Origin of the sequence: Kitasatospora sp. NPDC056731, assembly GCF_040687675.1 — a bacterium.
GTDB lineage: Bacteria > Actinomycetota > Actinomycetes > Streptomycetales > Streptomycetaceae > Kitasatospora.
Window position 1 is genome coordinate 112,262 of record NZ_JBFBNR010000006.1, and the last position, 56,229, is coordinate 168,490.

The following is a 56,229-nucleotide window of genomic DNA, read 5'->3' on the forward strand; positions in this document are numbered from 1 at the left end:
CGAGCGGACCGGGCCGGCCGGGAGCTTCGAGGACTTGTACGAGCAGGCGCACACCCGGCTGGTGCAGCAGGTCTTCCTGCTGACCGCCTGCCGGCACCGGGCGGCGCACTGCGTCCGGCTGGCGTTCGGGGCCGCGCGCCGGGGCTGGGCGGAGGTGGCCGCGACGGGGGATCCGGAAGGGTGGGTGCGGGTACGGGCGTGCGAGCTGGCGCTGTCCCCGTGGCATCGGGGCGGGCCCCGGCGGATGCACGCCTGGAAGCTGCCGCACCGGCGGATCCGGGTGCGGCCGGCGGACGAGTCGCAGGCGGTGCTGCCCGATCACGACCGGCTGACCGACCGGGACCGGGCGCTGCTGAAGGCGCTGCGGCGGCTGTCCCGGCCGCAGCGCCGGGCGCTGGTGCTGCACGACGGGCTGGGCCTGCCGGCGGCGGCGGTCGCGGTGGAGGTGGAGTCGACGCTGGCGGCGGCCGAGGGGCGGGTGTGGGCGGCCCGGGTGGCGCTGGCCCGGTGGGTGCCGGAGCTGCTGGGGCCGGATCCGGCGGCACCGGGGTTCGCGGACGGCCTGAGCGGGCTGCTGCACCGGGCGGCGGTCCGGGGCTGCCCGGAGCCGCACCGGCCGCCGGTGCCGGTGCTGCTGGCCCGGCACCGGCTGTGGACGGCGAGCCGGACGGGGGCGGCGGCGCTGCTGACGGCGGCGGTGGGCGGGGCGGCGCTGGCGACGCTGGTGGGGATCCGACCGGTGACGCTGTTCCGCTCCCCGGAGCCGCCGGAGCCGTCGATGTGCCTGTCGACGGCGAACGCGGGCGTGCCGGGCGCGCCTGTTGTGCCGGGTGTGCCGGCGCTGCCGGGCGGGCCGCCGAACGTCGTCCGCAGCCTGTGGTGCAGCCCGACGCCGGGGGTGGAGGCGGTCGTGGTGGAGTCGGCGCCGCAGGCCGCCGCGCGGTGGGAGCTGCCGGCAGTGGCCCGGGGGGCGGGCGCCCCGCCGCCGCCACAGGGCCCGGAGGTCTGCCCGCTGTGGTCACCACTGCCGTGCACGACCGGGTCGACACCGCACTGACGGCGTCCGCGAACGCGCGAGCGCCCCTGCCCTTCACGGGCAGGGGCGCTCGCTGCGCAGTCGACCGACGTCAGCCGGCGATGATCTCGCGCGCCAGGCGGGCGGTCTCGGACGGCGTCTTGCCGACCTTGACACCGGCGGCCTCAAGGGCCTCCTTCTTCGCCTGGGCGGTGCCCGAGGAGCCGGAGACGATGGCGCCGGCGTGGCCCATGGTCTTGCCCTCGGGGGCGGTGAAGCCCGCGACGTAGCCGACGACCGGCTTGGTGACGTGCTCGGCGATGTAGGCCGCGGCACGCTCCTCGGCGTCGCCGCCGATCTCACCGATCATGACGATGAGCTCGGTCTCCGGGTCCTCCTGGAACGCCTTGAGGGCGTCGATGTGGGTGGTGCCGATGACCGGGTCACCACCGATGCCCACGGCCGAGGAGAAGCCGATGTCCCGCAGCTCGTACATGAGCTGGTAGGTCAGGGTGCCCGACTTCGAGACCAGGCCGATCTTGCCGGAGGTGGTGATGTCGGCCGGGATGATGCCGGCGTTCGACTGTCCGGGGCTGATCAGGCCGGGGCAGTTCGGGCCGATGATCCGGGTCTTGTTGCCCTTCGAACCGGCGTACGCCCAGAAGGCGGCGGTGTCGTGCACCGGAACGCCCTCGGTGATGACGACGGCCAGGCCGATCTCGGCGTCGATGGCCTCGACGACGGCGTCCTTGGTGAACTTCGGCGGCACGAAGATGACGGTGACATCGGCACCGGTCTTCTCCATGGCCTCGGCGACGCCGCCGAAGACGGGCACCTCGGTGCCGTCGACGTCGACCGTGGTGCCGGCCTTGCGCGGGTTGACACCGCCGACGATCTGGGTGCCGGAGGCGAGCATGCGGCGGGTGTGCTTCATGCCCTCGGAGCCGGTCATGCCCTGGACGATGACCTTGCTGTCCTTGGTAAGGAAGATAGCCATGGTGTGAAAGTCCCCTTCCTTACTTGTTGGCCAGCTCGGCGGCGCGGTCAGCGGCGCCGTCCATGGTGTCCACGCGCTGGACCAGCGGGTGGTTGGCGTCGTCGAGGATCTTGCGACCCAGCTCCGCGTTGTTGCCGTCCAGACGGACGACCAGCGGCTTGGTGACGTTCTCGCCCTTGCTCTCCAGGAGCGCGAGGGCCTGCACGATGCCGTTGGCGACCGCGTCACAGGCGGTGATGCCGCCGAAGACGTTGACGAACACCGACTTGACGTCGGGGTCGCCCAGGATGATCTCCAGGCCGTTCGCCATGACCTCGGCGGAGGCGCCGCCGCCGATGTCGAGGAAGTTGGCGGGCTTGACGCCGCCGTGGTTCTCACCGGCGTAGGCGACCACGTCGAGGGTGCTCATCACGAGGCCCGCGCCGTTGCCGATGATGCCGACCTGGCCGTCGAGCTTGACGTAGTTCAGGCCCTTGGCCTTGGCGGCGGCCTCCAGCGGGTTGGCCGCGGCCTTGTCCTCCAGGGCCTCGTGCTCGGGCTGGCGGAACTCGGCGTTCTCGTCCAGCGAGACCTTGCCGTCAAGCGCGATGATCTTGCCCTCGCCGGACTTGATCAGCGGGTTGACCTCGACGAGGAGCGCGTCCTCGGCGATGAAGACCTTCCACAGCTTCTGCAGGACGTCGGCAACCTGGTCGGCGATCTCGGCCGGGAACTTCGCCGCGGCGACGATCTCGGCGGCCTTCTCCGGGGTGCAGCCCTCGTTGGCGTCGACCGGGATCTTGGCGAGCGCGTCGGGGTTCTCCTCGGCGACGACCTCGATCTCCACGCCGCCCTCGACGCTGGCCATCGCCAGGAAGGTGCGGTTGGTGCGGTCCAGCAGGAACGAGACGTAGTACTCGTCCTTGATGTCCGCGGTCTGGGCCAGCATCACCTTGTGGACGGTGTGGCCCTTGATGTCCATGCCGAGGATCGCCTCGGCCTTGGCGACGGCGTCAGCCGGGTCGGAGGCGAGCTTCACGCCACCGGCCTTGCCTCGGCCACCCACCTTCACCTGAGCCTTGACGACGGCGCGGCCGCCGAAGCGCTCCGCGATGGCGGCAGCGTCTGCGGCGGTCTCGATCACATCACCGTCAAGCACGGGCACACCGTGCTTGGCGAAGAGGTCCCTCGCCTGGTACTCGAACAGGTCCACGTGTTTGTCCTTGTTCGTGGTCGCGGATTGTGTCTCTACGAGCGTGCCACGGCAGGATCTTCGCTGCGGGTCGTCGGGGCGGTGCGGGTACGCAGAGGTACGGCCTTGCGGCCCACACAGCCACGGGCGCACACGTCAATCAACACGCGCGTCACGTCCGTCTGGCAGGTTATCCCCGTACGACGGGACTGTTTCGCCCGGGGCCTGCCCGTCCGTGGTGAGAACCGTCACAGACAGCCTACGGGGGCGGTCGGCGCACCCCCCGTCCGCCGGTCGTCCGGTTCGCACGTCCGGGTGAATCCTCACACTCCCTGGTCAGGCACCGGCAGCGGGCGCTTCTCGATCGCCGCGGCCATGATCTCCGGAAAGGCGTCCGGGGTGCAGGCGAAGGCCGGGGCCCCCAGGGCGGCCAGGGCGGCGGCGTGGGCGTGGTCGTAGGCGGGCGCACCTTCGTCGGAGAGCGCCAGCAGGGCGATGAACTGGACGCCGGCCGCCTTCATCGCGGCGACGCGCTTGAGCATGCCGTCCCGGATGCCGCCCTCGTAGAGGTCGCTGATCAGCACCACCACGGTCTCGGACGGCCGGGTGATCCTCGACTGGCAGTAGGCGAGCGCGCGGTTGATGTCGGTGCCGCCGCCGAGCTGGGTGGCGAACAGGACGTCGACCGGGTCGGTGAGCTGCTCGGTGAGGTCGACCACCGAGGTGTCGAAGACGACCAGCCGGGTGTCCAGCGTGCGCATCGAGGCGAGCACCGCGCCGAACACCGCCGAGTGCACCACCGACGGGGCCATCGAGCCGGACTGGTCGATGCAGAGGATGACGTCCTTCTTCACCGCGCGCTGGGCGCGGGCGTAGCCGACCAGCCGCTCGGGCACGACGGTGCCGTGCTCGGGCAGGTAGTTCTTCAGGTTGGCCCGGATGGTGCGGTCCCAGTCGATGTCGCGGTGGCGGGGCCGGTTGACCTTGGCGCTGCGGTCGAGGGCGCCGCCCAGGGTGGCCCTGGTGCGGTCGGCGAGCCGGCGCTCCAGATCGGCGACCACCTTGCCGACCACGGCCCGGGCGGTCTCCCGGGTGGTCTCGGGCAGCGCGTGCTTGAGCGACAGCAGGGTGCCGACCAGGTGCACGTCCGGTTCGACGGCCTCCAGCATCTCGGGTTCCAGCAGCAGCCGCTCCAGGCCGAGCCGGGCGATCGCGTCCTGCTGCATCAGCTGGACGACGGTGGACGGGAAGTACTCGCGGATGTCGCCCAGCCAGCGCGCCACCTGCGGGGCCGAGCCGCCCAGCCCGGCGCTGCGCCGGCCGCCGCGGGCCCCCCGGCCGCCCTCCTCGGGCGCGCCGCGGTAGAGCGCGGCCAGCGCGCCGTCCATCGCGGTGTCCCGGCCGCGCAGGGCGCAGCCGGTGCCGTCGGCCTCGCCGCCGAGCACCAGCCGCCAGCGGCGCAGCCGTTCGTCGGTCGTGGTCGCCATCAGGTCCTCCTTCACGGGTGTCAGGTGTTGCGGCCGGCGGCCTGCCGGGGGATCCGGGGGCGGGCGCCGAGCAGCAGGGCCACCACCGGGACGGCGGCGTCGGCCCGGGCCGGGTCGAGGGTGCCGCCCGGGGTCGGGGCCGCCGGGGCCTCGCCGAGCGGGCCGGCCGCGACCCGTCCGCCGATGGTGCTGCGGACGCCCGCCTCCAGCCCGGCGAAGGTGCGGCGCAGCAGCGGCAGGACGTCGGTGAAGACCTCGCCGGGCACGCCGGTCAGCCACTCGTCGAGCAGGGCGAGCAGGCGCGGGTCGTGCAGCAGCAGGGCGCCGCCGCCGGTGAGGAAGCCCTCGATCCAGCCGGCCGCGTCCGCCGGGGCGTTGGCGGTGGACAGGACCAGCCGCAGCCGGCCGGCGGCCTCCTCGGAGTCGAGCCGGCCGTCGTCCAGCAGCAGCCGGACGGCGCGCCCGCGCAGCAGGCCGGGGGCGCCGGTGGCCGGGCCGCCGGCCGGCTCGCGGCGGGCCAGCGAGCGCAGGGCGGCGGCCCAGCGGTCGGCCAGGGCCTCGGAACCGTCCGGGCCCCGGGAGGCTGCCGAGGTGCCCGGGCCCGCTGATTCGTCCAGGGCATCCGGGCCTTCCGGGGCGTCCGGCTCCGGACGGGCGGCCGGGCCGAGCAGGCCGATCGCGCCGTGCACCTCGTCGAGCCGGCCGCGCATCGCCGCCGCCCCCTCGGCGTCCAACCCGACGCAGGCGGGCGGCAGCCCGACGCAGATCCGGTCGGCCAGGCCGGTGGCGACCTCGCCGAGCGCGCCGTGGTCGGTGCCGCGCACGTCGCCGTAGCGCAGCGCCCGGACCAGCGCGGGCAGCGCCCCGGCCAGGTGCGCGACGTCGGTGTCCAGCGCGGCGCAGTCGGCGAGCACCCGCATCACGGCGGGCAGCGCGCCGGCCAGCCCGGCCAGCAGGCAGGTCTCCACCAGGCCGGTCAGCTCGGCGAGTTCGGCGGCGGCGCGGGCGGTGCCGACCGCCTTGCCGGTCGCCGCCTCCTCCACCGTGGTGCCCCACTGGGCGGCCTCGGCGATCCGGACCGCGAACTCGGGCTGCCAGCACAGCCGCCAGCTCTCCCGGAACGTCCCGGTCGAGTTGACCGCCGAGCGGGCCGGCACGCCCCAGTCGACACCCAGCAGCCGCAGCCTGTGCAGCAGCCGCGAGCGGGCCGCGTCGGTGTCCTTGCGCAGGTCGAGGTCGAGGTCCTTCGGCGCGGCCTCGGGCTTGAGCCGCAGCGTGCGCTGCCAGCGGGTGAGGTCCCGCTGGAGCGGCACCGCCGGTGCCGCGTCCGGGACTTCGCCGAGCGCGTCGCCGACCACCAGGCGGTCCCGGACGAGCTCCAGGGCGACGTCCGAACCCTCGCAGAGCACCGCCCGGACGGCGTCCAGGGTCTCGGTCAGGCCGGCCAGCGGGCGGCCGCGCAGCACCGCCAGCGTGCGGGCGAGCCGGACCGCCTCGATGACGTGGGCGGAGGAGACCGGGTGGTCCTCGGCGCGCAGCAGTTCGGCGGCCCGGGCGAGCCAGCGCGGCACCGGATCGCCCTCGGTGCCGAACAGATGGTGGTACCAGCCCGGTGACTGCACGCCCGCGCCGTAGCCGGTGGCCTGGGAGAGCCGGCGGTGCGTCCACGGCACCCAGGTGATGTCCGTCCGCACCTTCCGCGGCAGTGCGGCGAGCAGCGCCCGGTCGTGCGCGACCGTCGGCAGCACCGCCAGCGCGGGCACGTGGAAGGCCCCGCACACCACGGCGATCCGGCGGTGCCCGGCGCGGCGGGCGGCCCGGATCTGCTGGCGCATGTACGCCTCGCGCAGGTCGTCCCGCCGGGACTCGCCGAGGCCCTCCGCGCGCAGCGCCGCCATCGCCTCCGCGACGGCGGCGAACGGCGCCAGTCCGTCCGGGTCGTCCGCGCCGCCCGCACCGGGCGCGCGGTGCTCGACCACGTCCTCCCACCAGCGCTCCGGGTCGTCGTACCCGGCCGCCTCGGCGAGCAGCGCCAGCGGGTCGGCGACCGGCCCGGCGGGCTCCCCCGGCTCCCCGGCCTCCCCCGCCTCGGCGGCCTCGGCGGCGGGGCCGAGGCCGTACCCGGCGGGCAGGTCGATGAAGCGGACCGGCAGCTCCCGCTCGACGCCGTAGCGGATCGCCACCCACTCCGGGGAGAACTCGGCGTACGGCCAGAACGCGGCCCTCGCCGGGTCGTCCACCGCGTGGGCCAGCAGCGCGACCGGCGGCACCAGGCCGTTCCCGGCCGCGAGGTGGACGATGCCGTCGGCCTCCGGCGGGCCCTCGATCAGCACCGCGTCCGGCCGCCACCGCTCCAGCGCGGCGGCCACCGCCCGGGCCGAGCCCGGGCCGTGGTGCCGGATGCCGAGCAGCGCGACGTCCGCGGTCATCGCACCTCCTCGCGGGCGGCCCGGTAGAAGTCCTTCCAACCGTCGCGCTCGCGCACCACCCCTTCGACGTACTCGCGCCACACCGCGTGGTCCGCCACCGGGTCCCGGACGACGGCGCCGAGGATGCCGGCCGTCACGTCCCCGGCGCGCAGCACGCCGTCCCCGAAGTGGGTCGCCAGGGCGAGGCCGTTGGCCACCACCGAGATCGCCTCCGCCGTGGAGAGGGTGCCGCTCGGGCTCTTGACCTTCGTCCGCCCGTCCGTCGTGATCCCGGCCCGCAGCTCGCGGAACACGGTGACCACCCGCCTGATCTCCTCGGCGCCGCCGGGCAGTTCGGGCAGTTCCAGGGAGCGGCCGAGCTGGTTCACCCGGCGGGTGACGATGTCGACCTCCTCCTCCAGCGAGCCCGGCAGCGGCAGCACGACGGTGTTGAACCGCCGGCGCAGCGCGCTGGACAGCTCGTTGACGCCGCGGTCGCGGTCGTTCGCGGTGGCGATCACGTTGAAACCACGCACCGCCTGCGTCTCGCCGCCCAACTCCGGCACCGGCAGCGTCTTCTCGGACAGGATGGTGATCAGGCTGTCCTGCACGTCCGCCGGGATCCGGGTCAGCTCCTCGATCCGGGCGAGCTTGCCGTCCGCCATCGCCCGCATCAGCGGCGAGGGCACCAGGGCGTCCCGACTCGGGCCGTCGGTGAGCAGCCGGGCGTAGTTCCAGCCGTACCGGACGGCCTCCTCCGGGGTGCCGGCGGTGCCCTGCACCAGCAGGGTGGAGTCGCCGCTGACCGCCGCGGCCAGGTGCTCGGACACCCAGGTCTTCGCGGTGCCGGGCACGCCGAGCAGCAGCAGCGCGCGGTCCGTCGCCAGGGTCGTGACGGCGACCTCCACCACCCGGCGCGGGCCGATGTACTTGGGGGTGATCGGGGTGCCGTCGGGCAGTTCGCCGCCGAGCAGGTACGTCGCCACGGCCCACGGCGAGAGCTTCCAGCGCTCCGGGCGCGGACGGTCGTCCTGCGCGGCCAGCGCGGCCAGTTCACCGGCGAAGGCGTCCTCGGCATGCTGCCGCAGAACGTCGGTCACGGGGGCTCCTTCGGGTCGGCCGCCGGGCACACGGGTGCCCTCGGCGGCAGGGTGATCGGGGGGAGCTGGGGCCGGCGTCCCGGCCTGTGGGAACCACCCTGCACCCCGGCACTGACAAACCCCGGGGCGCTCCCGACGGGCGGTCAGCCGATGTCAGTGCCGCCGCCTACCGTCGGTCGCATGGAGGAACGCTGGAGCACCGAACACGTCCTGTCCCTGGCACCTGACGCCGCGTCGCAGAAGGCGGCCGGCAAGCTCTCCTCGCCCGCGCCCTGGTCCGGGGCGGGCACCGACGGCACCGCGCTCTGGGGCGAGTGCAAGGGCAGCGGCAGCACGCCGTACCGCACCGTGATCGAACTCGCCACGCCCGCCTACCAGTGCAGCTGCCCCAGCCGGAAGTTCCCGTGCAAGCACGCGCTCGGGCTCCTCCTGCTGTGGAGCGGCGCCCCGGAGGCCGTCCCGGCCGCCGAACCCGCCGCATGGGCGGCCGACTGGCTCACCTCCCGCGAGGAGCGCGCCGAGAAGCGCGCCGCGCCCCCCGCCGACCCGGCCGCCGCCCGCCGCCGGGCCGAGCGGCGCGGTGCCCGGGTGGCGGCCGGCGCGGCCGAGCTGCGGCTTCGCCTGGCCGACCGGATCCGGCACGGCCTGGCCGACCAGTCCACCGCCGGCCCCTGGGAGGAGGTCGCCGCCCGAATGGTCGACGCCCAGGCCCCCGGCCTGGCCACCCGGGTCCGCGAACTCGACGCCGCCCCGCAGGACCGGCTCCTGGAGGAGTACGCGATGCTGCACCTGCTCGCCACCGCCGCCACCCGCGTCGACGAGCTGCCGGCCGAACTGGCCGCCACCGTCCGCACCCGGGTCGGCTACCCCACCGACACCGCCGAGATCCTGGCCGGCCCCACCGTGCGCGACCGCTGGCAGGTGCTCGGCAGCCGCGACTCCGCCGACGAACGGCTCACCACCCGCCGGGTCTGGCTGCGCGGCGCCAAGACCGGCCGCCCCGCCCTGCTGCTCGCCTTCGGCCGCCCCGGCCAGGCCCCCGACCTCGCCCTGCCCACCGGCCACCTGCTGGAGGCCGACCTCGCCTTCCACCCCGGCGCCCGCCCGCTGCGCGCCGCCCTCGGCACCCGCTACGGCGCCCCCGAGCCCGGCCCGGCCGGCCCACCCGACGGCCTCACCGTCGCCGAGGCGGTCGCTGGCTACGGCACCGCCGTCGCCGACGACCCATGGCTGGACAGCTGGCCGACCGTCCTCACCGGCGCCGTGCCCGTCCGCACCCCGGACGGCTGGCACCTGACGGACGGCCACCACACCCTGCCCGTCCGCACCTCGGCCCTCCCGGAGGCGGCCCTGTGGCGGCTGGCCGCGGTCTCCACCGGCCGCCCGCTGACGGTCTTCGGCGAGTACGGCCACCAGGGCTTCGCCCCGGTCACGGCCTGGGCCGGCCACGACCGCCCGATCGGCCTCACCACCGTCTAGCGTCCAGAACACATCAGGAGCATCGAAGATGACGATCACCCAGGACCCGTGGGAGAGCCTGCACACCACCGCCCTGCTCGGCACCGACCGCCGCCCGCTCCCGGCCACCACCCTGCCGCTCGCCGACACCGTCGACCAGGCCGACCCGGCCACCGCGCTGCTGGAGCTGGCCGCCCTCGCCACCGTCCGCCGCCGGGCCGGCGCCCTGCCCGTCCCCGCCGCCGGACCACCCGGCCCGCCCGCGCCCGAGGACCGGCGCCCCGAGCTGCCCGCGGCGGCCGCCCGCCGGCTCGCCGTCCTGCTGGCCGGCCGGTCCGGCGGCAGCGGCGGCGCCACCCTGGCCAACCTCGCCGAACTGCTCCCGCAGTGGCTCGCCACCGCCCGCGCCCGGGGTCTGCGCCCGCCCGGCGCACTGATACCCGGCCTGCTCGACGCCGCCCGCGCCCGCAGCGAACTGCGCTCCGACGCCGTCGCGCTGGCCGGACCGCTGGGCCGCTGGCTGGCCGAGCAGAACCCCGACTGGCGCTTCGTGCTGCGCACCGCCACCCCCGACCCGGCCGAGCAGCCCGGCGGGCCCGTCGACCACCAGCTGTGGCACGAGGGCCTGTTCGCCGAGCGGGTCACCCACCTCACCCTGCTGCGCCGCCGCGATCCGGCCGCCGGCCTGGAGCTGCTGAGCGGCACCTGGTCCACCGAGCGCGCCGAGGACCGCCTGCTCTTCCTGGACGCCCTCCAGGACGGCCTCTCCGCCGCCGACGAACCCTTCCTGGAGGCCGCCCTCGGCGACCGCAGCAAGAACGTCCGCGCCACCGCCGCCGAACTGCTCTCCACCCTGCCCGGCTCGGCCCTCGCCCGGCGGATGGCCGAGCGGGCGAGGGTCGCCGTCCGCCTCGCCGCGGCCGGGACGCACCTGCTGGTCACCCCGCCCGCCGAGTGCGACGCGGCCATGCAACGCGACGGCATACCGCCCAAGTCCCCCACCGGACGCGGCGAACGGGCCTGGTGGTTCGGCGAGGTGATCGCCGCCGCACCGCTGCGGCTCTGGCCCGAGAGCACCGGCCTGGCACCGGAGCAGCTGCTCGCCCTGCGGGTCGGCGACAGCATCGACGAGACCAGCAGCAGCTGGGCCGACGACCTGCGCGAAGCCTGGGCGCGCGCCGCCGTCCGCCAGCACGACGCCGACTGGGCCCGGGCGCTGCTCGGCCCGGCGCCCGCACCGCCCGCCCGCGGCGCCGGACGGGCCCGCGCCCCCCGCGTCACCGGCGCCCCCGCCAAGCTGCTCGCCGTCCTCCCACCCGAGGAGCGGGCCGCCTGGACGGCCGCGTTCATCGAGGTGCACGGCCTGGGCGAGGCCTTCCAACTGCTCGGCGCCTGCGGCACGCCGTGGACGCCGCCGCTGTCCACCGCCGTGGTGACGGCCCTGGCCCGCGCCGCCGGCTCCGGCGCGTACCCGTGGAGCCACAGCGGGGTGCTCGGGATGACGGAACGCGCGCTCGCCCCGGAGACGGCGGCCGCCGTGGAGGAGCTGGCCGCCGGGGCCGCGCCCGACTCCGCCTGGTCGGAGACCTTCGCCCGGCTGGCCGGAACGCTGCGCTTCCGGGCCGCGATGCTCGCCGAACTCGACGCCTGACGCCTGGCACCTGAGACCCGGGCACCTGCCGCCCGCTCCCGAAGCGGCAGAACGACAGAACGACAGGACGGGCCGGCCCCGCCGAAGCCTGGGGCCGGCCCGTCCCGCACCGTCAACCTCAGCCGGCCGCCCGCAGGTTGGCCGCGACCCAGGCCACGACGTCCCGGGTGGACGTGCCCGGGGTGAAGATGTCCGCGACGCCCATCGCCTTGAGCTCGGCGATGTCGTCGTCCGGGATGATCCCGCCGCAGAAGACCTTGATGTCCGCCGCGTCGCGCTCCTTCAACAGCTCCAACACCCGTGCGCACAGCGTCATGTGGGCACCGGAGAGGATCGACAGCCCGATGCCGTCCGCGTCCTCCTGGATCGCGGTGTCGACGACCTGCTCGGGCGTCTGGTGCAGCCCGGTGTAGATGACCTCCATACCGGCGTCGCGCAGGGCGCGCGCAATGACCTTGGCGCCACGGTCGTGACCGTCGAGCCCCGGCTTGGCGACCACCACACGGATCGGCCCCGACACACTCATGACTGCCTCCTGGACCTCGTCGTCCACCATCCGACCGGACCTCGCGGGCCACGGGTGCGGTTAACGGCCAATAACCAACCTGAGGGGAGGTTAGCGCCACCCGGCCCGGTTGGCCGCGCCACCTCCCAAGAGGAGGGCAAAGTCACAGCCCCCGGCCTTGCTACCAGTGGGTATGCCCGTCCACCCGGCCACCGCACAGACCCCCGGCCGACCTCTTGACAACCGGAGGTTTTTCCGGGGCGTCGGCCTTGCGGCTACAGTCTCGGCTGATTTCTCCCCGCTTCCCCCGTACCGCTTTTCCCTGCCGCTTTCCCCGCCGCTCCCCCTGCCCGACGACGCGCCCCAGGCCCACCGAGGAGGCAGCCCCCGATGGCTCCCGACGCAGCCGCCCGCCCGACCCGTGCGGAGCTGCGCCTCGCCGCCCGCGAGGAGTCCCGCACCCAGCGCCGCGGCGCCGCCAAGGCCGCCACCAGAACCGCACTGCTGCGGGTCGCGCTGCCGTCGGTGGCCGCGCTCGGGGTCGCCGCCGCGGCGGCCGTCACCGTGCGGGGCGAGGCCGATCAGCACGCCCAGGCGGCCGGCCGGACGGCACGGACGGCGGTCGACGCCCCGGACGCCCAGGGCAACCCGAACAGCCCGGACAACCCGGCCGACGGCGGCGCCGAGGCCGCCAAGACGGCCGCCCGGCAGGCGGTCGCGGCCGGCGACCCGGCCCAGGCCTCCCGCGGTGACGCCCGCCAGCCGCTGGCCGGCGCCCAGCCCGCCGACACCCAGGGCACCCCGGGCGCGCAGGGCACCCCGGGCGCGCAGCCGAGCGCCGAGCCCGTCAAGCCCAAGGTGGTCATGCCGGTCGCCCGGCACGGCCTCGGTGAGCTGTTCGGCGAGGCCGGCACCCACTGGGCCAACCGCCACACCGGCATCGACTTCCCGGTGGACGGCGGTTCCGAGGTGATGGCCGTCACCGACGGCACGATCCGCACCCAGTGGAACCCGTCGTACGGCTACATGACGGTACTGAAGATGCCCGACGGCACCGAGGCCTGGTACTGCCACCTGCGGGCGTACAAGGTCCGCAAGGGGCCGGTGAAGCAGGGCGACGTCATCGCCTTCGTCGGCAGCAGCGGCAACAGCACCGGGCCGCACCTGCACTTCGAGATCCGCCCGGCCGGCAGCGGGCCGGTCGACCCGCTGCCGTGGTTCCTCTCGAACGGGCTCGACCCCCGCTGAGGCCCTGTCCGGCCGGGGAAACGCTCTAGAGCTTCTCCACCGGCGCGTAGCGCAGCAGCAGTTGCTTGCGGCCCTCCGAGCCGAAGTCGACCGTGGCCTGCGCCCGGTCGCCGACGCCGGTGACGCCCACCACCGTGCCCAGCCCGAAGGTGTCGTGGGTGACCCGGTCCCCGACCGCGAGCGAGACGGCGTCCCGTTCGACGGCCTGGCCGCCGCGTCGCGCCGACTGCCCCCAGCCCGCCTTCGGCTTCGACGAGGCCGACGAGCCCGAAGAACCCGACGAGGAGCGCGAACCACCGCCCCCCGACGAGGACTTGCCCCAGGACGACCCCGAGGAGAAGCCGCGCGCGGCCGGCGCCTGCGCCGCCCCCCTCCGCTTCCACTCCACCAGGTCCTCCGGGATCTCCTCCAGGAACCGCGAGGCCGGGTTGTACGCGGGCTGCCCCCAGGCGCTGCGCAGCACCGAGCGGGTCAGGTAGAGCCGCTGCCGCGCCCGGGTGAGCCCCACGTAGGCGAGCCGCCGCTCCTCCTCCAGCTCCTTGACCTGGTTGAGCGCCCGCATGTGCGGGAAGATCCCGTCCTCCATGCCGGTCAGGAAGACCACCGGGAACTCCAGGCCCTTGGCGGTGTGCAGGGTCATCATCGTGATGACGCCCCGGCCCTCCTCGTCGTCCGGGATCTGGTCGGAGTCGGCGACGAGCGCGACCCGCTCCAGGAAGTCGGGCAGCGAGCCGACCGGCGGGGTGCCCTCCTCGTCGGCGTCGGGCCGCTCGCCCGGGTCCTGCTCGTACTCCAGGGCGACGGAGGCGAGTTCCTGGAGGTTCTCCACCCGGGTCTCGTCCTGCGGGTCGGTGGAGGCCTGGAGTTCGGCCAGGTAGCCGGTCTCCTCCAGGACGGCCTCCAGCACCGCGGCCGGGCCCGCGCCCGACTCGACGACCTGCCGCAGCCCGGCCATCAGGACGTTGAACTTCTTCACCGCGTTGGCCGAGCGCGCGGCCATCCCGTACGCCTCGTCGACCCGCAGCAGCGCCTGGGCGAAGGAGATCCGCTCCCGTGCGGCCAGCGCGTCGACCATCGCCTCGGCCCGTTCGCCGATGCCGCGCTTGGGCACGTTGAGGATCCGGCGCAGCGGCACGGTGTCCTCCGGGTTGGAGAGCACCCGCAGGTACGCCAGGACGTCCCGGACCTCCTTGCGCTCGTAGAAGCGCACCCCGCCGACCACCTTGTACGGCAGGCCGACCCGGATGAACACCTCCTCGAACACGCGGGACTGGGCGTTCGTCCGGTAGAAGATCGCGACGTCGCCGGGCTTGGCGTCGCCCGCGTCGGTGAGCCGGTCGATCTCGTCGGCGATGAACTGGGCCTCGCCGTGCTCGTCGTCCGCGACGTAGCCGACGACCTTCTCGCCGTGCTCGCCGGCCGTCCAGAGCTTCTTCTCGCGCCGGTTGGCGTTGCGCTCGATGACGGCGTTGGCGGCGCTCAGGATGGTCTGCGTGGAGCGGTAGTTCTGCTCCAGCAGGATCGTGGTCGCGTTCGGGTAGTCCTCCTCGAACTGGAGGATGTTGCGGATCGTCGCGCCGCGGAAGGCGTAGATCGACTGGTCCGCGTCACCGACGACGCACAGCTCGGCCGGCGGCACCTCGGACAGGCGCCCGGCGGCCGGGTTCACGAACTCCCCGTCCACGGTGCGCTTCGGCGCGGCCGCGACGGATCCGCCGCTCAGCTCGCGGACGAGCATGTACTGGGCGTGGTTGGTGTCCTGGTACTCGTCGACCAGGATGTGCCGGAACCGGCGCCGGTAGTGCTCCGCGACGTCGGGGAAGGCCTGGAGCAGGTTCACCGTCGTCATGATGATGTCGTCGAAGTCCAGCGCGTTGGCCTCGCGCAGGCGCCGCTGGTAGAGCGTGTACGCCTCGGAGAGCTTCTTCTCCATCGGGTTGGCGGCCTGGTCGGCGAAGGTCTCCTCGTCGATCAGCTCGTTCTTCAGGTTGCTGATCTTCGCGGTGAAGGACTTCGGCGGGAACTGCTTCGGGTCCAGGTCGAGGTCGCGGCAGACCAGCGACATCAGCCGCTGCGAGTCGGCCGAGTCGTAGATCGAGAAGCTGGAGGTGAAGCCCAGCACCTTGGACTCGCGGCGCAGGATCCGCACGCACGCGCTGTGGAAGGTCGACACCCACATCGCCCGGGCCCGCGGGCCGACCAGCGCCTCGACGCGCTCGCGCATCTCGCCGGCGGCCTTGTTGGTGAAGGTGATCGCCAGGATCTCGCCCGGCTGCACGCCGCGGGCGCCCAGCAGGTGGGCGATCCGGTGGGTCAGCACCCGGGTCTTGCCGGAGCCGGCGCCGGCCACGATGAGCAGCGGCGAGCCCGCGTGCAGCACCGCCTCGCGCTGCGGGTCGTTCATGCCCTCCAGCAGCTGTGCCGGATCCACCACCGTGCGGGCGGCGCCGTTGCGGTACCAGGCGTCCCGCGAGGTCTCGGCGGCGTGGTCGGTCTGGAACAGCCCCTCCGGGATGGCCTCCTCGTAGGCCTCGTACGGGGCGTCGTCCTCGTACGGCGGGGGCTCCTCGTCGAGGGGCACGGCGGGCTGCTTCGACCCGGCGGCGGGTGCCTCGAAACCGGGGAGCGGGAGGTCGTCAAAGAGGCTACTCATGGCACTCCGAGTCTATGGCCACCCACCGACAAGCCCGCCCGGCCCGGAGAAAACCGGACCGGACGGGCTCGCGACCGGAGCTCAGCAGCACATGGGCTCGGCCGCCCGGGCCGGGGCTCAGACCAGCCGGCGGGCGGTGGCCCAGCGGGTCAGTTCGTGCCGGTTGCTCAGCTGGAGCTTGCGCAGGACGGCGGAGACGTGGCTCTCGACCGTCTTCACCGAGATGAAGAGCTGCTTGGCGATCTCCTTGTACGCGTAGCCGCGCGCGATCAGGCGGAGCACCTCGCGCTCGCGCTGGGTGAGGCGGTCCAGGTCCTCGTCGACCGGCGGGGTGTCGGTGGCGGCGAAGGCGTCCAGGACGAAGCCGGCCAGCCGGGGCGAGAACACCGCGTCGCCGTCGGCGATCCGAAAGATCGCGTTGACCAGGTCGGTGCCGGTGATGGTCTTGGTCACGTAGCCGCGCGCGCCGCCGCGGATGACGCCGATCACGTCGTCGGCGGCGTCCGACACCGACAGGGCGAGGAACTTGACCCCGCCCTGCTCGCCCATCAGCCCGGCCGAGCGGCGCAGCACCTCGACACCGCCGCCGCCGGGCAGGTGGACGTCGAGCAGCACCACGTCCGGCCGGGTCTCGGCGACGACCCGCACCGCCGACTCGACGTCGTCGGCCTCGCCGACCACGTCGATGCCGGTCGCCTCGGTGCGGCCGATCTCGGCCCGGACCCCGGTGCGGAACATCCGGTGGTCGTCCACCAGGACGACTCTCGCGGTGCGCTCCGGCGCTGCCTCAGTCATTCGTTCTCTCCATCTCCAGCTCGACCTCGGTCCCGCCGTCCGGCGCGGGCCGCACCCGTGCGGTGCCGCCGTTGCGCTTCATGCGGCCGATGATCGACTCCCGTACGCCCATCCGGTCCTCGGGCACCGTGTCGGGGTCGAAGCCGGGACCGTGGTCGCGGACGAACACCGACACCGTCTTCCCCTCCACCTCGGCGTAGACCTGGACCGGTCCCCCGCCACCGTACTTGGCCGCGTTGACGGTCGCCTCCCTCGCGGCCTGCATCTGGGCCGCGATCCGCTCGTCCATCGGGCAGTCGCCGACGATCACGACCTCGACCGGGACGCCGTGCCGGTCCTCGACCTCGGCGACGACGGCGCGCAGGCTCTCCGCCATGGTGTCGGGAGCGGCCTCGGCGGCGGCCTCCGGGCGGTACAGCCACAGCCGCAGCTCGCGCTCCTGGGCACGGGCCAGCCGCAGCACCTCCTTGGGGTCCTCGGCCCGGCGCTGGATCAGGGTCAGGGTGTGCAGCACCGAGTCGTGGACGTGCGCGGCGATCTCGGCCCGCTCCTGGGCGCGGATGCGGGCGGTGCGCTCGGCACCGAGGTCCTGCCACAGGCGCAGCCCGTACGGGCCGAGCAGCACCAGCACCCCGGCGAGCACCGCGAGCGAGGCCTCGACCACCGAGCCGAGCGTCGAGCCGCTGCCCTGCATGGCGAGGAAGGCGATGGTGCCGGCCACCACGAGCAGCACGCCGGTGCCGACCCGGGTGTAGGCGCCGCGCCGCTTGTCGCCCTCCTCCAGGCCGAACCAGCGCTGCCAGCGCGAGTCGTCGGCCTGCCGCCAGACCAGCGCGACGCCGACGCCGATCGCCAGCAGCGGCCAGGTGTACGGCTTGGCGGTCTGCAGGCCGAGCGCGTTGAGCAGGGCGGTGATGCCGATCACCATCATCACCAGGGCGGCGAGCTGGCCGAGGCCGCCCTGCCCGGTCTTTCCGGCCGCGCTGTCCTCCCCCTCCGCGGGGGCCGCGGCCGGCTCGCCCTGGAGGGCGTGCTGGAGCAGTTCGCGCAGCCGGCCGAGCCAGCCGCCGCGGCCCTTGCTCAGCGCGCCGCCCGGCTGCTGCCCCGACCCGGTCGGGACGAAGGCGCCGTTGACGTACACCCAGTGGGCGGCGCCGCGCTGCGCGGGCTCGCCGATGCCGATCGGCACCACGAACCAGAACGCCGCGTACAGCAGGGTGCCGATCCCCTGCGCGAAGAACAGCAGCACGAACGCGAGCCGCACCCACCGCACCGGGAGCCCGAGGTGCACCGCGAGCCCCTGCGCGACGCCGCCGAGCATCCGCCCCTGCGGGCTGCGGTAGAGCCGGCGGTACGGCGGCCGTCCGCCGTCGGGCGCGGTCGGGTCGGTGCCGCCCGACGGCACGGCGTCGGGGGCGAGGGATCGGGGGTCGGAACCGGGTGCTGCCACGCCACCGATGGTTCCACGCCCGCGCACGCGGACGCATCAGGGTGTGTCCCTGACCCCTTCTCAGGGACAAGTCAGGGTCCGGACAGGGCTCGCACCGGTTGGGCCGGGCCGGGGCAGCCGGGAGGATGGTGCCCATGACCGACGACCACCGCATCCAGGAGACCGGGCCCGCCGCCCCGCCGGAACCGGACCGCCCCCCGCTGACCAGGACCGAGCACCACCGCGTGGTGGCCGGCGTCTGCGGCGGCCTCGGGCGGCACCTGGACATCGACCCGGTGGTCTTCCGGGTGGTCACCGTGGTGCTCTGCCTCTCCGGCGGCCTCGGGCTGTTCCTGTACGGCCTGGCCTGGCTGATCGTCCCCACCGAGCCGGTGCCGGACGGCCGGGGCGGCACCCGGCACGGGCGCACCGAACTCCAGCGGGTGCTCACCGGCCGGGTGGACGGCCAGTCGGTCGGCGCGGTGCTGCTGGCCGTGATCGGTACCGGGGTGTTCTTCTCCTCGATGGGCCAGGACGACCAGCTGTTCCCGCTGCTGCTGCTCGCCGGCCTGGTCTTCCTGGCGGTGCGCTACGACCCGGACCGCCGCCGCGGCCGGCTGCGCCGACGCCGCCCCGGCGGCCCGTACGACCGCCACTACCCCGACGGGGACCAGTCCGGCCCGTACCCGTGGTCCGGGTCGGAGGACGACGAGGCCGCCCGTGCCCGGCACGCGGCCGAACGCGCCGCCGGAACGGTGCCCGCCGACTCCCCGGCCCCCGGCCCGACCGGCTACCTGTGGGACCCGCGCCACCCCGAGCGCAACCCGTACGGCGCCGGCCCCACCCCGCCCTTCGGCACCCCGGTGCCGCCGGCGGGCGGCCCGGCCCAGCCCTGGTGGCAGCGCGTCGACCTGCCCGCGGGCGACCCGCTGCGCAAGGACGGCCCGGCCTGCCGGCCCCGGCCCGCCGCCGCCCGGCACCCCCGGGAGCGGTCCGCGCTCGGCTTCTTCGGCCTGCTGCTGGCGATCGGCGCGGGTGCCGCAGTCTGGTCCGTCTCGGCCGGCCACACCAGCGTCACCGTGCTGAGTGCGACCGTGCTGGCCACCGCGCTGCTGGTGATCGGCCTGACGCTGCTGATCGGCTCGAAGTTCGGCCGGGCCCGCAAGCTCGCGGTGACGGGCCTGATGCTCACCCTGGCGCTGGTCTTCGTCGGACACTCCCCGGACTCCATGCGCAACGCCGTCGGCCAACGCGACTTCACCGTCATCGCCTCGGCCGACCTCCAGCCCCGGTACTCCCTGGGGGCCGGCCAGCTCCGGCTGGACCTGAGCGGGCTCGACCCGGCCGGGACCACCCTCACCAGCAAGGTCGAACTCGGCGCCGGCGAGCTGACCGTCATCCTGCCGCCGGACGTGACGGTGAACCTGGTGGCCCGGGTGGGCCTCGGCGACGTCTCCGCCCCCGGTGACCGCAACGACGGCACCGGCCGCCACACCTACCTGCTGCCACCCGGCAGCGGCCATCCGTCCAAGGGCACATTCGATCTCGAACTCGCGGTCGGGATCGGCAACATCAAGGTGGTCCAGCAGTGAGGAAGCACCGGCTCGACCTGTTCTCGCTGATCGCGGGGGCGCTGTTCAGCACGATCGCGGTGGTCTACCTGGTCGCGGCGCTCAACGACCAGGCGGTGAACGGCCGGATCGTCATCCCGGTCACCTTCATCGTGCTCGGCCTCGGCGGCCTGGCCGGTGCGGTCGCGGCGGTCACCCGGCGCGGCCGCACCGACCGCCGGGACTGAACCCGCCCGATCAGGCTCAGCTCTGCAGCGGCCCGAGGTTCAGCTTGTCGCCGGCCTGGGTGACGGTGTACTTCGGCAGCGGCTTGACCGCCGGCCCGTTGACCACCGCGCCGGTGGCGGCGTCGAACCGGGAGCCGTGGCAGGGGCAGTACAGCTGGCCGTTCTTCGGGGCGTCGACCGCGCAGCCGGAGTGGGTGCACACCGCGGACAGGCCGCAGTACTGGCCCGCCTTGGGCTGCACGATGTAGACGGCGTCCCCGGTGGCCGGGTCCTTGACCTGGGCCGAGCCGCCGACCGGCACGCTCGCGGCGGCCACCGAGGGGGCCGGTCCGGACGGCGCCGGGGTGGTGGCCGGGGCCGCGGACTGCTTGGGCGCGGAGTGCTTGGCCCGGCCGAAGGTCCGGGTGAGCGAGCCGGTGAGCAGCCCGGCGCCGCCGATCGCGACGGCGGCGATCCCGCCGTCCACCAGCGCCCGGCGCCTGACGCGGTCCTCGCCCAGCCCGCGCCCCCGGTCCCGGCCGGCCCGCCGGGCGAGGTAGCCGTCCACCGACAGGTCCGGGGTGCCGGCCAGCAGCAGCGGTGTCCAGGCCATCAGGTAGCCGAGGTCGTTGCCCAGGTAGTACGGCGAGACGCTCCAGCTGATGGACAGCCAGAGGCTGAGGTTGATCATCGCGCCGCCGAGCGCCGCGACCCGGCCCCAGAGGCCGAGCAGGGTGCCGAGGCCGACCGCCAGCTCGCCGAAGGCGACGGCGAGCGCGAACAGGGTGGGCGCGTCCAGGGCGGCGCCGAGCAGGAAGGAGATCGGGCTGCCGCCCTTGGCCGCCTGGGTCTGCGAGACGAACGACGCCGGGTCGGCCGCCCCGGCCAGGTAGTGCGCGTCGGACAGTTTGTCGAGGGCGGCGTACACGAAGGTGACGCCGAGGAAGAGCCGCAGCGGCAGCAGCGCGTACCGGGACGCGGACGCCCGCCACTGCGCCGCCCGGTCGGCCAGACCGGCCGCTCCCCCGACACCCGCTCCCCCGACGCCCGCTTCCCCGTCACCCGCCACGGAGTTGCCAGCCTCCGACATCGCTCACACCTTCCCTCGCGGCCCGCCACTCCCTGACAGGTCCGGTCCGCATTCTGCCCGCTCCCGATCGCTTTCGGTGGGAGGTCCCCACCCGGGCGGCCGCCCCACCGCGAACGGCCGTGCCGCCGCTCCCTGGTACGGGAACGACGGCACGGCCGTTCAGCAGCGGCTCAGCGGCCGGCGGGAGTGCTCACTCCCACTCGATGGTGCCCGGCGGCTTGCTGGTGACGTCGACGACGACGCGGTTCACGTCGCGGACCTCGTTGGTGATCCGGGTGGAGATCTTGGCCAGCACGTCGTACGGCAGGCGCGACCAGTCGGCGGTCATGGCGTCCTCGGACGAGACCGGGCGCAGCACGATCGGGTGACCGTAGGTGCGGCCGTCGCCCTGCACGCCCACGCTGCGCACGTCGGCGAGCAGCACGACCGGGCACTGCCAGATCTCGCGGTCCAGGCCGGCCGCGGTCAGCTCCTCGCGGGCGATCGCGTCGGCGTCGCGGAGCAGGTCCAGCCGCTCCTGGGTGACCTCGCCGACGATCCGGATGCCCAGGCCCGGGCCCGGGAACGGCTGGCGCTGGACGATCTCCTCCGGCAGGCCCAGCTCCTGGCCGACCATCCGGACCTCGTCCTTGAACAGCTTGCGCAGCGGCTCGACCAGCTGGAACTGGAGGTCCTCGGGCAGGCCGCCGACGTTGTGGTGGGACTTGATGTTGGCGGTGCCGGTGCCGCCGCCGGACTCCACCACGTCCGGGTACAGGGTGCCCTGGACCAGGAAGTCGACCGACTCGCCGTGCTCGCCGGCCTCGGCGACGATCTCGGCCTGCGCCTGCTCGAAGACCCGGATGAACTCCCGGCCGATGATCTTGCGCTTCTCCTCGGGGTCGGTGACCCCCTTCAGCGCGTTCAGGAAGCGCTCCGCGGCGTCGACGACCTTCAGCTGCACGCCGGTGGCCGCCACGAAGTCCTTCTCGACCTGCTCGGTCTCGCCCTTGCGCATCAGGCCGTGGTCGACGTACACGCAGGTCAGCTTGGAGCCGATGGCCTTGTTGACCAGGGCCGCCGCGACCGCGGAGTCCACACCGCCGGAGAGGCCGCAGATCGCGCGCTTCTCGCCGACCTGGGCGCGGATCAGCGCGACCTGCTCCTCGACCACGCTGCCGGTGGTCCAGGTCGGGGCGAGGCCGGCGCCGCGGTAGAGGAAGTGCTCCAGGATCTGCTGGCCGTGGTCGGAGTGCAGCACCTCGGGGTGGTACTGCACGCCGTAGAGGCGGGCCTCGTCGTTCTCGAAGGCCGCGACCGGGACCACCGCGGTGGACGCGGTGACGGTGAAGCCCTCCGGGGCGGCGGAGCAGGCGTCGCCGTGCGACATCCACACCGAGTGCTCCGCCGGAACGCCCTCGAACAGGGTGGAGCCGGTGCGGCTGACGGTCAGCGGGGTGCGGCCGTACTCGCGGGCGCCGGTGTTGTCGACCGTGCCGCCGAGGGTCTTGGCCATCAGCTGGAAGCCGTAGCACATGCCGAAGACCGGGACCCCGGCCTCGAAGATCGCGCGGTCGAGCTGCGGCGCGCCCTCTTCGTAGACCGACGACGGACCGCCGGAGAGGATGATCGCCTTCGGGTTCTTGGCGAGCATCTCGGCGACCGGCATGCTGCTCGGCACGATCTCGCTGTAGACCCGCGCCTCACGCACCCGACGGGCGATGAGCTGGGCGTACTGGGCGCCGAAGTCGACCACCAGGACGGTGTCGTTGTCCGGCGCGGACTGGACGGGAATTGCAGAGGACACAGACGGCCTTCCGGCAGCGGTACGAGAGGTGTCACACCGAACCGCTTCCCCGGCGGGGGCCGCGGCGGCGACGGGTGGGGGTGTCTGGACACCGATTCTACCGGGCTGTCCGGTTTCACTCGTCTGCCCGTCCAAACGACCGTGACCGGGCGGGGCCGCCTTTCGTTGCTTCAGACGACCGTACGACCGCGCCGCGCCCGCCAGACGCGCCGCCTTCGCCCCGGCCAGGGGCGCCGCCGTACGGACTTGCAGGACCACGCGTGGAGCTTCATCCCAGTCCACCGGCGCATGTGGCGCCGCCGCCCCGGCCCCGCCGGGAGTGCGGCGCCGTGGGACCGTGCGCGGGTGCCGCGGCCGGACAGCAGGGGACAGCGACCCCGGCCGCGACTGGACCGAGAGGTGGGACGGCCGGTCCCCGGGGACGCCCGGGCCGGTCGTCGCACCCCCGTCGCGAGCCGGGCACGCCCGGGCGCACACCCTTTCCCGTCCCGCGCCGCTACGCGCGTCCCCGTGCGCCGCAGCCACTCACACCACTACACACCGTGATCATCGACGCCTCGTGTCGACACCTGCCCACAACCGCCCGACGGGGCGGAACGAGGCCCGCACCCGCGCCCGGGCCACACCCGGGAGTCGGCACCCGCACCAAATGTGCCGGGTCGAACTGTGCCGAATCGGTTGCAGAGCAAGCCCTTCGTCCAGCACGATGCTGCGTGGAAGCGGTTCTCCCGGCGGCCGGCAGGCTCACCGTGGAGGCCCCGACCGATGCCGCCGCACTGGGCGGCAGCCCCGTACGCCACCTCACGCTCCGTGAGCGAAGGCCCGGCGCAGACCTGCGCGCCGACCCGCCACACCGCGAGCGTGCGCGCCCCGCGCCACCGGCCACCCACGCCGGGCCGCGACGGCGCGACCCCGAAGCCGACCGACCCGACGGCGCCCCTCCCCCGGCGCCGTCACCCCCAGCACCGGCGCAGCCCTGACGCCGCGTGCTGAGCGACAAAGGGCCCCGTTCCCCCGCGGGGCCCTTTGCCCTGTCCGGGCCGCCCGGCTCAGGGCCGCTCCGCTCAGACCGCTCCGCCCACGGCTGCCCGGCTCAGGGCTGCTTGCGCCAGACGCTCGGATCGACCGGCTCCTCGGCCGACGCCCCGGGCGGCGGCACCAGCGGCGCGTCGTCCGAGCCGACCACGTCGCCCACCCCCGCCCCGGAGGCGTACGGCTGCGGCTCCGACCCGGCCTCGTACGGCGCCCCCGGCGGCGGCACCGCGCCGTACGGGGGCGCACCGTACGGCGGAGCGCCGTAGGCGTCCTCGCGGGCCACCGCGCCCCGGCCGCGGACGGCCGCCAGCAGCGGCGGCACCAGCAGCGCGCCGATCGCCGCCCAGATCAGGTTGGCCACCAGCACACTGGCGAAGCCCAGGTTGATCGAGGTGTCCCGGGACAGCACCGTCTGGTTGGCGAAGGTGTCCCACCCCGGGGTCGCCGAGGACGTCGAGGTCGTCATCAGCGCACCGCCCACCGCCATCAGCGCGGTGAGCGCCACGGCGTGGACGGCCGCCAGCCGGAGCCGGTCGGCCGCGTCCAGCCGCCGCCGGTACGCCGACCAGCCGAGGACGCCCGCCGTGGCGAGGGCCAGCAGGCCGGTCCAGCGCCAGTCGGCGGTCTGGTCGTGCAGGTCGAAGAAGGAGATTTCCCCCCTGTCGGGGGTGTCCCGCCAGTCGCCGCCGATCGCGACCGCCGCGTCGCTCGCCCCGCCGCTCGCCCCGTTGAACGCCTGCAAGGTCGCCCCCGAGCCCAGGCCGAGCAGGCCCAGGCCGAGGTTGGGCAGGAAGGCCACCGAGACCGGGATCTGCCAGCCCTCGTCGCTGTTGACGGCGACCAGCACGAAGCCCGTCACCGAGGCCAGGCCCAGTGACAGTGCCAGCGCCCGGCCGGCCGTGAGCGCGGCGACCGCCCAGCCGCGCACCGCCCGGCTGCGCCAGGCGGCCCAGCGCAGCGCGTCGGTGCCGTGGACGGCGAAGGCCGTCAGCGCGGCGAGCAGGGCGGTCCAGCCGGTCGCCTCCAGCCAGCCGGAGTCCACGGTGTACGTCACCCCGAGGGCGCGGCCGACGAGGCCGGTGCGCTGCGGCTCCCAGGACGTCCCGCCGGCCAGCCCGAGCAGCGCGGTCACTACGGCCAGGACCACCGCGGTGCGCAGCGCCTCGCCCGCGGCCTGGGCCCGGGTGAGCTGGAGGCCGGCGGCCCGGCGGCGGCGCGCCCCGGTCCGCAGGCCGAGCCAGAGCGCCAGCGCCCACAGCACGGTGACCGTCAGCGGCACCGCCCGGAGCAGCGCGTCCATGCCCGCCGCGTCGCCGCGTCGCAGCGCGGTGGTGTACCCGAGCTTGAACGGCGCGCCGAGCGCGCTCAGCGCCATCGACAGGGCGGCGCCGAAGCGCTCGCCGAACCCGGGCGCCCGGACCAGGTAGGCGTACTGGTAGTCGCTCGGGACCGCCACGATCAGCGCCGCCAGCAGCAGCACGGCGGTCGGGGCGATGGCGACCAGGAGCGCCGGGCGCCAGTCCGCGCCGACCAGCCGGCTCAGCACGCTCGGCCGGCCGGCCCGCGGGTCGTACGGCTGCCCGGCGCCCCAACTGCCCAGCGTGGGCGGCCCGGCGGGCTGCGGGTGGCCCGGGCCGTACCCGGGCGGCGGGCCGTAGCCGGGCGCGGGCGGCGGCGGCCCGTAGCCGGGCGGCGAAGGCGGAGGCGGGTACCCGGGCGCGGCGGACGGCGGACCGTACGCCGGCGGGGGCGGTACGGCGGGCGGCACAGCCGGCGGAACGACGGGAGGTACCGCGGGCATGGCGGCCGTCGGCGAGGGCGGCGTCAGCGGCCGCCCGCACGAGACGCACGCGGGCGCCCCTTCCACCGATGCCGCGCCGCACGATGCGCAGATGGCCATGGACCGGTTTCCCCCCGCTCGACGAGTTCCTGGTCCCCCAGAAAGCCCGTTTATCCCATCGGATCCGAACGAATGTCAACCGGGTACCGAGCCGGGCGGGTTGGCCCGTCGGGGCCTGCTCAGCCGCGCTTCTTCGGGACCTCCGGGACGGGCAGCAGCGGCAGTCGGAGCGCGCCGAACGCGTCCTCCGGGACGGCCGGCCGGGCCGGCGCCACCGGGGCGACCCGCCGGTAGGCCTCGCCCTGGGCCGGGCGGCGGTCCGCCTCGCCCTTGTTGGGCCACATCGACATGGCGCGCTCGGCCTGCGCGGTGATCGTCAGCGAGGGGTTCACCCCGAGGTTGGCGGAGACGGCCGCGCCGTCGACCACGCTGATCCCCGGGTGGCCGTACAGCCGGTGGTAGGGGTCGACCACGCCGGTTTCGGGGGCGTCGCCGATCGGGCAGCCGCCGAGGAAGTGGGCGGTCATCGGGATGTCGAAGATCTCGCCGGCGCTGCTGCCCGCGAAGCCGTTGATCTGCTCGGCCAGCGCCTGGGCGCCCTGTTCGGCGGCCGGGATCCAGGTCGGGTTGGGGGCGCCGTGGCCCTGGGCGGAGGTGAGCCGGCTCTTGCCGAGCAGGTCCTTCTTCAGCGAGACGGTGATCGAGTTGTCCAGCGACTGCATCACCAGGCCGATGATCGTCTTCTCGGACCAGCGGTGCTGGTTCATCGAGCGGGCGAAGGTCACCGGGTGGCGCACCGACCCGCCCAGGTAGCGCAGCCAGCGCGGGGCCCGTCCGCCGCCCTTGACCTGGGCTATCGACAGCGCGCCCATCGCGTTGGAGCCCTTGCCGTAACGGACCGGTTCGATGTGGGTGCTGGCGTCCGGGTGGATCGAGGAGGTGATCGCCACGCCCTTGGTGAAGTCCACCCGGGTGCCGTAGCGCCGGTCGGTGGTCTGCGCGCCCACCAGCGCCTCGGAGTTGGTGCGGGTCAGCTCGCCGAGCCGGCCGGAGATCCGGGGCAGGTGCCCCCCGTCACGCATCCGGTGCAGCAGCGACTGGGTGCCGTACGTCCCGGCCGCGACCACCACCCGGGCGGCGGTGATGGTCCGCGCGCCCGCCTTCACCCGGTCGGTGCGGGAGCGGGAGTCGGTCCGGCGCACGTCCACCGCGTAACCGCGGCTCCCGTCGGCGCCGGGAAGCTCCCGGATCCGGGCCACCGTGGTGAGCGGGTGGATCTCGGCGCCGCCCCGCTCGGCCAGGTGCAGGTAGTTCTCGGTGAGCATGTTCTTGGCCCCGTGCCGGCAGCCGGTCATGCACTCGCCGCACTCCACGCAGGCCTTGCGGGCCGGCCCGGCGCCGCCGAAGTACGGGTCGGCGACCTCGTCCCCGGGCGCCGCCTCGGCCCTGCCGCCGGCGTCCTGGCCGTCCCCGAAGAAGACCCCGACCGGCGCCATGTGGAAGGTGTCGCCCACCCCCATCTGCTCGGCGGCGGCCTTGAGGTGCACGTCGGAGGGGGTGACGGTCGGGTTGAGCCGGACCCCGAGCATCCGCTGCGCCTGGTCGTAGAACGGCGCCAACTCCTCCTGCCAGTCGGTGATGTGGCGCCACTGGCGGTCCTCGAAGAAGGCCTTCGGCGGCACGTACAGGGTGTTGGCGTAGTTCAGCGAGCCGCCGCCTACCCCGGCGCCGGCCAGGATCAGCACGTTGGCCAGCAGGTGGATCCGCTGGATGCCGTAGAGGCCGAGCTTCGGCGCCCACAGGTAGTTCGGCAGGTCCCAGGAGTTCCTGGGCAGTTCGTCCCGCTCGAAGCGCCGGCCGGCCTCCAGGACGGCGACCCGGTAGCCCTTCTCGGTCAGCCGCAGCGCGGCGACCGAACCACCGAAGCCGGAGCCGACCACGACCACGTCGTAGTCGAACTCCGCCGCACCGCCGGACTCCACCATCTGCCACTGCTCCTTCGGGACGCGAACCTGACTACGGGACGGGCGAACCTGACTGCGGGACGGCCGGATCGGACGGTCCGGGACGGCTACTTGAACCGCAGCGCCTTCAGCACCCGCAGCCCGCCGGTCATCACCGCGGCGAACTGCCGGTCGTCCAGGCCGAACGCGGGCGCGATCGGCATCAGCCGCTGGGTCGCGACGGTCTGCGCCTCGGTGAAGCGCAGGATGCCCTCGGCACCGTGGCGGCGGCCGAGCCCGGAGTCGCCCATGCCGCCCATCGGCGAGCCGATCGAGCCGTACGCGGCCGCGTAGGCCTCGTTGACGTTGACCGTGCCGGTGCGCAGCCGGGCCCCGACCGCCCGGCCGCGCCGGGCGTCCCTGGTCCAGACGCTGGAGTTCAGGCCGTACGGCGTGGAGTTGGCGGCGGCCACCGCCTCGTCGTCGGTGTCGAAGCGGTAGACGGAGACGACCGGGCCGAAGGTCTCCTCGCCGCAGACCGCCATGTCCGGGGTCACCCCGTCGAGGATGGTCGGCTCGAAGAAGTACGGGCCGAGGTCGGGCCGGGCCCGGCCGCCGGCCAGCACGGTGGCGCCCGCCTTGACCGCCTCCTCCACGTGCCGGGTGGTGGTCTCCAGCTGGCGGACGGAGACCAGCGAGCCCATGTCGGCGCCGTAGGCGAGGCCGCCGCCGAGGCGCAGCGCCCGGGTGCGGGCGGCGAAGCGCTCCAGGAAGTCGTCGGCCACCGAGCGGTGCACCAGCAGCCGCTCGATCGAGATGCACAGCTGCCCGGCGGAGGAGAAGCAGGCCCGCACGGCGCCCGCGGCGGCCCGGTCGAGGTCGGCGTCGGCGAGGACCAGCATGGCGTTCTTGCCGCCGAGTTCGAGCGAGGCGCCGACCAGCCGGGCGGCGGCGCGCTGGGCGACCTCGCGGCCGGTGCGGGTGGAGCCGGTGAACGAGACGTAGTCGGCGTGCTCCACCACGGCGGGGCCGATCACCGGGCCGTCGCCGAGCACGACCTGCCACAGGTCGGCCGGCAGCCCGGCCTCGATCAGCAGCTCGCGGGCCCACAGCGCGGTCAGCGCGGTCTGCGTGTCCGGCTTGTTGACCACGGCATTGCCGGCCGCGAAGGCGGGCAGGACGTCGCCGACGGACAGCTCCAGCGGGTAGTTCCAGGGCGAGATGTGGCCGATCACGCCCTTGGGCCGGCGGGCCTCGACCGCGTGGGTGAGCACCGGCAGCGCCCCGCCGCGCCGCTTGTCCCGGAGGTAGCCGTGCGCGGCCCGCCCGTAGTGCCGGGCGGCCATGGCGGTGGCCAGCACCTCCTCGAAGGCGTGCAGCCGGGCCTTGCCGGTCTCGGCCTGGACGAGGTCCAGCACCTCGTCCTGCCGCTTGAGCAGCAGGTCGTGGAAGCGCAGCAGGACGGCCGCGCGGCGGCGCACCGGCAGCGCGGCCCAGGCCGGCTGGGCGCGGCGGGCCAGTTCGAAGGCGACCTCGACGTCGGCCGGGGTGGACTGGGGCAGGCTCGCCAGCCGCTCGCCGGTCAGCGGGGCGACGGTCTCCACCAGGCTGGGCTCGCCGGTGGCGGTGACGCCGGCGGCCAACCGGGCGACCAGGGACGGCGGGACGGCCGCCGCGACGGTCCGGCCCCCGCCGGGGGCGGGCGGGTTCCCGGTCGCGGGGTGTTCGGTGGCCGCTGCGCCTGCTGTGAGGTCCGACATACGGCGCAGCCTAGGCGCTCGGCGGCCGGTCCGGTACCCGTCGGTAACAAGAATCTGCCGCGGCCGGGCGGAGCGGGCGCCCCCCGGTCAGCGGGTCGGCGTGAAGTAGTGCAGCACCGCGTTGAAGCGCTGCTCCGCCTCGTTCCACTCGTTGCCCCGGTCCGGGCTGGACGAGTAGATCGCGTAGCTGGTGCCGTCGTCGTCGATGAACTCGGCCTCGACCGCCCGGCGCCGGCCGCCCTCCTTGGCGAGGTAGCTGAACTCCCAGACGGCCGCCTCGTGACCGTTGACCGCGACGCCGGTCATCTTGTGCTGCTTGTAGTCCTTCAGGTTCTTGGAGACGGTGGCCTCCATCTGCCGCAGGTGCTCCAGCGGCTTGACCGACTGGCCGACGGTGACCGCGAACTGCAGGTAGTGCACCTTGTTGTCGGGGCTGTAGTAGACCTGGTTGTCGGGCGTGGCACTGCGCTGCCAGGCCGGGCTGACCGAGGGCAGCGGGAAGCGGAAGCCGGCCGGGTCGTCGACCCAGTGGTAGCCGTTGGGCGCCGCCGGTCCCGGGCTGGCGTCGCTGGTCGGGTCCGGGCTGACGGAGGCGGTCGGGACGGGATCGTCGGCCGTGGGGGCCGCGACGTGCCCGGTGGTGGTGTGCCGGGTGGCGAGGAAGGTCGCGCCGGCCGCCAGCAGGCCGACGGCCACCGCGATCACGACGATCTTCAGGGTGCTGCGGCGCTTGGCCGGCCCGCGCGCGGGCGTGACGGGGTGCGCCACCGGCGCGACCTCGGCGGTGGGCGCTGGCGCCTCGGCGGCCACGCCCCCGGTGGTGTCCGGAACGGCCCCCGAGCGCGCCCCGGTCGGCTCCTCGGCCTCCGCCGCCGTCGCCCCTGGCGCGTCCTCCTCCTCGGGGTCCTCCTCCGCCGCCGGGCGCTCGCTGCGGTCCACCACCGGCACCGACTGGGTGGGCGCGCGCAGCGGCGCGACCGGCTTCAGGCCGATCGTGTGCCCGGCCTGCACCTCGGCCAGCATCCGGGCGGCCTCGTCCGCGTTCGGTCGCTCGGCCGGGTCCTTGGCCATCAGCGCGGCCAGCACCGGGCCCAGCGGCCCGGCCCGGACCGGCTCCGGCAGCGGCTCGCCCACCACGGCGGCCAGCGTGGTGATCGGCGAGGTCCGGCGGAAGGGCGACTGGCCCTCCACCGCGGCGTACAGCGTCGCCCCGAGGCCCCACAGGTCGGAGGCCGGCCCGGGCCGCTCGCCCTGGGCGAGCTCCGGCGCCAGGTAGTCCGGCGAGCCGACCAGGTCACCCGGCCGGGTCAGTTCGGCCGAGCCCTCGTACGTCGCGATGCCGAAGTCCAGCAGCACCACCCGCCCGGTGCCGCGCTCCAGCAGCACGTTGGCCGGCTTCACGTCGCGGTGCAGGACGCCGAGTTGGTGGCCGCGGTGCAGTGCGGCGAGCACCTGGCTGCCGACCTCGGCGACGGCGCGCGGCTGCAGGGTGCCGTCCTGGCTGATCACGTCGGCCAGCGAGCGGCCGTCCACCAGCTCCATCACGATCCACGGCCGGCCGTCCTGCTCCAGCACGTCGTGCACCGTGATCACGCCGGGGTGCTTGATCCGGGCGGCCGCGCTGGCCTCCCGCTTCATCCGGGCGTGCAGGATCTGCAGCTCGTCCTCGGGCAGGTGGTTGACGGTCAGTTCCTTCACCGCGACCTCGCGGTTCAGCATCCGGTCCCAGGCCCGCCAGACGGTCCCCATCCCGCCGCGGCCGAGCCGGTCCCCCAGCTCGTACCGCCCGGCCAGCAGCCGCTCCGTCTCGGCCGTCTCCGGCCGGTCCTGCACGCCCATCGGCGACCACTCCCCCTCACATCCGTCTGCCGTCACAGCGACGGAGGGCCTGGTGCAGACCACTGTTCGAACAAATCCCACGCACACATTAGGCGCACCTTGCCAGCCCCGGTAATCACGCTCACCCGTCGGACCGACGGTCCGGGACACTCCGGGGCCGTCAGCCTGCGAACAGCACCACCGCGGCCACCCCGAGCACCAGCAGCAGGAACACGCCCCCCACCAGCAGCGGGCCGAACAACGCCGGAGGTATCCGCGGCGGCCGCACCTCGTCCGGCCGCCCGGCGCCCGCCCCGGCGTTCGCGCCGGCGTTCGCGCCCACGACGACCTCCGACCGCCCTCGTCCACCACCCCGCCCGCGCCGGCGCCGCACCAGCGGGGCCTCCGGTCTCAGCACCAGCGCCCGCGCCGCCCACTCCTCGTCGACCGGCTCCGGCGCGCCCGCGAGCAGCGCCGCCAACTCCCGGCGGGCCTCCTCGGCGGTCGGCCGCAGCGAGGGGTCGGGCTGCAGCAGCCGCTCGACCAGCGGCGCCAGCGGCCCGCAGGCCGCCGCAGGCTCCCGCCGCCCGTCCCGGACCGCCGACACCAGCTCCGGCACGCCACCGTCCGGGAACGGCGAGCGGCCGGTGACCAGCCGCTGCACCAGCACCCCGAGCGCCCAGCAGTCGCCCGCCGGACCGCCGTCCAGCGGCCAGCGCTCCGCCACCGGGCCGACCAGGGTGGCCCGCACCTCGTACCGGCGGCGCCCGCCCGGGCCGCCGAGGTCCTCGGCCAGCGCCTCCTGCGCCACCCCGGACAGCAGCCCGCCGAGCATCGCCGCGCCGTCCTCGCAGACCAGCACGGACTCGGCGGTCAGGTTGCCGTGGACGAGTCCGTCCTCGTGCAGCGCCCGCAACGCGCCGGCCAGGTCCGCCGCCAGCTCGGCCGCCCGGTAGGGCGGCACCGGTCCGGCCGCCGCCAGGTCCGCCAGCGTCATGGCGCCCGACCGCTCCTCCACCGTCCACAGCAGTTCGCCCTCGACGAAGGCGCCGAGCCCGCGCAGCAGCCGGGGGTGCCCGGTCGGCGCGGCCGAGCCGACCGCCGCCACCCGGCGGACCAGCCGGTCGGCGTGCGCGGACACCTCGCCGTCCAGGTCCTGACCGGTGGTCAGCAGCGCCGGCAGCTCCAGGGCGCGCAGCAGCACGGACTCCCCGGTGCGGTCGTCCACCGCCAGGGCCCGCAGGAGTTCGGGACGGTCCGTCAGCCGGTACCGCCCCGCCAGCAACTGCTCCGGGCCGCCTCGCATGCCAGTTCCTCTCGCTCGCCGAGCAGCCTACTGAGCGGCTCCTTTACGCTCGGTCCCATGGACTGGACCGATCTGATCGACACCGCCTTCAAAGTGGCGGGAAACAACAGCCAAGCCAATCAGGCCGAGGCCGTGCGCACGGTGGAGGCGGTCGTCATCGACGGCGAGAATCCGGTCGCCTCGACGGCCGGGCGCCATCCCGACCACTTCCGCAAGGGCGTGCTCGTTCTCACCACCCACCGACTGCTCTTTCTCAAGGACGGTAAACCGCCAGTCCCGGTTCCGCTTACGGCGGTCACGGACGCGACCGTGGCCAGGACCAAGCTCAACGGCGACGTGCTCACGATCGTCGCACTGACCGGCTCGCACCGGTTCGAGGACGTGGCCAAGGCCGACGTCTTCGCCGAGCAGCTCCGGGAGGCCGCCCGGCTCGCCCGCAAGGCCGCGTCGGCCGCCGGGCCGGCGGCCGACACCGCCCCCGCCGGACTCGGCGCGGGCGACCAACTCCTCGGCCAGCTGGAGCGGTTGGCCGCCCTGCACGCCTCCGGCGCGCTCACCGACGAGGAGTTCACCCGGGCCAAGGCCCGCCTGATCGGCTAGGCCTAGCGCCCTACGGCGCGGGCTGGAAGCTGGCGAAAGCCGTGTCCCGGGCCTGGGAGTTGGCCGGGGCACCCCAGTCCGCGTCCGGGGTGATCCAGTAGATCGCGTAGCCGTACTTGGCCGGGTTCCCGGTGACGAAGCCCCGGTTGAGCGAGTGCGTGCGCGGCGTGCCGCTGATCCACTCCCAGTCGGCCGCGTTGCTCCACTGCCGGTAGTTGATCGCGGCCAGGTTGACCCGCTGGTAGTTGGTGACCTTCGAACGCAGGCCCGGCTCGGAGTCCTGCCAGTCGGCGACGGCGCTGGGGCCGGGGGTGGTGGTCCACTCGATGGTCAGGGTACTGCCGTTGCCCTTGAAGATCCGGCGGACGCCCTCCGAACCGGCCGGCTGGAGCCAGTCCGGCAGGACGACCGAGAAGCCGGTCGGGTCCTTGTACTCGTGGTAACCGGCCGGGACGGCGGCCCCCGGCGGGGTCGGGCTCTGCGCGGGGGTGGTGGCGGGCGCGCCGGCGGCCGGCGGGTTGGCCGCAGTGGGGCCGGGCGTGTCGGCCGGCTTGTCGGGGGCCGGTGTGTCGGTGGCCGGCTTGTCCGGGGCGGGCTTGTCGGTGCCCGGCTCCGGCTCCGCCGCCGGAACGGAGGCGGCCGGGGTCCCGCTCGGCCCGGCCTCGGAGCTGGTCGAGACCGACGAGGTGGCGCCCGCGCCGTTCGCCGACGAGTCGTCCCCGTTGCCGACGGCCTGGAGCACCGCGACCACCCCGGCGATCAGCAGCAGGACCAGCACCACGGTGACGACGGCCAGCCGCCGCCGTCCGTTGCGCGGGTCGGCGCCGGCCGCCTGCGTGGCGCCCAGGGTCCACTCGCTGGTCACCGGCCGGATCGGCTCGGCCGCCGGAACCGAACCCGACGCCGCGGGCGAACCCGACTCCGAGCCCGATGCCACGTCCGAGGACGGCGAAGCGGGCTCGGGCACCGGCTCCACGACGGGCTCCGCCACGGCGGCGGGCTCCTCGTCCTTGGCCCGGCTGCCCACCCGGACCGTCCCCAGCAGCCCCCCGATGGACCGCTTGCGGCCCTCCTCGGCCTCGGCCGGGGCCTCCTCGGGCTCCGCGGCGGCGGCCGACCCCTCGACCGGCAGCGCGTGCACGGTGGTCGACTCGGCCTTCGAGGTGGCCTCCGCGACGACCCGCTTCAGCATCGACCGGGTCTGCGAGGCGTCCAGCCGCTCGGCCGGGTCCTTGGCGAGCAGCCCCTCGATCACCGGCTGCAGCGCCCCGGCGTTCACCGGGGCGGTCAGCTCCTCGGTCATCACCGCGGTCAGGGTGGCCAGCGCCGAGCCCCGGTCGTACGGCGGCCGGCCCTCGACCATCGCGTACAGCGTGCCACCCAGCGACCACAGGTCGGCCGGCGGCCCGGGCTTCTGCCCGCGGGCCCGCTCCGGGGATATGTACGAGGGGGCGCCGACCAGCATGCCGGTGGAGGTGACCGAGGCGTCGCCCTCCACGCTGGCGATGCCGAAGTCGGTGAGCACGACCCGGCCGTCGTCGCCGATCAGCACGTTGGACGGCTTGACGTCCCGGTGCAGGATGCCCAGCGCGTGCGCGGCGCTCAGCACGCCGAGCACGTCGAGCGCGATCTCGGCGGCCCGGGCGGGGGCCAGCGGCCCGTCCTCCCGGATGACGTCGGCCAGCGAGCGGGACTCGACCAGCTCCATGACGATCCACGGCCGGTCGTCCTCGTCGACCACGTCGAAGACGGTGACCGCCGAGTTGTGCCGGATCCGCGCGGTGGCCTTGGCCTCGCGCAGCGTCCGGACGATCAGCCGGTGCTTCTCCTCCTCCTCGACGCTGGCGTTCATCCGCAGTTCCTTGACCGCGACGGTCCGCCCCAGCATCTCGTCCTCGGCGCGCCAGACGGTGCCCATGCCGCCGCGCCCGAGCACGCCGTTCAGCCGGTAGCGGCCGGCCAGGAGGCGGCCGGTGGAACCCTGCGCCTGGGTCATTCGGAACGTTCCCCCATGTGCTGCTGGCGGTCGTGGTGACGGCGTGTCGGCCCGGCCTCAGGCCCGAACGCCGAAGTCTCCATCATCCCCTGTCCCCGGGGGCCGGGACCACCCGACCCCCGCACCCGATCCGGGGCATACCGGATCGGGCTCGGCGCTCCGTGCCCGATCTGTGATCGAAAACTCGCCAAGATCTGGCCGGGGCGCTGCTACCGTTCGGCAGCTCATCGTCTTTCCGGGGGGATCCGACGCCCATGACCGCACCCGCACCAGGCGCTGACGGCCAGTCGGGCCGGCCGCGCACCGCCCAGCACTACTCGGTCACACCCACCCTGGATTCCCCTGAGGGCTACGTCGCGCCCGGTATGCCCGGTGTCCCGGTGGCCGGATACGTCCCCACCGTCCGCTCCCACCGGACGGGCCCGCGCCGCCGCACCGCCCTGGCGGTCGCCCTCGCCGTCCTCGCCATGCTGCTCGGCGGCCTGGCCTACGGCTGCGCGCCGGCCCGGGCCGCGGACAGCCTCGGCTGGCTGGCCATCGCCCTCGCCGCCCTGGTCGCCTTACCCCTCGGCCGGCTCGGCGGCCGCAGCCGGGTGCTGCCGCTGCTCGGCGCGCTGCTCGCGGCCTGCGCGCTGCTGCTCGGCCAGCTGACCGGCCAGCTCCGCCGGGTGCACGCGGCCGGCCCCGGCCCGCGCGGCCTGCCGCACGACGCCCTGGCGCACTGGCGCGCCGAGCTGCGCGCGCTCGACCTCGCCTTCTACGGCATCGCCCTGGTCGGCGGCTTCCTCCTCACCCGCCGCACCGCCAACCGCGGCTGACGCCGGTCCGGACAGCCCGAGGCCCCCGCCGGCGGAACCGACGGGGGCCTTCACCACGACGCGTCTCAGCGGTGGTTGAGCGCCGGGTTGACGGTCACCTCGACCCGCTGGAACTCCTTGAGCTCGGTGTAGCCGGTGGTGGCCATCGCGCGGCGCAGCGCGCCGAACAGGTTCATGGTGCCGTCGGGGGTGTGCGAGGGACCGGTCAGGATCTCCTCGGTGGTGCCGACCGTGCCGAGGTCCACCCGCTTGCCGCGCGGCAGCTCCTCGTGGACGGCCTCCATGCCCCAGTGGAAGCCCTTGCCGGGCGCGTCGGTGGCGCGGGCCAGCGCGGCACCGATCATCACCGCGTCGGCGCCGCAGGCGACGGCCTTCGGGATGTCGCCGCTGTAGCCGACGCCACCGTCCGCGATCACGTGCACGTAGCGGCCGCCGGACTCGTCCATGTAGTCCCGGCGGGCGGCGGCCACGTCGGCGACGGCGGTGGCCATCGGCACCTGGATGCCGAGGACGCCCCGGGTGGTGTGGGCGGCGCCGCCGCCGAAGCCGACCAGCACGCCGGCCGCGCCGGTGCGCATCAGGTGCAGGGCCGCGGTGTACGTGGCGCAGCCGCCGACGATCACCGGGACGTCCAGCTCGTAGATGAACTGCTTGAGGTTGAGCGGCTCCGCGCCGCTGGACACGTGCTCGGCCGAGACGGTGGTGCCGCGGATGACGAAGACGTCGACGCCGGCGTCCACGACGGCCTTGGAGAACTCGGCGGTGCGCTGCGGCGAGAGCGCGGCGGCGGTGACCACACCGGAGTCGCGGACCTCCTGGATCCGCTGCTTGATCAGCTCGGCGCGGATCGGCGCGGCGTAGATCTCCTGGAGGCGGCGGGTCGCGGCGGCCTCGTCGGTGATCGTGGCGATCTCGTCGAGCAGCGGCTGCGGGTCCTCGTAGCGGGTCCAGAGGCCTTCGAGGTTCAGCACGCCGAGGCCGCCGAGGCGGCCGATGGCGATGGCCTGCTGCGGCGAGACCACGCTGTCCATCGGGGCGGCCAGGAACGGCAGCTCGAAGCGGTAGGCGTCGATCTGCCAGGCGATCGAGACCTCCTTCGGGTCCCGGGTACGGCGGCTGGGGACGACGGCGATGTCGTCGAAGGAGTACGCCCGTCGGCCGCGCTTGCCTCGCCCGATCTCGATCTCAGTCACTTCGAGCCCTTCTGGTTTGTTGCTCATGCCCGCCGGGTCACCCCGGCCGCCCCCAGTATCCCGCACCCCGGTTGCCTCGCGCGCTCGCCTCCGGGGCGCGGGGCCCGCCCCCGGCGGCCCGCCCCCGCCCCCGGGCGCGCCGAAGGGCCCGGCGCCGCGGTGCGGCGACGGGCCCTTCGGAAGCGCGGACTCAGCGGTTGGAGTAGTTCGGCGCCTCGACGGTCATCTGGATGTCGTGCGGGTGGCTCTCCTTGAGGCCCGCCGAGGTGATCCGGACGAAGCGGCCCTTGCTCTCCATCTCGGCGATGGTGGCGGCGCCGACGTAGCCCATGGTCTGGCGCAGGCCGCCGACCAGCTGGTGCAGCACGGCCGACAGCGGGCCGCGGTAGGGCACCTGGCCCTCGATGCCCTCGGGGACGAGCTTGTCGTCCGAGGCCACCTCGGCCTGGAAGTAGCGGTCCTTGGAGTACGAGCGGCCCTGGCCGCGGGACTGCATCGCGCCCAGCGAGCCCATGCCGCGGTAGGACTTGAACTGCTTGCCGTTGATGAACATCAGCTCACCCGGGGACTCCTCGCAGCCGGCCAGCAGCGAGCCCAGCATCACGGTGTCGGCGCCGGCGGCCAGCGCCTTGCCGATGTCGCCGGAGTACTGCAGGCCGCCGTCGCCGATGACCGGCACGCCGGCCGCCTGACAGGCCACCGCGGCCTCGTAGATGGCGGTGATCTGCGGGACGCCGATGCCGGCGACCACGCGGGTGGTGCAGATGGAGCCGGGGCCGACGCCGACCTTGACGCCGTCCACGCCGGCGTCGATCAGCGCCTGGGCGCCGTCACGGGTGGCCACGTTGCCGCCGACCACGTCGATCCCGACGGCCGACTTGATCTTCCCGATCCAGGCCAGCGCGTTGTGGCTGTGGCCGTGCGAGGTGTCCACGACCAGGAAGTCCGCACCGGCCTCGACCAGGGCCTGGGCCCGGTCGAACGCCTCGGCGCTGGCGCCGACGGCGGCACCGACCAGCAGACGACCCTCGGCGTCCTTGGCGGCGTTCGGGTACTGCTCGGCCTTGACGAAGTCCTTGACGGTGATCAGGCCCTTGATCCGGCCCTCGTCGTCGACCAGCGGCAGCTTCTCGATCTTGTGGCGGCGCAGCAGCGCCATCGCGTCCACCCCGGAGATGCCGACCTTGCCGGTGATCAGCGGCATCGGGGTCATGATCTCGCGGACCTGGCGGCTGCGGTCCGACTCGAAGGCCATGTCACGGTTGGTGACGATGCCGAGCAGCTTGCCGGCCTCGTCCGCGATCGGCACGCCGGAGATGCGGAACTTGGCGCACAGCGCGTCGGCCTCGGCCAGCGTGGTGTTCGGGCCGACCGTGATCGGGTCGGTGACCATGCCGGACTCGGAGCGCTTCACCAGGTCGACCTGGTTGGCCTGGTCCTCGACCGACAGGTTGCGGTGCAGCACGCCGACGCCGCCCTGGCGGGCCATCGAGATCGCCATCCGCGCCTCGGTGACCTTGTCCATCGCGGCGGAGAGCAGCGGGATGTTGACGCGCACGTTCCGGGAGACCCGCGAGGAGGTGTCGACCTGGTTCGGCAGCACCGCGGAAGCCCCGGGCAGCAGCAGGACGTCATCGAACGTGAGCCCGAGCATGGCGAACTTCTCGGGTACGCCTGCGGCGTTGTAAGACATTTGGGGGGTACCTTCCGTGGCCGGCCTATTCCGCTCACGCCCTGAGGGTGGGGCGCGTTCATCGCTCACTCGCAGCAGACCGCCGAAGCCGGGTGGTTTTGGAGGAACCTCCAGGGGAACCCCGCGCGCACCCGCGAAACTTTGGCAACCCGCCCAGGCGCCGATACCCCATGGTACTGGCACGGCGAATGTGTCCTCGTGTGCCCTTGACAACACCGGCCCCCCGTGGCTCATTCCGGCCGGTCAGGACTTCAGGAGGACTCCTCCGCGAGCGCCCGCAGCCGGCTGAGCGCCCGGTGCTGCGCCACCCGGACGGCGCCCGGGGACATCCCCAGCACCTCGCCGGTCTCCTCCGCCGAGAGCCCGGCGGCCACCCGCAGCAGCACCAGTTCGCGCTGACGGGCCGGCAGGTTGGAGAGCAGTTCCTTGGCCCAGGCCGCGTCGCTGCTCAGCAGCGCCTGCTCCTCCGGGCCGAGCGCCTCGTCCGGCACCTCCGGCAGGTCGTCCTGCGGGACGACCGTCGAGCCGGGCCCGCGCATCGCGGCCCGCTGCAGATCGGCGATCTTGTGCGCGGCGATGCCGTAGACGAAGGCCTCGAACGGCCGCCCCTGGTCCTTGTACCGGGGCAGCGCGCACAGCACCGCGACGCAGACCTCCTGCGCGACGTCGTCCACGTGGTGCCGGGCGCCGCCGGGCAGCCGGACGAGCCGGCCGCGGCAGTAGCGCAGCGCCAGCGGGTGGACGTAGGCGAGCAGGGCGTCGATGGCCGGGCCCTCACCGCGGACGGCTGCCGCGACGAGCTCGCCCACCAGCGGGGAGCCGCCCGTGCCGAGCAGCGGCGGTCGACCGGGGCCGGGCACCGCGCCGGGGCCGCCGGGGTCGGCGTACGACGGATCGCCACCCGGGCCGGAGGGCTCGGCCTCCACCGGGTCCGCCTGGCCGGCCGCACCGGCGACGTCGTCACGCATCGGTCCATGGTGCCTGGTCGCGCGGGAAAACGCGGCACCGCGTCCGGAGTTGTGCACCGGAACGTTATGCGCTGCGGTGCCGTACGGCGTGCCGCCGCGCACCACCTGCCCCTCCTGCACCGTGCCGCCTCCCGCCCCGCCGCCGTCGGTGGTCCCGTCCTTCGCGCCGTCCGCCGAATGTGCTGCGGCCGTGTGGTTCGCCGCAGTGCCTGTCCGCTGGTCCCCGAGGTGCTCCACTACTCCATGGTGCAACCTCGGGACCGTAACGTCACACGCCCGGACGGCGTCCGTCCCGGGAACCGCCGGCGGCGCGCCGCAGCCGGCGGCGCCACCGGCGGTCAGCGGACCAGGCCCCAGCGGAAACCCAGCGCCACCGCGTGCGCGCGGTCGGAGGCCCCGAGCTTCTTGAACAGCCGTCGGGCGTGGGTCTTGACGGTGTCCTCGGACAGGAACAGCTCGCGGCCGATCTCGGCGTTGCTGCGGCCGTGGCTCATGCCCTCCAGCACCTGGATCTCACGCGCCGTCAACGTGGGCGCCGCGCCCATGTCGGGGCTGCGCAGCCGGCGCGGGGCGAGCCGCCAGGTCGGGTCGGCGAGGGCCTGGGTGACGGTGGCCCGCAGTTCGGCGCGCGAGGCGTCCTTGTGCAGGTACCCGCGGGCGCCCGCGGCCACCGCGAGCGCGACCCCGTCGAGGTCCTCGGCGACGGTGAGCATGATGATCCGCGCGCCCGGATCGGCGGACAGCAGCCGCCGGACCGTCTCGACCCCGCCGAGGCCGGGCATCCGGACGTCCATCAGAACGAGATCGGAGCGGTCGGCCACCCAGCGGCGGAGGACCTCCTCCCCGTTCGTCGCGGTGGTGACCCGGTCCACACCGGGTACGGTCGCGACCGCGCGGCGAAGCGCCTCGCGGGCGAGCGGGGAATCGTCGCAAACGAGAACGGAAGTCATGACCGTCGTCCTCCGCAGCTGATCCGCGTCACGTTGAGCCTCCTGGCTGGTACGAACCTCTCCGACACGGCCGATCGGCGACAGAGTCCGTGCTGATCGCCTCAAAATCCCGCGATCGTTCCCGACGTCCGGCGCCCGCTGACCGCCTCCGCACTTCCAACGACCGTCACTCGAATGAGTTACGGCCTTCGGGGCCATCTCCACCACTGTACGTGGCCAACCCATTACCGATCAGCCGCATCGCGGTGCACACGCCGCACTTTTGCCCAGCTCGCGCGCGGTGGGCGCACGACCCGCACACCGGCGCGGGGTGTCGCGCGCCCGTCGGCCACCCGAATGCCACGCCCGCGCCCGCCGAACCCCTTGCCCACTTTGCCCGTTTTTATAGCTTTCGTATGGTCATTGACTGTTGTGCCACTCTGTGGGTGACTTGTCCATGGAGTTGCCGTAAGTCATATTTCCAGGTGTCCACACCAGTGCATCGACGCCCGCCGCGCCGCCCAGCAGCAGCCCGCTGAGCGCCGGCCCACGGCCGACGAGCCTCTGAAGGGAATGAGCCATGGCAGATTTCTCCCGCCTCCCAGGTCCCAACGCGGACCTCTGGGACTGGCAGCTCTCCGCAGCCTGCCGTGGCGTGGACAGTTCGCTCTTCTTCCACCCCGAGGGCGAACGCGGGGCCGCGCGGAGCTCACGCGAGGCCAGTGCCAAGGAGGTCTGCATGCGCTGCCCGGTGATCACCGAGTGCGCGGCGCACGCGCTGGCGGTCCGCGAGCCGTACGGCGTCTGGGGCGGGATGACCGAGGACGAGCGCGAGGAGATGCTGGGGCGTTCGCGGCACCGGCTGGTGGAGGTCCCGCTGACCCCGCCGGCGATCGCCCGGCGCTAACCCCGCCTCCACGGCGCGCCGTGAAGAAACGTTTCCTCGCGGCGTTTCGGGCTGTTCAAGCCCGGTCCAGAACGCTCAGGCCCCAGAGGTCAGCGCCCGGCCGACCCCGCCAGCCGCTCCAGCATCAGCGCCACGGCCGGCACCTCGGCCAGATCCGGCAGGGTCAGCGCGACCACCTGCCGCACCGCCGGCGCCCCCGCGGCCGTCCGCACCGGCACCGTCGACACCCCGTCCGGGCGCACCGACTGCAGCGCCAGCCGGGGCAGCACCGCCACCCCCAGCCCGGCCGCCACCAGGCCGACCACCGCCGGATAGTCGTCGGTCGCGAAGTCGATCCGGGGCTCGAAGCCCGCCCCCGCGCACAGCTCCACCAGGTGCCCCCGGCACTGCGGGCAGCCCGCGATCCACTGCTCCCCCGCCAGCTCGGCCAGCTCCACCGGCCTGCCGCGCCCCGCCAGCCGGTGCGCGGCGGGCAGCAGGCCCACCAGCGGGTCGTCCAGCAGCGGGGTGACCACCAGATCGGACCAGTCGGAGCCGGCGCTCAGCTGCTGCGCCTCCAGGTTGGCCTCGGCCCGCGCCTCGCGCGGCGTCCCGTGCGCGGGCGCCGGCAGCGCGGCGCCGCCGTCGGACTGCGGGTAGCGGAAGGCCAGCGCGATCTCGCACTCGCCGCCGCGCAGCATCGCCAGCGACTCCGGCGGCTCCGCCTCGACCAGCGACACGCGCACCCCCGGATGGCTGTCCCGCAGCCGGGCGACCGCGGGCGGCACCAGGGTGGAGCTCGCGGTCGGGAAGGAGACCAGCCGCACCCGCCCGGCCCGCAGCCCGGCGATCGCGGCGATCTCCTCCTCGGCGGCGGAGAGCCCGGCCAGGATCCCGGTGGCGTGCTTGAGCAGCACCCGCCCCGCCTCGCTGAGCTGCATGCCCCGGCCGCAGCGGACCACCAGCGGGGTGTCCACCGACTTCTCCAGGGCCTTCATCTGCTGGCTGATGGCGGGCTGCGTACAGCCCAGCTCGCGGGCGGCGGCGGAGAAGGAGCCGGTGCGGGCGACAGCACGCAGGACGCGCAGGTGACGGGCCTCGATCATGCCTCAGTTATAAGGCAATCTTTGCCAATGGCAAAATTCTACTGATGATTGAAGCCTCAAACGCCGGACACGCCGGAGGCCCGGCCGCACCCCGAGGGGCGCGGCCGGGCCTCCGGCCGACCGTCAGGCGTCAGTGCGAGTGGCCGTGACCGTGGCCGTGGCCACCCTCGGTCTCCTCTTCCTTCTTCTCCACCACGAGGGTCTCGGTGGTGAGCAGCAGGGAGGCGATCGAGGCCGCGTTCTCCAGCGCGGAGCGGGTGACCTTGACCGGGTCGATGACGCCGGCCTTCACCAGGTCGCCGTACTCGCCGGTGGCCGCGTTGAAGCCCTGGCCGATCTCCAGCTCGGCGACCTTGGAGGTGATGACGTAGCCCTCCAGGCCGGCGTTCTGGGCGATCCAGCGCAGCGGCTCGTGCAGCGCCTTGCGGACGACCGCGACACCGGTCGCCTCGTCGCCCGACAGGCCCAGGCCGCCGTCCAGCACCTTGGCGGCGTGCACCAGGGAGGCGCCGCCACCGGCGACGATGCCCTCCTCGACCGCGGCACGGGTCGCCGAGATGGCGTCCTCCAGGCGGTGCTTGCGCTCCTTCAGCTCCACCTCGGTGGCGGCGCCGACCTTGATGACGCAGACGCCGCCGGCCAGCTTGGCCAGGCGCTCCTGCAGCTTCTCGCGGTCCCAGTCGGAGTCGGTGGCGGCGATCTCACCCTTGATCTGGGCGACGCGGCCGGCCACGGCCTCGGTGTCACCGGCGCCGTCGACGACGGTGGTCTCGTCCTTGGTGATGGTCACCCGGCGGGCGGTGCCCAGCACGTCCACGCCGACCTGGTCGAGCTTGAGGCCGACCTCCTCGGAGATGACCGTGCCGCCGGTCAGGGTGGCCAGGTCGCCGAGGATCGCTTTGCGGCGGTCGCCGAAGCCCGGGGCCTTGACGGCGACCGCGTTGAAGGTGCCGCGGATCTTGTTCACCACGAGGGTGGACAGCGCCTCGCCGTCGACGTCCTCGGCGATGATCAGCAGCGGCCGGGAGGCACCGCCCTGGAGGATCTTCTCCAGCAGCGGCAGCAGCTCCTGGATGGAGGAGATCTTGCCCTGGTTGATCAGGATGTACGGGTCCTCCAGGACCGCCTCCTGCCGCTCCGCGTCGGTGACGAAGTACGGCGACAGGTAGCCCTTGTCGAACTGCATGCCCTCGGTGAAGTCCAGCTCCACGCCGAAGGTGTTCGACTCCTCGACGGTGATGACACCGTCCTTGCCGACCTTGTCGATCGCCTCGGCGATCAGCTCGCCGACCTGGGTGTCCTGGGCGGAGAGGGACGCGACGGCGGCGACGTCGTCCTTGCCCTCGATCTCGCGGGCCACCGAGAGCAGGTGCTCGGAGACGGCGGCGACGGCCTTGTCGATGCCCTTCTTCAGGGCGGCCGGGCCGGCACCGGCGGCGACGTTGCGCAGACCCTCGTTGACCAGGGCCTGGGCCAGCACGGTGGCGGTGGTGGTGCCGTCACCCGCGACGTCGTTGGTCTTGGTGGCGACCTCCTTGACGAGCTGCGCGCCAAGGTTCTCGTACGGGTCGTCCAGCTCGACCTCACGGGCGATGGTGACACCGTCGTTGGTGATGGTCGGGGCGCCGAACTTCTTGTCGATGACGACGTTGCGGCCCTTGGGGCCGATGGTCACCTTGACGGTGTCGGCCAGCTTGTTGACACCGCGCTCCAGCGAGCGGCGGGCGTCCTCGTTGAACTGCAGGATCTTCGCCATGTTCCCTATTCCCTCGGGGCTTCGGCCGGCCCACCGGCCGCCGGACTACGTGAACCAACAACCACGCCCCGGGCCCCTGTCACTTGGGACACGGATCCGGGGCGGGTCGGAACGACTTACTTCTCGATGATGGCGAGAACGTCGCGAGCGGAAAGAACCAGGTACTCCTCGCCCTGGTACTTCACCTCGGTGCCGCCGTACTTCGAGTACAGGACGATGTCACCGACGGCGACGTCGAGCGGCAGACGCTGGCCGTCCTCGAAGCGACCCGGGCCGACGGCCAGGACGACGCCCTCCTGGGGCTTCTCCTTGGCGGTGTCCGGGATAACCAGGCCGGAGGCCGTGGTGGTCTCGGCGTCGAGCGGCTGGACCACGATGCGGTCCTCAAGCGGCTTGATGGCAACCTTGCTGCTGGTGGTCACGTCCGAGCTCCCCTTCGGAGATTACGGGGTTTCTAACGGGTAGGAGCGAACCTGTGGGCCTGCCGTCGCGGGGGTCAGGCACACGTCTTCGCGTTAGCACTCCCCCAGTGGGGAGTGCTAAGGACGACCATAGGCCGGTGTTAGCACTCAGTCAACCAGAGTGCCAACGGCGCGCCCGGGCATCCCGAACCGCGGGCGCGGAGCCGTACACCCGTGCGACCGCCCCGCCCACCGCGCCGGCACCGTCGGAGCCGGTGGGGCCGCCAACCCGCCAGAATGGCCCCGTGGACACCGAGAACCTCCAGCCCCTGCTGACCCCCGAGGGCCAGGCCCTGCTCGCCGAACTGCGCGAGTTCACGCCCGAGGAGGAGCTGGCGCTGGCCACCAGGCTGCGGCGGGAGCACCCGGCCGAGCTGGTCTCGGCGGCCTTCGGGCAGGCCCGGCTGCGGCAGCGGGCGCGGGCGAAGTTCGGGGCGGACGCCGACCTGATGTACTTCACGCCCAACGGCGTCGAGCAGTCCACCCGGCGCAGCGTGGCCGAGTGGCGGGCGCGCCGCTTCGCCGAGCTGGGCGTCCGCCGGCTGGCCGACCTGTGCTGCGGCATCGGCGGGGACGTGCTGGCGCTGGCCAGGGCCGGGATCGAGGTGCTGGCCGTCGACAAGGACCCGGCGGCCTGTGCCGCCACCGTCGCCAACGCGGCCGCGCTGGGCCTGACCGACCTGGTCCGGGTGCGCTGCGCGGACGTCGCCGAGGTGGACGTCACCGGCTACGACGCGGTGTTCACCGACCCGGCGCGGCGGACGGCGCGCGGCCGGGTGTTCGACCCGGAGGCGTACGCCCCGCCGCTCTCCTGGGCGATCGAGGCCGGCCGCCGGACCCCGATCGGCGCGCTGAAGGTGGCCCCGGGCATCCCGCACGAGGCCGTCCCGGCCGACGCCGAGGCGGAGTGGGTCTCCGACCACGGCGACGTGAAGGAGGCGGTGCTCTGGTTCGGCACCGGGGCCACCCGCCCGCACCGCGCCACCCTGCTGCCGCAGGCCGCCAGCCTCACCGGCGGCGACCTGCCCGACCCGCCGGCCGGCCCGGTCGGGCGCTATCTGTACGAGCCGGACGGCGCGGTGATCCGGGCCCACCTGGTTGCCGAGGTGGCCGAGCAGGTGGGCGGCCGGCTGATCGACCCGAAGATCGCCTACCTCACCTCGGACCAGCTGGTCGCCACCCCCTACGCGCACGCCTTCGAGCTCACCGACGTGCTGCCGTTCCACATCAAGCGGCTGAAGGCGCTGCTGCGCGAGCGCGGGGTCGGCACGGTGGTGATCAAGAAGCGCGGGATGGCGATCACCCCGGAGGAGCTGCGCCGCCAGCTCAAGCCCTCCGGGCCGAACGCCGTCACGGTGATCCTCAGCCGCACCGACAACGGGCCGCTGATGATGCTCGGCCGGCCCGCATGAGGCGGCCACCAGACGGGCGCCCGGACTACGAGGCGGGCGCCTGGATGTAGTCCTCCAGCCGGGCCACCGAGAAGCCCTGCTCCTGGATCCGGGCCAGCAGGTCGCCGAACATCTGGGTCATCGTGGCGCCCTTGAGCTCCTTCGGGCCGCGGAAGTGCGCCAGGATGATGTCGCCGGACTTCAGCTTCTTGTCCGCCGCCTGGTACTGCATGTCGTGGATCTGCATCGACTCGCGCCAGAGCACCATCGCGCGCGGGCCGCACTGCTGGACCGAGTTGTTCAGCGTCGGGGTGTTGGCGCCGTCCCCGAACGGCGGGCGGAACAGCAGCGGGGCGGTGCCGTACTGCTGGGTGAGCGCGGACTGCGCGTCGCAGATCTCGGACTTCTGCTTCTCCGCCGGGATCTTGCTCATCACCGGGTGGTCCACGGTGTGGTTCTGGATGTGGTTGCCGAGCGCCTGGAGCGGCTTGAAGTAGCCGTAGTCGTTCTTGACGATGTCCCGGGTCAGGAACATCGAGATCGGCACCTTGAGCTCGGTCAGCATCTCGACGAACTTCGGGTCCTTCTCGGCACCGTCGTCGATGGTGATGAAGACGACCTTGTCGCTCGTCTTCACCTCGCTGAACACCGGTACCGGGCCGGTCCGTTCGAGCTTGATGGGCTTGTCCGCGGGCGGCACGGGGGCCGGCGCCAGCGGCTTGAGGTTCCACTTCGCCCAGGCCGCCGGGTCCCCGCCGGCCGGGGCCGCGGTGGTGGGCGCGCCGGCCGGGCTGGTCGGCACGGCGCCGCCGCCGGCGGGCTGGGTCGTGGCCGCCGAGCTGCCGCCGGCCGCCGCCGGGGCGGCGCCGCCCCCGTTGTCGCCGCATCCGGTGGCCAGGGCCAGCAGGGCCAGCGCCCCCACCGCGTACGTCCTGGTCCTGCTCCGACCGTCCCTGTTCACCGCAGCGCGCTCCCGGTTCCCGTCCAGCTTCTTCTCAGCTATGCACGGTAGCGGTCGGGGCGGCGGTTCCCGGACAGCGCCTATTCGACGTGCTCGCTGGTGAAGGACCAGCGGTGCACCGGGCGGCCGAGCAGGTCGGCCGGCGGGTCGGCGACCGGCACCGGCTCGCCGGTCCACCAGGTGATCAGCAGCACCCGTTCGCCGGGCGCGCCGAGCAGCTCGGTGCGGACCAGCCCGGCCGAACCGCGCACCGCCGGCAGCGCCACCTCCCGTACCCAGGAGGCGAGTTCGGCCCCGCGGCCGGTGGCGGCGCGGGCCTCCCACATCGCGGCGACGGTCACTCGGCGCCGCCGGTGAGGGCCTGGTACGCCTGGCCGTGGACGTCGCCGTGCCGGACGTCCGCAGCCGGCACGTGCGCCTCGGTCACCGGCAGCGAGGAGTCGGCGGACAGGTCGAGCGCGGACGGCGTGCGGTCGCGCCACACCATCTCGGAGCCCAGCGCGGCCACCATCGCGCCGTTGTCGGTGCACAGGCCCGGCCGGGGCACCCGCAGCCGGATGCCGGCCCGGTCGCAGCGCTGCTGGGCCATCTCGCGCAGCCGCGAGTTGGCGGCCACCCCGCCGCCGATCATCAGGTGGTCGACGCCGTTGTCCCGGCACGCCTTGACGGCCTTGCGGGTGAGCACGTCGGTGACGGCCTCCTGGAAGGACGCCGCCACGTCGGCGATCGGCACCTCCTCGCCGGCCCGGCGCTTGGCCTCCACCCAGCGGGCGACGGCGGTCTTCAGGCCGGAGAAGGAGAAGTCGTACGCGGGGTCGTTGCGGCCGCTCAGGCCGCGCGGGAAGGCGATCGCCTTGGGGTCGCCCTCGCGGGCGGTGCGGTCGACCACCGGGCCGCCCGGGAAGCCCAGGCCGAGCACCCGGGCGACCTTGTCGAAGGCCTCGCCGGCCGCGTCGTCGATGGTCGCGCCGAGCGGGCGGACGTCGCTGGTGATGTCCTCGCTGAGCAGCAGCGAGGAGTGCCCGCCGGAGACCAGCAGCGCCATCGTCGGCGACGGCAGCCGGCCGTGCTCCAGCTGGTCGACGCAGATGTGCGAGGCGAGGTGGTTGACCCCGTACAGCGGCTTGTCCAGCGCCCAGGCGTACGCCTTGGCTGCGCTGACACCGACCAGCAGCGCGCCGGCCAGGCCGGGTCCGGCGGTGACGGCGATGCCGTCCAGGTCGCTCGCCTTGACGCCGGCGGTGTCCAGGGCGCGCTGGATGGTCGGGACCATCGCCTCCAGGTGGGCGCGGCTGGCGATCTCCGGGACGACGCCGCCGAAGCGGGCGTGGTCGTTGACGCTGGAGGCGACCGCGTCGGCCAGCAGCGTGGTGCCGCGCACGATGCCGACGCCGGTCTCGTCGCAGGAGGTCTCGATGCCGAGGACGAGCGGTTCGTCAGCCATGGCGGGTGTCCTTAAGGTCCTTCGGGTCAGTGCTGGGGTGGTCGAGGCGCATCACCAGCGCGTCGACGTTGGCGGGCTGGTAGTAGCCGCGCCGGATGCCCACCGGTTGGAAGCCGAAGCGCTCGTACAGCTGCTGGGCGCGCGGGTTGTCCACCCGCACCTCCAGCAGCAGTTCGGCGCAGCCGCGGCGGGCGGCCTCCCGGATCAGGTCGGTGAGCAGCGCCGCGCCGAGGCCGGCGCCCTGGTGGCGCTCGTCGACGGCGATGGTCTGGACGTCGCCCTCGCCGGCGATCGCCATCAGCCCGGCGTAGCCGACGATGGCGCCGTCCGCGTTGGTGGCGACGGTGTAGTGGCGGGTGCCGCCGGGGTGGGTCTCGGCCAGCTCGGACCAGTACATCCCGGTGGACCAGGCGTCCTCGGGGAAGAGTCGCAGCTCCAGCTCCATCACCGGCGCGATGTCCCACCAGCGCATCGGGCGCAGGGTGGTGCCGTGTTTCACGCCGGGAGCACCGCCTTGCCCCCTAGAACATTCTTGAAGGCAGCCGGCACCTGGGCGTCCGGGCGGCGCAGGTACAGCGGGACGTTCGGCAGCAGCTCGCGGCCGGCCGCCAGCTCGGCGGCGGCGAAGCCCGCCAGGGCGCCGGCCGACACGTGCTCGGGGCCGTGCGCGCCGGGGAAGGTATCGGGGTAGAGCAGCGCGCCGGCGCCGACCGAGCGCGGCGGCGGGGCCAGCTCGGCGGGGCGGTCCACGCCGGGGCCCTCGGTGCGGTGGCCGTCGGCGTCGTAGGAGGCCCAGTAGACCTCCTTGCGGCGCGCGTCAGTGGCCACCGTGAACGGCTGCCCGGCCAGGCCCTCGGCGCGGGCCTGGTGGGCGATCGCGTCCAGGGTGCAGACGCCGTGCACCGGCAGCCCGAGGGCGTGGCCGAGCGCGGCGGCGGTCACCAGGCCGACCCGCAGGCCGGTGTACGGGCCCGGGCCGACGCCCACCGCGATGCCGGTGAGCCGGTGCTTGTCGACGCCGGCCGCCCGCAGGACCTGGTCGATCGCGGGCAGGAGCAGTTCGCCGTGGCGCCGGGCGTCGACCTGGTGGGTCTCGGCGAGGACGGCCGTGCCGTCGTGGACGGCGGCGGTGACGGCGGGGGTAGCGGTGTCGAACGCGAGCAGCAGCACGGGTCAAGGTTAGACCGCCGTTCGTCCGACCGGCCGATCGACCAGGTGTGCCATCCAGGAACACACATCCGGGGCGCCGCGACCCGGCCGGACGGACCTGGCACGATGGGGCCGTACGTAAAGGGACGGCGGCGGGAGCGGCACGTGGCGAAGATGGGTCCTGGTGTGGTGGTCACGGGGCTGACCCTGGGGGCCCTGGCGGTGGTGAGCCTGCTGGCCTTCCAGGCCAACGGCGCTCAGGACCGGGCGGCCGGCGCCAAGCCGACCGCCAGCACCACGACGTCCAGCGGGCCGGCCGCCTCCGCGACGCCGAGCGCCTCGGCCACCCCGACGGTCCCGCCGCTGCCGACCATCTCGGGCAGCGGGACCAGGGTGGTCTACTCGATCAGCAGCCACTACGTCTGGCTGATCGACCCGAAGAAGAACCCACAGGTCACGCCCGGTTTCCCGGTCACCCCGGGCTCGGTCGAGCCAGCTCCGGGCAGTTACTCGGTCTACAGCCGCACCCCGACGACCACCGGGACGGACGGCAAGCAGATCGAGCACGTGGTGCGCTTCGCGCAGCAGAACGGCGTGGTGTTCGGCTTCAGCGCCGCCGTGGACGGCGCGACCCCGACCGCCGAGCCGAACGCCAAGACCGGCGGCATCCGCAGCGGTCGCCCGGACGGCCAGCTGCTCTGGGACTTCGCGCCGAACGGCACCAAGGTGGTCGTGGTCGCCTGAGCCCGGCTCGGGCGTGTCAGGCCGCGCGGGGTGTGCCCGTCTCCGGTTCCTCGGCCCGCCGGGGCTCCGGCTCGGGCGGGGTGGACACCGCCTCGGCGGCCGCACAGGCGGCCAGCAGCGCCCGCATCGGCGCCCCCTGGACGCGGCGGGCGGACTCTCCGGCCCCGGCGCCGTGCCCGGCGCGCTTCGGGGCGGGGGTGGTGCTCGACATGGCGCCTCCCTAGTTAGGCAGACCTAACCGCAGCACCCATCCCACCACGCCCGGCACCCCGCCCGCAACACTTCCCGACAGCCCGTCGGCAAAACGGCGCACACCCGGGCGCGGGCCTCAGCCGAGCGCCTCCAGCGCGACACCCGCCCAGCGCGGACCGAGGCCGGTCAGCACCACCCGGCGCGGGTCCAGGTCGTCCTCGTCGGCGGTGTCACCGAGGGCGCGCTCGATCCGCACCTCCAGCCGGTCCTCGGACAGCCGCTCGACCTTGCCCTCGCCCCACTCGACCACGACCACCGACTCCGGCAGCGAGACGTCCAGGTCGAGGTCCTCCATCTCGTCCAGGTCCCCGCCGAGCCGGTACGCGTCCACGTGCACCAGCGCCGGGCCGCCGACCAGCGACGGGTGCACCCGGGCGATCACGAAGGTCGGCGAGGTCACCGCCCCGCGGACTCCCAGCCCCTCCCCCAGGCCCCGGGTCAGCGTGGTCTTCCCCGCCCCCAGTTCACCGGAGAGCAGCACCAGGTCCCCGGGCCTCAGCAGCGCGGCCAGCTCCCGGCCGAGCCGGCCCATCCGCTCCGGGGTGGGGACGGTGAGAGTGGCGTGCGAGCCCATGCGCGTGTCTTGCCTTTCGGTCCGTACCGGCGTGCCGACCGCCGGCCGCCACCGCTACCGTGCCACATCGCCGGCCCGGCGCGCGCCGGAAGGGGTCAGGGGCCGTCCAGGACCGCCGGGGGCGGCGCGGCGGCGGCGAAGTCGGCGGCCCGGCGCAGCAGCGCCACCAGCTCGTGGTCGACCAGCTCCGGGCGCTCCAGCATCACCAGGTGCCCGGCGCCCTCCACCAGCACCAGCTCCGCGCCGGGCAGCCGCTCGGCCATCGCCTCGCTGTGCGCCGACGGCGTCAGCAGGTCCTTCGTACCGGCCAGCACCAGCGCCGGCAGGCCGCCCAGCGCGGCGAGCGCCGCGTACTTCTCGTGCGCGGCGAACACCGGGTAGAACTCGGCGACCACGTCGATCGGGGTGGCGTCCAGCAACTGCTCGGCGAACCGCACCACGCCCGGGTCGACGTCCCGCCCGCCGAAGGAGAACCTCCGGTAGAAGACGGCGGCGACGTCCGCACCCAGCCGCCGGCTCGCCTCCACCAGCTCGACCTGGCGGCCCAGCAGCCGCATCACCCCGGGCGCGACCTTCTTGAACAGCTTCGCGCCGGCCGACGGCAGGCCGAGGCTGACCTCGTTCCAGTCCCCCGCCAGCGTGCCGATCAGCGCCACCCCGGCGACCCTCTCCCGGAACAGCTCCGGGTGCTGGTCGGCCAGCGCCATCACCGTCATGCCGCCCATCGAGTGGCCCACCAGCACCAGCGGCCCGGTCGGCGCGACGGCGTCGATCACCGCCTTGAGGTCGCCGCCGAGCTGGTCGATGCTGGCCGGCTCTCCGGCCAGGAAGGAGCGGGAGCGCTCGGAGCGGCCGTGGCTGCGCTGGTCCCAGAAGACCAGCCGCAGTCCCTCGCGCAGCGCGGCCCGCTGGAAGTGCCAGCTGTCCTGGTTGAGGCAGTAGCCGTGGCAGAACACCACGGTCAGCGGCTCGGCGCCGGAGGTGTCGCCGTCCGGCTCGGGGCCGGTGCCGTCCAGCTCGACGTACAGCTCGGTGCCGTCCGGCGCGGCCACCGTCCGCGGGCGCCCGCGCAGCGAGCCGTACGGGGCCTCGGCGTCCAGCTCGGCCCGGGCCCGGCGGCGGGTCGCCCGGCCGACGGTCAGCCGCTCGATCGCCACCCCGGCGGCCGCCCCGGCCGCCAGCACGCCGACCGAGATCCCGATCACACCGGCCCGGCTCACCCCGGAGGCCGCGCCGGCCGCCTTGGCCACCGCCGCGACCGGGCCGCTCTCGGCCGGTCCCTCCGTCATGCGCCCGGGCCCTCGGTGCGGCTGCCGCCCAGGTAGCGGCGCGGGACCCTGGCGCCGATCCGGGTCACGATCTCGTACGAGATGGTGCCGCAGGCCCGGCCCCAGTCCTCGGCGGTCGGCTCGCCCTGCTCGCCGTTGCCGAACAGCAGCACCTCGTCGCCGATCGCGGGGGTGTCCCCGCCCAGGTCCACGACGAACTGGTCCATCGCGACCCGGCCGGCGATCGTGCGCCACTTGCCGCCGATCTGCACCGGGCCGGTGCCGCTGGCGTGCCGCGGGATGCCGTCGCCGTAGCCGACCGGGACCAGGCCCAGCGTGGTCGGGCCCGGCGTCACGTAGTGGTGGCCGTAACTGACCCCGTGCCCGCCCGGAACGTGCTTGACCAACGCCAGCCGCGCGGTCAGCGCCATCACCGGGCGCAGCCCGAAGTCGGCCGGCGACCCGACCTCCGGCACCGGCGACAGCCCGTACGCGGCCAGGCCGGTGCGGACCAGGTCGAAGTGCGACTGCGGGAGCAGCAGGGTGGCCGGCGAGTTCGCCAGGTGCCGCACCTCCGGGCGCAGCCCGGCGGCCTCGGCCCGGGCCAGCGCCGCGTGGAAGGAGTCCAGCTGGGCCTGGATCGACGGGTGGCCCGGCTCGTCGGCGGCGGCGAAGTGCGACCAGACGCCGACCACGGTCAGCAGCCCCTCCGCCTCGGCGCGGCGGGCGGCGGCCACCAGGTGCGGCCAGTCGTGCGGCTGGCAGCCGTTGCGGCCCAGACCGGTGTCCGCCTTCAGGTGCACCCGGGCCGGGATGCCGGTCTCCCGGACGGCCGGCAGCAGCTCGTCCAGCGCCCACTGGCCGCTCACCGAGATGTCGATGTCCGCGCGCAGCGCCTCCCGCCACGGCCCGCCCGGCGTCCACAGCCAGCACAGGACGCGGGCCTGCTCCGGGCGGATGCCCGCGGCCCGCAGTGCCAGCGCCTCCTCGGGCGTCGCGCAGCCGAGCCAGCCGACCCCGTTCGCGACCGCCTCGCGGGCGCACTCGACGGCGCCGTGGCCGTAGGCGTCCGCCTTGACCGCGAGCATCACCGCCGAGCTGCCGACGCGCTCGCGCAGCGCGGCGAGGTTGCCGCGCAGGGCGGCCAGATCGATGGTCGCCTCGGCCCTTACGCCGTCGGTCAGGGTGGCCGTGCCGGTCGTGTTCGCAGTTGTCATCAGGGTCAGTCTCCCAGACATCCCGGAGTCCTCGCCGAACGGCCCGTCCGTGCGGCGGCCGGTGCCAGGGCCCCCGGCACCGCGCCGACCTGCGGCGCACCGCTCGTCACCCTGTTCCGGACGCGCACGGAGGACCGATCGGTTCCGCACCGCCCGCCCCGGCCGCACCGCACGCCCCCGGGCCTACGCCTCCCGCACCGCCCGCCACACCGCAGGCAGCGCCTGCGCCACCGCCGGCGCCGTCACCGGCGCGCCCGGGTCGCCCGCCGCGTGGCGGCCCGCCAGGCCGTGCAGGTAGGCGCCGACCGACGCGGCGTCCAGCGGCGCCAGGCCGGCCGCCAGCAGGGAGCCCGCCAGGCCGGCCAGGACGTCGCCGCTGCCTGCGGTGGCCAGCCAGGACGTGCCGGTCGGGTTGACCCGGACGGCGCCGCCCGGGTCGGCGATCACCGTGGTGGAGCCCTTGAGCAGGACCGTCGCCCGGTAGGCGGCCGCCAGCCGGCGGGCGGTGGCCAGCCGGGCGGCGGCCAGCGAGTCGGCGGGCGGCGGCGCGGCGCCGTCGGCGCCCGCGAGCAGCCGGGCGGCCTCGCCGGTGTGCGGGGTGAGCAGGGTGGGGGCCGTCCGGCCGGCCAGCGCGTCCGGGCCGAGCCGGGCCAGCTCGGTCAGCCCGTCCGCGTCCACCAGGACCGGGACGTCGCTCGACAGTGCCTCGGCCAGCGCCTGCCGCGCCCCCTCGCCGCCGCCCGGCCCGACCACCCAGGCCTGCACCCGCCCGGCCCCGGCCGGCCCGCCCTCGGTGACCAGCACCTCCGGGAAGCGCCGCACCACCTCCTCGGCCGCCGTGCCGACGTACCGGACGGCGCCCGCACCGCCGTGCAGCGCCCCGGCGACCGCCAGCAGCGCCGCGCCCGGGTACGTCGCCGAACCGGCCGCCACCCCGACCACGCCCCGCCGGTACTTGTCGCTCTCGACGCCCGGCAGCGGCAGCAGCGCCGCCACGTCCGCGTGCTGCAGGGCCGTCACCTCCGGCGCGGGCGGCTCCAGTCCGATCCCGACCAGTTGGACGGCGCCCGCGTAGGAGGCTCCCGGGTCGACCAGCAAGCCCGGCTTGTACGTGCCGAAGCAGACCGTGACGTCCGCGCGCAGCGCCTCGCCCGGCACCTCGCCGGTATCGGCGTCGACCCCGCTGGGCAGGTCCACGGCCACCACGACCCCGCGCCGCCCGGCCCGCGCGTACGGCAGGGCCCCGTCCCGCAGCCCGCCCCGGCCGCCGATGCCGACGATGCCGTCCAGCACCAGGTCGGCGCGCGAGAAATCGGCCAGGCCGACTTCCTGATCCAGCACCACCCGCCCGCCGGAAGCCCGCAGCGCGGCCAGCCCGCCCGCGTGCGCACGCTCCGGCGCGAGCAGCACCGCCGTCACCCGCGCGCCCCGCCGGGCCAGCGCCGCCCCGGCGTACAGGGCGTCACCCCCGTTGTCCCCGCTGCCGGCCAGCACCACCACCCGACTGCCGTACACCCGCCCCCGACGCCCCGCCAGCAGCCGGGCACAGGTCGCCGCCAGCCCGGCGGCCGCCCGCTGCATCAGCATCCCCTCCGGCAGCCGCGCCATCAGCGCGGCCTCGGCGGCCCGGACGACTTCCACCCGATGGGCATGACGCATGCGAGGGCTCCTTCAGCAGTCGACGTACCGCCGACGCTAGCCCGCGCCACCGCCCCACGGCAGGCCGAGCTGCGGGACACTTTCGAGTGACAACCACTTCGATCCCCCACCGGTGCCGGTCCGCGCGCATAGTGTGCCGCCCGTGGAGATTCTTCAGGTGTTCCTGGAACTGAAAACGCCGCAGGGTTTCAGGGCCGAACTCATTGAACTCGATGGAGAGATCGTGCTGACGCCGCCGCCGGACGGCGGCCACGAAGCCGCGTTCTCGCTGCTCAGCCAGCACTTCACGGACAAGGCCGCGATCGATCTGGACCTATCGGGGGACAAGGGACTGACAACACCCCACGGCCGTTTCATTCCCGACGGCACCGTGAGCCCAGTCGGCCATTTCAAGGACGCCGAGCCCTGATCCTCAGCAGAAGGGGTCCTTCTGGTCTTCGAAATCACCGGGACCGATCCGCGCAGGGACCGCGAGCCGAAGCGCCTGGGCTACGCCGCTGCAGATGTCCCGTGCTACCTGCTGGTCGACCGCAGCGAGAAGTGGGTCACGCTCTTCACCTCGCCCGAGAACGGCGATTACTCCGTTCTCACCAAGGTCAAGTTCGGCGGGAACATCGACCTGCCCGCCCCCTTCTCCTTCACGCTCGACACGGCGCCCCTGCGGTAGGGCACAGCCACCGCAGGGGCACCACGCCGTACTACTCGACGGTGACCGACTTGGCCAGGTTGCGCGGCTGGTCGACCTCGTGGCCCTTGGCCGTCGCCAGCTCGCACGCGAAGACCTGGAGCGGCACGGTGGAGACCAGCGGCTGGAGCAGGGTCGGGGTGACCGGGATGCGGATCAGGTGGTCCGCGTACGGGACGACCGCCTCGTCGCCCTCCTCCGCGATCA

At 74.4% G+C, this 56,229-nt stretch carries 48 protein-coding genes (2 of these 48 only partly in view); 13 read left to right on the top strand and 35 right to left on the bottom strand.

Annotation, left to right across the window (positions count from 1 at the left end; translation table 11 throughout):
- Positions 1 to 1,057, top strand: partial view of a sigma factor-like helix-turn-helix DNA-binding protein gene (locus tag AB0R04_RS08345; RefSeq protein WP_363369247.1) — the 3' portion only. It extends 659 nt beyond the left edge of the window; 1,057 of the gene's 1,716 nt are visible here — the last part of the coding sequence; its start codon lies off the left edge, out of view; it ends in the stop codon at positions 1,055 to 1,057.
- Positions 1,058 to 1,127: 70 nt separating this feature from the next.
- On the opposite strand, the gene sucD is transcribed toward AB0R04_RS08345, so the two are convergent.
- The 5 genes from sucD to AB0R04_RS08370 form a co-directional block, all read right to left on the bottom strand.
- Complete coding sequence (sucD, locus tag AB0R04_RS08350) at positions 1,128 to 2,012, bottom strand: succinate--CoA ligase subunit alpha (protein WP_063349021.1); 885 nt, start codon at positions 2,010 to 2,012, stop codon at positions 1,128 to 1,130.
- Positions 2,013 to 2,031: 19 nt separating this feature from the next.
- Positions 2,032 to 3,204 carry an ADP-forming succinate--CoA ligase subunit beta gene (gene sucC / locus AB0R04_RS08355; protein WP_063349020.1) on the bottom strand — a complete coding sequence of 391 codons (1,173 nt, stop codon included), beginning with the start codon at positions 3,202 to 3,204 and terminating at the stop codon, positions 2,032 to 2,034.
- 302 nt (positions 3,205 to 3,506) lie between these two features.
- On the bottom strand, positions 3,507 to 4,670 hold the full coding sequence (locus tag AB0R04_RS08360) for a VWA domain-containing protein (protein ID WP_363369249.1): 1,164 nt from the start codon (positions 4,668 to 4,670) through the stop codon (positions 3,507 to 3,509).
- A gap of 20 nt (positions 4,671 to 4,690) precedes the next feature.
- On the bottom strand, positions 4,691 to 7,099 hold the full coding sequence (locus AB0R04_RS08365; RefSeq protein WP_363369251.1) for a DUF5682 family protein: 2,409 nt from the start codon (positions 7,097 to 7,099) through the stop codon (positions 4,691 to 4,693).
- Complete coding sequence (locus AB0R04_RS08370) at positions 7,096 to 8,208, bottom strand: AAA family ATPase (protein WP_363369253.1); 1,113 nt, start codon at positions 8,206 to 8,208, stop codon at positions 7,096 to 7,098. The genes AB0R04_RS08365 and AB0R04_RS08370 overlap by 4 nt, the downstream gene beginning before the upstream one ends.
- 150 nt (positions 8,209 to 8,358) lie before the next feature.
- Between AB0R04_RS08370 and AB0R04_RS08375 the strand changes: the two genes are divergently transcribed.
- Both AB0R04_RS08375 and AB0R04_RS08380 read left to right on the top strand, forming a co-directional pair.
- Entirely contained in the window at positions 8,359 to 9,657 is a 1,299-nt protein-coding gene (locus tag AB0R04_RS08375; protein WP_063349016.1) for an SWIM zinc finger family protein, read from the top strand.
- Positions 9,658 to 9,685: 28 nt separating this feature from the next.
- Positions 9,686 to 11,287, top strand: coding sequence for a DUF5691 domain-containing protein (locus AB0R04_RS08380; protein WP_363369255.1), 1,602 nt, complete (start codon positions 9,686 to 9,688; stop codon positions 11,285 to 11,287).
- A 118-nt stretch (positions 11,288 to 11,405) separates the two neighbouring features.
- On the opposite strand, the gene AB0R04_RS08385 is transcribed toward AB0R04_RS08380, so the two are convergent.
- Complete coding sequence (locus AB0R04_RS08385; RefSeq protein WP_063351339.1) at positions 11,406 to 11,813, bottom strand: cobalamin B12-binding domain-containing protein; 408 nt, start codon at positions 11,811 to 11,813, stop codon at positions 11,406 to 11,408.
- A 369-nt stretch (positions 11,814 to 12,182) separates the two neighbouring features.
- On the opposite strand from AB0R04_RS08385, the gene AB0R04_RS08390 reads away from it, so the two are divergent.
- Complete coding sequence (locus AB0R04_RS08390) at positions 12,183 to 13,040, top strand: peptidoglycan DD-metalloendopeptidase family protein (protein WP_363369257.1); 858 nt, start codon at positions 12,183 to 12,185, stop codon at positions 13,038 to 13,040.
- A 25-nt stretch (positions 13,041 to 13,065) separates the two neighbouring features.
- Here the strand turns inward: AB0R04_RS08390 and pcrA are convergent, their stop codons facing one another.
- The 3 genes from pcrA to AB0R04_RS08405 form a co-directional block, all read right to left on the bottom strand.
- Positions 13,066 to 15,693, bottom strand: a complete 2,628-nt coding sequence (gene pcrA, locus AB0R04_RS08395; protein WP_363369259.1) for a DNA helicase PcrA — start codon at positions 15,691 to 15,693, stop codon at positions 13,066 to 13,068.
- 117 nt (positions 15,694 to 15,810) lie between these two features.
- Complete coding sequence (locus AB0R04_RS08400; protein ID WP_063349012.1) at positions 15,811 to 16,488, bottom strand: response regulator transcription factor; 678 nt, start codon at positions 16,486 to 16,488, stop codon at positions 15,811 to 15,813.
- Positions 16,481 to 17,893: a PspC domain-containing protein gene (locus AB0R04_RS08405; protein WP_363369400.1), complete on the bottom strand. Its 1,413-nt coding sequence runs from the start codon at positions 17,891 to 17,893 to the stop codon at positions 16,481 to 16,483. The genes AB0R04_RS08400 and AB0R04_RS08405 overlap by 8 nt, the downstream gene beginning before the upstream one ends.
- Positions 17,894 to 18,072: 179 nt before the next feature.
- Between AB0R04_RS08405 and AB0R04_RS08410 the strand changes: the two genes are divergently transcribed.
- Together AB0R04_RS08410 and AB0R04_RS08415 are read left to right on the top strand one after the other, a co-directional pair.
- Positions 18,073 to 19,509 (top strand): PspC domain-containing protein, encoded by a 1,437-nt coding sequence (locus tag AB0R04_RS08410; RefSeq protein ID WP_363369262.1) that lies wholly within the window; start codon positions 18,073 to 18,075, stop codon positions 19,507 to 19,509.
- On the top strand, positions 19,506 to 19,715 hold the full coding sequence (locus tag AB0R04_RS08415) for a hypothetical protein (protein ID WP_063349010.1): 210 nt from the start codon (positions 19,506 to 19,508) through the stop codon (positions 19,713 to 19,715). The genes AB0R04_RS08410 and AB0R04_RS08415 overlap by 4 nt, the downstream gene beginning before the upstream one ends.
- A 16-nt stretch (positions 19,716 to 19,731) precedes the next feature.
- On the opposite strand, the gene AB0R04_RS08420 is transcribed toward AB0R04_RS08415, so the two are convergent.
- From AB0R04_RS08420 to AB0R04_RS08450, 7 genes are all read right to left on the bottom strand, one after another.
- A complete protein-coding gene (locus AB0R04_RS08420; protein ID WP_363369264.1) occupies positions 19,732 to 20,784 on the bottom strand; it encodes a Rieske (2Fe-2S) protein in 1,053 nt (350 codons plus the stop codon).
- A 190-nt stretch (positions 20,785 to 20,974) separates the two neighbouring features.
- Entirely contained in the window at positions 20,975 to 22,570 is a 1,596-nt protein-coding gene (gene guaA, locus AB0R04_RS08425; RefSeq protein ID WP_063349008.1) for a glutamine-hydrolyzing GMP synthase, read from the bottom strand.
- Between the two features lie 1,093 nt (positions 22,571 to 23,663).
- Positions 23,664 to 25,406 (bottom strand): hypothetical protein, encoded by a 1,743-nt coding sequence (locus tag AB0R04_RS08430; RefSeq protein ID WP_363369266.1) that lies wholly within the window; start codon positions 25,404 to 25,406, stop codon positions 23,664 to 23,666.
- Between the two features lie 218 nt (positions 25,407 to 25,624).
- Complete coding sequence (locus tag AB0R04_RS08435) at positions 25,625 to 27,430, bottom strand: GMC family oxidoreductase (RefSeq protein ID WP_063349006.1); 1,806 nt, start codon at positions 27,428 to 27,430, stop codon at positions 25,625 to 25,627.
- A gap of 86 nt (positions 27,431 to 27,516) precedes the next feature.
- Positions 27,517 to 29,148 carry a succinic semialdehyde dehydrogenase gene (locus tag AB0R04_RS08440; RefSeq protein WP_363369269.1) on the bottom strand — a complete coding sequence of 544 codons (1,632 nt, stop codon included), beginning with the start codon at positions 29,146 to 29,148 and terminating at the stop codon, positions 27,517 to 27,519.
- A gap of 87 nt (positions 29,149 to 29,235) precedes the next feature.
- Positions 29,236 to 30,987 carry a protein kinase gene (locus tag AB0R04_RS08445; protein ID WP_363369271.1) on the bottom strand — a complete coding sequence of 584 codons (1,752 nt, stop codon included), beginning with the start codon at positions 30,985 to 30,987 and terminating at the stop codon, positions 29,236 to 29,238.
- 160 nt (positions 30,988 to 31,147) lie between these two features.
- Positions 31,148 to 32,272 carry a protein kinase gene (locus tag AB0R04_RS08450; RefSeq protein WP_363369273.1) on the bottom strand — a complete coding sequence of 375 codons (1,125 nt, stop codon included), beginning with the start codon at positions 32,270 to 32,272 and terminating at the stop codon, positions 31,148 to 31,150.
- A gap of 57 nt (positions 32,273 to 32,329) precedes the next feature.
- On the opposite strand from AB0R04_RS08450, the gene AB0R04_RS08455 reads away from it, so the two are divergent.
- Positions 32,330 to 32,872, top strand: coding sequence for an SHOCT domain-containing protein (locus AB0R04_RS08455; protein ID WP_363369275.1), 543 nt, complete (start codon positions 32,330 to 32,332; stop codon positions 32,870 to 32,872).
- Positions 32,873 to 32,882: 10 nt separating this feature from the next.
- Here the strand turns inward: AB0R04_RS08455 and AB0R04_RS08460 are convergent, their stop codons facing one another.
- Entirely contained in the window at positions 32,883 to 34,868 is a 1,986-nt protein-coding gene (locus tag AB0R04_RS08460) for a protein kinase (RefSeq protein ID WP_363369277.1), read from the bottom strand.
- Between the two features lie 254 nt (positions 34,869 to 35,122).
- On the opposite strand from AB0R04_RS08460, the gene AB0R04_RS08465 reads away from it, so the two are divergent.
- Complete coding sequence (locus AB0R04_RS08465) at positions 35,123 to 35,686, top strand: hypothetical protein (protein WP_063349000.1); 564 nt, start codon at positions 35,123 to 35,125, stop codon at positions 35,684 to 35,686.
- A gap of 65 nt (positions 35,687 to 35,751) precedes the next feature.
- Here the strand turns inward: AB0R04_RS08465 and AB0R04_RS08470 are convergent, their stop codons facing one another.
- The 4 genes from AB0R04_RS08470 to AB0R04_RS08485 form a co-directional block, all read right to left on the bottom strand.
- Positions 35,752 to 36,879, bottom strand: a complete 1,128-nt coding sequence (locus tag AB0R04_RS08470) for a GuaB3 family IMP dehydrogenase-related protein (protein WP_063348999.1) — start codon at positions 36,877 to 36,879, stop codon at positions 35,752 to 35,754.
- Between the two features lie 190 nt (positions 36,880 to 37,069).
- Positions 37,070 to 38,572 carry an IMP dehydrogenase gene (gene guaB / locus AB0R04_RS08475; RefSeq protein ID WP_063348998.1) on the bottom strand — a complete coding sequence of 501 codons (1,503 nt, stop codon included), beginning with the start codon at positions 38,570 to 38,572 and terminating at the stop codon, positions 37,070 to 37,072.
- A 251-nt stretch (positions 38,573 to 38,823) separates the two neighbouring features.
- Entirely contained in the window at positions 38,824 to 39,540 is a 717-nt protein-coding gene (gene shbA / locus AB0R04_RS08480; RefSeq protein ID WP_363369280.1) for an RNA polymerase sigma factor ShbA, read from the bottom strand.
- Positions 39,541 to 39,878: 338 nt separating this feature from the next.
- Entirely contained in the window at positions 39,879 to 40,490 is a 612-nt protein-coding gene (locus AB0R04_RS08485; RefSeq protein WP_014136228.1) for a response regulator transcription factor, read from the bottom strand.
- 559 nt (positions 40,491 to 41,049) lie between these two features.
- On the opposite strand from AB0R04_RS08485, the gene AB0R04_RS08490 reads away from it, so the two are divergent.
- Positions 41,050 to 41,376 (top strand): WhiB family transcriptional regulator, encoded by a 327-nt coding sequence (locus AB0R04_RS08490; RefSeq protein ID WP_063348997.1) that lies wholly within the window; start codon positions 41,050 to 41,052, stop codon positions 41,374 to 41,376.
- Positions 41,377 to 41,465: 89 nt separating this feature from the next.
- Here the strand turns inward: AB0R04_RS08490 and AB0R04_RS08495 are convergent, their stop codons facing one another.
- The 3 genes from AB0R04_RS08495 to groES form a co-directional block, all read right to left on the bottom strand.
- Positions 41,466 to 42,461: a LysR substrate-binding domain-containing protein gene (locus tag AB0R04_RS08495; RefSeq protein WP_363369282.1), complete on the bottom strand. Its 996-nt coding sequence runs from the start codon at positions 42,459 to 42,461 to the stop codon at positions 41,466 to 41,468.
- Between the two features lie 130 nt (positions 42,462 to 42,591).
- On the bottom strand, positions 42,592 to 44,217 hold the full coding sequence (gene groL / locus AB0R04_RS08500; protein ID WP_363369284.1) for a chaperonin GroEL: 1,626 nt from the start codon (positions 44,215 to 44,217) through the stop codon (positions 42,592 to 42,594).
- 116 nt (positions 44,218 to 44,333) lie between these two features.
- Complete coding sequence (gene groES / locus AB0R04_RS08505; RefSeq protein WP_014136232.1) at positions 44,334 to 44,639, bottom strand: co-chaperone GroES; 306 nt, start codon at positions 44,637 to 44,639, stop codon at positions 44,334 to 44,336.
- Positions 44,640 to 44,923: 284 nt separating this feature from the next.
- Between groES and AB0R04_RS08510 the strand changes: the two genes are divergently transcribed.
- Positions 44,924 to 46,090, top strand: a complete 1,167-nt coding sequence (locus tag AB0R04_RS08510) for a class I SAM-dependent methyltransferase (protein ID WP_363369286.1) — start codon at positions 44,924 to 44,926, stop codon at positions 46,088 to 46,090.
- A gap of 25 nt (positions 46,091 to 46,115) precedes the next feature.
- Here AB0R04_RS08510 and AB0R04_RS08515 read toward each other — a convergent pair whose 3' ends face one another.
- From AB0R04_RS08515 to tsaB, 5 genes are all read right to left on the bottom strand, one after another.
- Complete coding sequence (locus AB0R04_RS08515; protein ID WP_363369288.1) at positions 46,116 to 47,030, bottom strand: polysaccharide deacetylase family protein; 915 nt, start codon at positions 47,028 to 47,030, stop codon at positions 46,116 to 46,118.
- 80 nt (positions 47,031 to 47,110) lie between these two features.
- On the bottom strand, positions 47,111 to 47,356 hold the full coding sequence (locus AB0R04_RS08520; RefSeq protein ID WP_244293442.1) for a hypothetical protein: 246 nt from the start codon (positions 47,354 to 47,356) through the stop codon (positions 47,111 to 47,113).
- Between the two features lie 11 nt (positions 47,357 to 47,367).
- Entirely contained in the window at positions 47,368 to 48,474 is a 1,107-nt protein-coding gene (gene tsaD / locus AB0R04_RS08525) for a tRNA (adenosine(37)-N6)-threonylcarbamoyltransferase complex transferase subunit TsaD (RefSeq protein WP_350877149.1), read from the bottom strand.
- On the bottom strand, positions 48,467 to 48,946 hold the full coding sequence (gene rimI, locus AB0R04_RS08530; RefSeq protein WP_363369402.1) for a ribosomal protein S18-alanine N-acetyltransferase: 480 nt from the start codon (positions 48,944 to 48,946) through the stop codon (positions 48,467 to 48,469). Before rimI ends, tsaD begins: the two co-directional genes overlap by 8 nt.
- A 23-nt stretch (positions 48,947 to 48,969) precedes the next feature.
- The gene (tsaB, locus tag AB0R04_RS08535) at positions 48,970 to 49,644 is read right to left on the bottom strand and encodes a tRNA (adenosine(37)-N6)-threonylcarbamoyltransferase complex dimerization subunit type 1 TsaB (protein WP_363369291.1); all 675 of its coding nucleotides are present in this window, start codon (positions 49,642 to 49,644) and stop codon (positions 48,970 to 48,972) included.
- A gap of 153 nt (positions 49,645 to 49,797) precedes the next feature.
- On the opposite strand from tsaB, the gene AB0R04_RS08540 reads away from it, so the two are divergent.
- On the top strand, positions 49,798 to 50,367 hold the full coding sequence (locus tag AB0R04_RS08540) for a hypothetical protein (protein ID WP_363369404.1): 570 nt from the start codon (positions 49,798 to 49,800) through the stop codon (positions 50,365 to 50,367).
- A gap of 16 nt (positions 50,368 to 50,383) precedes the next feature.
- On the opposite strand, the gene AB0R04_RS08545 is transcribed toward AB0R04_RS08540, so the two are convergent.
- The 5 genes from AB0R04_RS08545 to AB0R04_RS08565 form a co-directional block, all read right to left on the bottom strand.
- The gene (locus AB0R04_RS08545; protein ID WP_063348989.1) at positions 50,384 to 50,578 is read right to left on the bottom strand and encodes a hypothetical protein; all 195 of its coding nucleotides are present in this window, start codon (positions 50,576 to 50,578) and stop codon (positions 50,384 to 50,386) included.
- 117 nt (positions 50,579 to 50,695) lie between these two features.
- Positions 50,696 to 51,193 carry a tRNA (adenosine(37)-N6)-threonylcarbamoyltransferase complex ATPase subunit type 1 TsaE gene (tsaE, locus tag AB0R04_RS08550; protein WP_063348988.1) on the bottom strand — a complete coding sequence of 166 codons (498 nt, stop codon included), beginning with the start codon at positions 51,191 to 51,193 and terminating at the stop codon, positions 50,696 to 50,698.
- Between the two features lie 95 nt (positions 51,194 to 51,288).
- Entirely contained in the window at positions 51,289 to 52,482 is a 1,194-nt protein-coding gene (locus tag AB0R04_RS08555) for an alpha/beta hydrolase (protein WP_363369293.1), read from the bottom strand.
- Positions 52,479 to 53,678, bottom strand: a complete 1,200-nt coding sequence (alr, locus tag AB0R04_RS08560; RefSeq protein WP_363369294.1) for an alanine racemase — start codon at positions 53,676 to 53,678, stop codon at positions 52,479 to 52,481. Before alr ends, AB0R04_RS08555 begins: the two co-directional genes overlap by 4 nt.
- Before the next feature lie 183 nt (positions 53,679 to 53,861).
- Positions 53,862 to 55,337: an NAD(P)H-hydrate dehydratase gene (locus AB0R04_RS08565; RefSeq protein WP_363369296.1), complete on the bottom strand. Its 1,476-nt coding sequence runs from the start codon at positions 55,335 to 55,337 to the stop codon at positions 53,862 to 53,864.
- 142 nt (positions 55,338 to 55,479) lie between these two features.
- Here AB0R04_RS08565 and AB0R04_RS08570 point away from each other — a divergent pair, with 142 nt between their 5' ends.
- Positions 55,480 to 55,746, top strand: a complete 267-nt coding sequence (locus tag AB0R04_RS08570; RefSeq protein WP_363369298.1) for a hypothetical protein — start codon at positions 55,480 to 55,482, stop codon at positions 55,744 to 55,746.
- Positions 55,747 to 55,767: 21 nt separating this feature from the next.
- Entirely contained in the window at positions 55,768 to 56,004 is a 237-nt protein-coding gene (locus tag AB0R04_RS08575) for a Uma2 family endonuclease (RefSeq protein WP_363369406.1), read from the top strand.
- Positions 56,005 to 56,035: 31 nt separating this feature from the next.
- Here AB0R04_RS08575 and glmS read toward each other — a convergent pair whose 3' ends face one another.
- On the bottom strand, positions 56,036 to 56,229 hold the 3' end of the coding sequence (gene glmS / locus AB0R04_RS08580) for a glutamine--fructose-6-phosphate transaminase (isomerizing) (protein ID WP_363369300.1). Its footprint extends 1,663 nt past the window's final position; 194 of the gene's 1,857 nt are visible here — the last part of the coding sequence; its start codon lies beyond the right edge, outside the window — the gene reads right to left on this strand; its stop codon occupies positions 56,036 to 56,038.

What these genes read in the sequence shown, in the direction of transcription:
- sucD (WP_063349021.1), bottom strand. Translation starts at nt 2,012, where the DNA reads ATGGCTATCTTCCTTACCAAGGACAGCAAGGTCATCGTCCAGGGCATG.
- AB0R04_RS08360 (WP_363369249.1), bottom strand. Translation starts at nt 4,670, where the DNA reads ATGGCGACCACGACCGACGAACGGCTGCGCCGCTGGCGGCTGGTGCTC.
- AB0R04_RS08365 (WP_363369251.1), bottom strand. Translation starts at nt 7,099, where the DNA reads ATGACCGCGGACGTCGCGCTGCTCGGCATCCGGCACCACGGCCCGGGC.
- AB0R04_RS08375 (WP_063349016.1), top strand. Translation starts at nt 8,359, where the DNA reads ATGGAGGAACGCTGGAGCACCGAACACGTCCTGTCCCTGGCACCTGAC.
- AB0R04_RS08380 (WP_363369255.1), top strand. Translation starts at nt 9,686, where the DNA reads ATGACGATCACCCAGGACCCGTGGGAGAGCCTGCACACCACCGCCCTG.
- AB0R04_RS08385 (WP_063351339.1), bottom strand. Translation starts at nt 11,813, where the DNA reads ATGAGTGTGTCGGGGCCGATCCGTGTGGTGGTCGCCAAGCCGGGGCTC.
- AB0R04_RS08390 (WP_363369257.1), top strand. Translation starts at nt 12,183, where the DNA reads ATGGCTCCCGACGCAGCCGCCCGCCCGACCCGTGCGGAGCTGCGCCTC.
- pcrA (WP_363369259.1), bottom strand. Translation starts at nt 15,693, where the DNA reads ATGAGTAGCCTCTTTGACGACCTCCCGCTCCCCGGTTTCGAGGCACCC.
- AB0R04_RS08400 (WP_063349012.1), bottom strand. Translation starts at nt 16,488, where the DNA reads ATGACTGAGGCAGCGCCGGAGCGCACCGCGAGAGTCGTCCTGGTGGAC.
- AB0R04_RS08410 (WP_363369262.1), top strand. Translation starts at nt 18,073, where the DNA reads ATGACCGACGACCACCGCATCCAGGAGACCGGGCCCGCCGCCCCGCCG.
- AB0R04_RS08420 (WP_363369264.1), bottom strand. Translation starts at nt 20,784, where the DNA reads ATGTCGGAGGCTGGCAACTCCGTGGCGGGTGACGGGGAAGCGGGCGTC.
- AB0R04_RS08430 (WP_363369266.1), bottom strand. Translation starts at nt 25,406, where the DNA reads ATGCCCGCGGTACCTCCCGTCGTTCCGCCGGCTGTGCCGCCCGCCGTA.
- AB0R04_RS08435 (WP_063349006.1), bottom strand. Translation starts at nt 27,430, where the DNA reads ATGGTGGAGTCCGGCGGTGCGGCGGAGTTCGACTACGACGTGGTCGTG.
- AB0R04_RS08440 (WP_363369269.1), bottom strand. Translation starts at nt 29,148, where the DNA reads ATGTCGGACCTCACAGCAGGCGCAGCGGCCACCGAACACCCCGCGACC.
- AB0R04_RS08445 (WP_363369271.1), bottom strand. Translation starts at nt 30,987, where the DNA reads ATGGGCGTGCAGGACCGGCCGGAGACGGCCGAGACGGAGCGGCTGCTG.
- AB0R04_RS08450 (WP_363369273.1), bottom strand. Translation starts at nt 32,272, where the DNA reads ATGCGAGGCGGCCCGGAGCAGTTGCTGGCGGGGCGGTACCGGCTGACG.
- AB0R04_RS08455 (WP_363369275.1), top strand. Translation starts at nt 32,330, where the DNA reads ATGGACTGGACCGATCTGATCGACACCGCCTTCAAAGTGGCGGGAAAC.
- AB0R04_RS08460 (WP_363369277.1), bottom strand. Translation starts at nt 34,868, where the DNA reads ATGACCCAGGCGCAGGGTTCCACCGGCCGCCTCCTGGCCGGCCGCTAC.
- AB0R04_RS08465 (WP_063349000.1), top strand. Translation starts at nt 35,123, where the DNA reads ATGACCGCACCCGCACCAGGCGCTGACGGCCAGTCGGGCCGGCCGCGC.
- guaB (WP_063348998.1), bottom strand. Translation starts at nt 38,572, where the DNA reads ATGTCTTACAACGCCGCAGGCGTACCCGAGAAGTTCGCCATGCTCGGG.
- shbA (WP_363369280.1), bottom strand. Translation starts at nt 39,540, where the DNA reads ATGCGTGACGACGTCGCCGGTGCGGCCGGCCAGGCGGACCCGGTGGAG.
- AB0R04_RS08485 (WP_014136228.1), bottom strand. Translation starts at nt 40,490, where the DNA reads ATGACTTCCGTTCTCGTTTGCGACGATTCCCCGCTCGCCCGCGAGGCG.
- AB0R04_RS08490 (WP_063348997.1), top strand. Translation starts at nt 41,050, where the DNA reads ATGGCAGATTTCTCCCGCCTCCCAGGTCCCAACGCGGACCTCTGGGAC.
- AB0R04_RS08495 (WP_363369282.1), bottom strand. Translation starts at nt 42,461, where the DNA reads ATGATCGAGGCCCGTCACCTGCGCGTCCTGCGTGCTGTCGCCCGCACC.
- groL (WP_363369284.1), bottom strand. Translation starts at nt 44,217, where the DNA reads ATGGCGAAGATCCTGCAGTTCAACGAGGACGCCCGCCGCTCGCTGGAG.
- AB0R04_RS08520 (WP_244293442.1), bottom strand. Translation starts at nt 47,356, where the DNA reads ATGTGGGAGGCCCGCGCCGCCACCGGCCGCGGGGCCGAACTCGCCTCC.
- tsaD (WP_350877149.1), bottom strand. Translation starts at nt 48,474, where the DNA reads ATGGCTGACGAACCGCTCGTCCTCGGCATCGAGACCTCCTGCGACGAG.
- rimI (WP_363369402.1), bottom strand. Translation starts at nt 48,946, where the DNA reads ATGCGCTGGTGGGACATCGCGCCGGTGATGGAGCTGGAGCTGCGACTC.
- AB0R04_RS08540 (WP_363369404.1), top strand. Translation starts at nt 49,798, where the DNA reads ATGGGTCCTGGTGTGGTGGTCACGGGGCTGACCCTGGGGGCCCTGGCG.
- AB0R04_RS08545 (WP_063348989.1), bottom strand. Translation starts at nt 50,578, where the DNA reads ATGTCGAGCACCACCCCCGCCCCGAAGCGCGCCGGGCACGGCGCCGGG.
- tsaE (WP_063348988.1), bottom strand. Translation starts at nt 51,193, where the DNA reads ATGGGCTCGCACGCCACTCTCACCGTCCCCACCCCGGAGCGGATGGGC.
- AB0R04_RS08555 (WP_363369293.1), bottom strand. Translation starts at nt 52,482, where the DNA reads ATGACGGAGGGACCGGCCGAGAGCGGCCCGGTCGCGGCGGTGGCCAAG.
- alr (WP_363369294.1), bottom strand. Translation starts at nt 53,678, where the DNA reads ATGACAACTGCGAACACGACCGGCACGGCCACCCTGACCGACGGCGTA.
- AB0R04_RS08565 (WP_363369296.1), bottom strand. Translation starts at nt 55,337, where the DNA reads ATGCGTCATGCCCATCGGGTGGAAGTCGTCCGGGCCGCCGAGGCCGCG.